Annotated in this window: 54 protein-coding genes, 1 pseudogene and 1 other annotated feature (1 of these 56 cut by a window edge); of the genes and pseudogenes, 28 read left to right on the plus strand and 27 right to left on the minus strand. The window is 39.5% G+C overall.

Features of this window, described 5'->3' with window-relative positions:
• Positions 1–150 carry the beginning of an alpha/beta fold hydrolase gene (locus tag FC27_RS05140; RefSeq protein WP_010625518.1) on the minus strand. Its footprint begins 681 nt before the window's first position, so 150 of the gene's 831 nt are visible here — the first part of the coding sequence; the start codon lies at positions 148–150; the stop codon falls past the left edge of the window.
• 200 nt (positions 151–350) lie between these two features.
• Here FC27_RS05140 and FC27_RS05145 point away from each other — a divergent pair, with 200 nt between their 5' ends.
• The 5 genes from FC27_RS05145 (at position 351) to FC27_RS05160 (ending at position 3,887) form a co-directional block, all read left to right on the plus strand.
• The gene (locus FC27_RS05145) at positions 351–1,724 is read left to right on the plus strand and encodes an APC family permease (protein ID WP_010625519.1); all 1,374 of its coding nucleotides are present in this window, start codon (positions 351–353) and stop codon (positions 1,722–1,724) included.
• A gap of 108 nt (positions 1,725–1,832) precedes the next feature.
• On the plus strand, positions 1,833–2,300 hold the full coding sequence (locus tag FC27_RS05150) for a hypothetical protein (RefSeq protein ID WP_010625520.1): 468 nt from the start codon (positions 1,833–1,835) through the stop codon (positions 2,298–2,300).
• Between the two features lie 162 nt (positions 2,301–2,462).
• Positions 2,463–2,951 carry a hypothetical protein gene (locus tag FC27_RS05155; RefSeq protein WP_010625521.1) on the plus strand — a complete coding sequence of 163 codons (489 nt, stop codon included), beginning with the start codon at positions 2,463–2,465 and terminating at the stop codon, positions 2,949–2,951.
• 175 nt (positions 2,952–3,126) lie between these two features.
• Positions 3,127–3,288 carry a DUF5993 family protein gene (locus FC27_RS11785; RefSeq protein ID WP_155802172.1) on the plus strand — a complete coding sequence of 54 codons (162 nt, stop codon included), beginning with the start codon at positions 3,127–3,129 and terminating at the stop codon, positions 3,286–3,288.
• A gap of 14 nt (positions 3,289–3,302) precedes the next feature.
• Positions 3,303–3,887: a disulfide bond formation protein B gene (locus FC27_RS05160; RefSeq protein ID WP_010625522.1), complete on the plus strand. Its 585-nt coding sequence runs from the start codon at positions 3,303–3,305 to the stop codon at positions 3,885–3,887.
• A gap of 75 nt (positions 3,888–3,962) precedes the next feature.
• Here FC27_RS05160 and FC27_RS05165 read toward each other — a convergent pair whose 3' ends face one another.
• From FC27_RS05165 to FC27_RS05210, 10 genes are all read right to left on the minus strand, one after another.
• Positions 3,963–5,276, minus strand: coding sequence for an Nramp family divalent metal transporter (locus tag FC27_RS05165; protein ID WP_010625523.1), 1,314 nt, complete (start codon positions 5,274–5,276; stop codon positions 3,963–3,965).
• Positions 5,276–6,223 carry a ferrochelatase gene (gene hemH, locus FC27_RS05170; protein WP_010625524.1) on the minus strand — a complete coding sequence of 316 codons (948 nt, stop codon included), beginning with the start codon at positions 6,221–6,223 and terminating at the stop codon, positions 5,276–5,278. Before hemH ends, FC27_RS05165 begins: the two co-directional genes overlap by 1 nt.
• A gap of 100 nt (positions 6,224–6,323) precedes the next feature.
• The gene (locus FC27_RS05175; protein ID WP_010625525.1) at positions 6,324–7,175 is read right to left on the minus strand and encodes a hypothetical protein; all 852 of its coding nucleotides are present in this window, start codon (positions 7,173–7,175) and stop codon (positions 6,324–6,326) included.
• Positions 7,176–7,277: 102 nt separating this feature from the next.
• Complete coding sequence (locus FC27_RS05180; protein WP_010625526.1) at positions 7,278–7,841, minus strand: LOG family protein; 564 nt, start codon at positions 7,839–7,841, stop codon at positions 7,278–7,280.
• Between the two features lie 122 nt (positions 7,842–7,963).
• Positions 7,964–9,952, minus strand: coding sequence for a CocE/NonD family hydrolase (locus tag FC27_RS05185; RefSeq protein ID WP_010625527.1), 1,989 nt, complete (start codon positions 9,950–9,952; stop codon positions 7,964–7,966).
• A gap of 380 nt (positions 9,953–10,332) precedes the next feature.
• Positions 10,333–12,258: a copper-translocating P-type ATPase gene (locus tag FC27_RS05190; RefSeq protein WP_010625528.1), complete on the minus strand. Its 1,926-nt coding sequence runs from the start codon at positions 12,256–12,258 to the stop codon at positions 10,333–10,335.
• Complete coding sequence (locus FC27_RS05195) at positions 12,258–12,530, minus strand: cupredoxin domain-containing protein (protein ID WP_010625529.1); 273 nt, start codon at positions 12,528–12,530, stop codon at positions 12,258–12,260. Before FC27_RS05195 ends, FC27_RS05190 begins: the two co-directional genes overlap by 1 nt.
• A 28-nt stretch (positions 12,531–12,558) precedes the next feature.
• Positions 12,559–12,930: a cupredoxin domain-containing protein gene (locus FC27_RS05200; protein ID WP_010625530.1), complete on the minus strand. Its 372-nt coding sequence runs from the start codon at positions 12,928–12,930 to the stop codon at positions 12,559–12,561.
• 140 nt (positions 12,931–13,070) lie between these two features.
• Positions 13,071–13,973, minus strand: a complete 903-nt coding sequence (locus FC27_RS05205) for an alpha/beta fold hydrolase (protein WP_010625531.1) — start codon at positions 13,971–13,973, stop codon at positions 13,071–13,073.
• An 18-nt stretch (positions 13,974–13,991) separates the two neighbouring features.
• Positions 13,992–15,320 (minus strand): replication-associated recombination protein A, encoded by a 1,329-nt coding sequence (locus tag FC27_RS05210; RefSeq protein WP_010625532.1) that lies wholly within the window; start codon positions 15,318–15,320, stop codon positions 13,992–13,994.
• A gap of 274 nt (positions 15,321–15,594) precedes the next feature.
• Positions 15,595–15,819, plus strand: a binding site (T-box leader).
• Positions 15,820–16,064: 245 nt separating this feature from the next.
• On the opposite strand from FC27_RS05210, the gene asnS reads away from it, so the two are divergent.
• Positions 16,065–17,459, plus strand: a complete 1,395-nt coding sequence (gene asnS, locus FC27_RS05220; protein WP_010625534.1) for an asparagine--tRNA ligase — start codon at positions 16,065–16,067, stop codon at positions 17,457–17,459.
• Positions 17,460–17,583: 124 nt separating this feature from the next.
• On the opposite strand, the gene FC27_RS05225 is transcribed toward asnS, so the two are convergent.
• The 3 genes from FC27_RS05225 to FC27_RS05235 form a co-directional block, all read right to left on the minus strand.
• On the minus strand, positions 17,584–18,216 hold the full coding sequence (locus tag FC27_RS05225; protein ID WP_010625535.1) for a hypothetical protein: 633 nt from the start codon (positions 18,214–18,216) through the stop codon (positions 17,584–17,586).
• Positions 18,217–18,425: 209 nt separating this feature from the next.
• Positions 18,426–19,259: a hypothetical protein gene (locus FC27_RS05230; RefSeq protein ID WP_010625536.1), complete on the minus strand. Its 834-nt coding sequence runs from the start codon at positions 19,257–19,259 to the stop codon at positions 18,426–18,428.
• Positions 19,260–19,404: 145 nt separating this feature from the next.
• Positions 19,405–20,262, minus strand: coding sequence for a hypothetical protein (locus FC27_RS05235; protein ID WP_010625537.1), 858 nt, complete (start codon positions 20,260–20,262; stop codon positions 19,405–19,407).
• 215 nt (positions 20,263–20,477) lie between these two features.
• On the opposite strand from FC27_RS05235, the gene map reads away from it, so the two are divergent.
• Positions 20,478–21,311 carry a type I methionyl aminopeptidase gene (gene map, locus FC27_RS05240; protein ID WP_010625538.1) on the plus strand — a complete coding sequence of 278 codons (834 nt, stop codon included), beginning with the start codon at positions 20,478–20,480 and terminating at the stop codon, positions 21,309–21,311.
• On the opposite strand, the gene FC27_RS05245 is transcribed toward map, so the two are convergent.
• The 4 genes from FC27_RS05245 to FC27_RS05260 form a co-directional block, all read right to left on the minus strand.
• Positions 21,292–22,137 (minus strand): alpha/beta hydrolase, encoded by an 846-nt coding sequence (locus FC27_RS05245; protein ID WP_420805453.1) that lies wholly within the window; start codon positions 22,135–22,137, stop codon positions 21,292–21,294. The two genes, map and FC27_RS05245, sit on opposite strands and share 20 nt — an antisense overlap.
• Before the next feature lie 54 nt (positions 22,138–22,191).
• Entirely contained in the window at positions 22,192–22,779 is a 588-nt protein-coding gene (locus FC27_RS05250) for a sugar O-acetyltransferase (RefSeq protein WP_010625540.1), read from the minus strand.
• Between the two features lie 12 nt (positions 22,780–22,791).
• On the minus strand, positions 22,792–23,292 hold the full coding sequence (locus FC27_RS05255; RefSeq protein ID WP_010625541.1) for a DapH/DapD/GlmU-related protein: 501 nt from the start codon (positions 23,290–23,292) through the stop codon (positions 22,792–22,794).
• Positions 23,293–23,564: 272 nt separating this feature from the next.
• The gene (locus FC27_RS05260) at positions 23,565–24,398 is read right to left on the minus strand and encodes a LysR family transcriptional regulator (RefSeq protein WP_010625542.1); all 834 of its coding nucleotides are present in this window, start codon (positions 24,396–24,398) and stop codon (positions 23,565–23,567) included.
• Between the two features lie 142 nt (positions 24,399–24,540).
• Here FC27_RS05260 and FC27_RS05265 point away from each other — a divergent pair, with 142 nt between their 5' ends.
• The 3 genes from FC27_RS05265 (at position 24,541) to FC27_RS05275 (ending at position 26,881) form a co-directional block, all read left to right on the plus strand.
• Positions 24,541–25,122: an SDR family NAD(P)-dependent oxidoreductase gene (locus FC27_RS05265; RefSeq protein WP_010625543.1), complete on the plus strand. Its 582-nt coding sequence runs from the start codon at positions 24,541–24,543 to the stop codon at positions 25,120–25,122.
• Positions 25,123–25,136: 14 nt separating this feature from the next.
• Positions 25,137–25,871 carry an SDR family oxidoreductase gene (locus FC27_RS05270; RefSeq protein WP_010625544.1) on the plus strand — a complete coding sequence of 245 codons (735 nt, stop codon included), beginning with the start codon at positions 25,137–25,139 and terminating at the stop codon, positions 25,869–25,871.
• A gap of 80 nt (positions 25,872–25,951) precedes the next feature.
• On the plus strand, positions 25,952–26,881 hold the full coding sequence (locus FC27_RS05275; RefSeq protein ID WP_010625545.1) for a DMT family transporter: 930 nt from the start codon (positions 25,952–25,954) through the stop codon (positions 26,879–26,881).
• Positions 26,882–27,027: 146 nt separating this feature from the next.
• On the opposite strand, the gene FC27_RS05280 is transcribed toward FC27_RS05275, so the two are convergent.
• From FC27_RS05280 to mmuM, 3 genes are all read right to left on the minus strand, one after another.
• A complete protein-coding gene (locus FC27_RS05280) occupies positions 27,028–27,678 on the minus strand; it encodes a nitroreductase family protein (RefSeq protein WP_010625546.1) in 651 nt (216 codons plus the stop codon).
• Positions 27,679–27,855: 177 nt separating this feature from the next.
• The gene (locus FC27_RS05285; RefSeq protein ID WP_010625547.1) at positions 27,856–29,277 is read right to left on the minus strand and encodes an NAD-dependent succinate-semialdehyde dehydrogenase; all 1,422 of its coding nucleotides are present in this window, start codon (positions 29,275–29,277) and stop codon (positions 27,856–27,858) included.
• A gap of 487 nt (positions 29,278–29,764) precedes the next feature.
• Positions 29,765–30,715 carry a homocysteine S-methyltransferase gene (gene mmuM / locus FC27_RS05290; RefSeq protein WP_010625548.1) on the minus strand — a complete coding sequence of 317 codons (951 nt, stop codon included), beginning with the start codon at positions 30,713–30,715 and terminating at the stop codon, positions 29,765–29,767.
• A gap of 163 nt (positions 30,716–30,878) precedes the next feature.
• Between mmuM and FC27_RS05295 the strand changes: the two genes are divergently transcribed.
• From FC27_RS05295 to FC27_RS05325, 8 genes and pseudogenes are all read left to right on the plus strand, one after another.
• On the plus strand, positions 30,879–32,249 hold the full coding sequence (locus FC27_RS05295; protein ID WP_040521417.1) for an amino acid permease: 1,371 nt from the start codon (positions 30,879–30,881) through the stop codon (positions 32,247–32,249).
• A gap of 40 nt (positions 32,250–32,289) precedes the next feature.
• A pseudogene (locus tag FC27_RS05300) lies at positions 32,290–32,577 on the plus strand (putative quinol monooxygenase).
• A gap of 341 nt (positions 32,578–32,918) precedes the next feature.
• Positions 32,919–34,172 (plus strand): Na+/H+ antiporter NhaC family protein, encoded by a 1,254-nt coding sequence (locus FC27_RS05305; RefSeq protein ID WP_162097653.1) that lies wholly within the window; start codon positions 32,919–32,921, stop codon positions 34,170–34,172.
• Between the two features lie 67 nt (positions 34,173–34,239).
• Positions 34,240–35,370, plus strand: coding sequence for an acyl-CoA dehydrogenase family protein (locus FC27_RS05310; protein ID WP_010625552.1), 1,131 nt, complete (start codon positions 34,240–34,242; stop codon positions 35,368–35,370).
• Between the two features lie 37 nt (positions 35,371–35,407).
• Complete coding sequence (locus FC27_RS05315) at positions 35,408–36,220, plus strand: phosphate/phosphite/phosphonate ABC transporter substrate-binding protein (protein WP_010625553.1); 813 nt, start codon at positions 35,408–35,410, stop codon at positions 36,218–36,220.
• Between the two features lie 12 nt (positions 36,221–36,232).
• Positions 36,233–36,631: a uroporphyrinogen decarboxylase/cobalamine-independent methonine synthase family protein gene (locus FC27_RS12145; RefSeq protein ID WP_201781092.1), complete on the plus strand. Its 399-nt coding sequence runs from the start codon at positions 36,233–36,235 to the stop codon at positions 36,629–36,631.
• Position 36,632: 1 nt separating this feature from the next.
• Positions 36,633–37,418 carry a uroporphyrinogen decarboxylase/cobalamine-independent methonine synthase family protein gene (locus FC27_RS05320; RefSeq protein ID WP_201781093.1) on the plus strand — a complete coding sequence of 262 codons (786 nt, stop codon included), beginning with the start codon at positions 36,633–36,635 and terminating at the stop codon, positions 37,416–37,418.
• Positions 37,419–37,426: 8 nt separating this feature from the next.
• Complete coding sequence (locus tag FC27_RS05325; protein WP_010625554.1) at positions 37,427–37,897, plus strand: hypothetical protein; 471 nt, start codon at positions 37,427–37,429, stop codon at positions 37,895–37,897.
• 199 nt (positions 37,898–38,096) lie between these two features.
• On the opposite strand, the gene FC27_RS05330 is transcribed toward FC27_RS05325, so the two are convergent.
• Positions 38,097–39,758, minus strand: a complete 1,662-nt coding sequence (locus FC27_RS05330) for an FAD-dependent oxidoreductase (protein ID WP_010625555.1) — start codon at positions 39,756–39,758, stop codon at positions 38,097–38,099.
• A gap of 511 nt (positions 39,759–40,269) precedes the next feature.
• Between FC27_RS05330 and FC27_RS05335 the strand changes: the two genes are divergently transcribed.
• Entirely contained in the window at positions 40,270–40,470 is a 201-nt protein-coding gene (locus FC27_RS05335) for a hypothetical protein (RefSeq protein ID WP_010625556.1), read from the plus strand.
• Positions 40,471–40,529: 59 nt separating this feature from the next.
• Here FC27_RS05335 and mnmG read toward each other — a convergent pair whose 3' ends face one another.
• The 5 genes from mnmG to rpmH all read right to left on the minus strand — a co-directional run bounded on the left by mnmG (position 40,530) and on the right by rpmH (position 45,404).
• Complete coding sequence (gene mnmG, locus FC27_RS05340; protein ID WP_010625557.1) at positions 40,530–42,434, minus strand: tRNA uridine-5-carboxymethylaminomethyl(34) synthesis enzyme MnmG; 1,905 nt, start codon at positions 42,432–42,434, stop codon at positions 40,530–40,532.
• Between the two features lie 17 nt (positions 42,435–42,451).
• Positions 42,452–43,840 carry a tRNA uridine-5-carboxymethylaminomethyl(34) synthesis GTPase MnmE gene (gene mnmE / locus FC27_RS05345; protein WP_010625558.1) on the minus strand — a complete coding sequence of 463 codons (1,389 nt, stop codon included), beginning with the start codon at positions 43,838–43,840 and terminating at the stop codon, positions 42,452–42,454.
• A gap of 141 nt (positions 43,841–43,981) precedes the next feature.
• On the minus strand, positions 43,982–44,824 hold the full coding sequence (locus tag FC27_RS05350) for a YidC/Oxa1 family membrane protein insertase (protein WP_029508263.1): 843 nt from the start codon (positions 44,822–44,824) through the stop codon (positions 43,982–43,984).
• Between the two features lie 25 nt (positions 44,825–44,849).
• Positions 44,850–45,194 carry a ribonuclease P protein component gene (gene rnpA / locus FC27_RS05355; protein ID WP_010625560.1) on the minus strand — a complete coding sequence of 115 codons (345 nt, stop codon included), beginning with the start codon at positions 45,192–45,194 and terminating at the stop codon, positions 44,850–44,852.
• A 69-nt stretch (positions 45,195–45,263) separates the two neighbouring features.
• On the minus strand, positions 45,264–45,404 hold the full coding sequence (gene rpmH, locus FC27_RS05360; protein ID WP_010625561.1) for a 50S ribosomal protein L34: 141 nt from the start codon (positions 45,402–45,404) through the stop codon (positions 45,264–45,266).
• A 522-nt stretch (positions 45,405–45,926) separates the two neighbouring features.
• On the opposite strand from rpmH, the gene dnaA reads away from it, so the two are divergent.
• The 9 genes from dnaA to rpsR all read left to right on the plus strand — a co-directional run bounded on the left by dnaA (position 45,927) and on the right by rpsR (position 56,218).
• Positions 45,927–47,309: a chromosomal replication initiator protein DnaA gene (dnaA, locus tag FC27_RS05365; protein ID WP_010625562.1), complete on the plus strand. Its 1,383-nt coding sequence runs from the start codon at positions 45,927–45,929 to the stop codon at positions 47,307–47,309.
• Positions 47,310–47,468: 159 nt separating this feature from the next.
• Entirely contained in the window at positions 47,469–48,605 is a 1,137-nt protein-coding gene (dnaN, locus tag FC27_RS05370; protein ID WP_010625563.1) for a DNA polymerase III subunit beta, read from the plus strand.
• A 309-nt stretch (positions 48,606–48,914) separates the two neighbouring features.
• Positions 48,915–49,124, plus strand: coding sequence for a S4 domain-containing protein YaaA (gene yaaA / locus FC27_RS05375; protein ID WP_010625564.1), 210 nt, complete (start codon positions 48,915–48,917; stop codon positions 49,122–49,124).
• Positions 49,125–49,130: 6 nt separating this feature from the next.
• Positions 49,131–50,252, plus strand: a complete 1,122-nt coding sequence (gene recF, locus FC27_RS05380) for a DNA replication/repair protein RecF (RefSeq protein WP_029508264.1) — start codon at positions 49,131–49,133, stop codon at positions 50,250–50,252.
• Positions 50,252–52,204: a DNA topoisomerase (ATP-hydrolyzing) subunit B gene (gene gyrB / locus FC27_RS05385; protein ID WP_010625566.1), complete on the plus strand. Its 1,953-nt coding sequence runs from the start codon at positions 50,252–50,254 to the stop codon at positions 52,202–52,204. The genes recF and gyrB overlap by 1 nt, the downstream gene beginning before the upstream one ends.
• Before the next feature lie 22 nt (positions 52,205–52,226).
• A complete protein-coding gene (gyrA, locus tag FC27_RS05390) occupies positions 52,227–54,833 on the plus strand; it encodes a DNA gyrase subunit A (RefSeq protein WP_010625567.1) in 2,607 nt (868 codons plus the stop codon).
• Positions 54,834–55,037: 204 nt separating this feature from the next.
• A complete protein-coding gene (gene rpsF, locus FC27_RS05395; protein ID WP_010625568.1) occupies positions 55,038–55,334 on the plus strand; it encodes a 30S ribosomal protein S6 in 297 nt (98 codons plus the stop codon).
• A 36-nt stretch (positions 55,335–55,370) separates the two neighbouring features.
• Complete coding sequence (gene ssb / locus FC27_RS05400) at positions 55,371–55,958, plus strand: single-stranded DNA-binding protein (RefSeq protein WP_010625569.1); 588 nt, start codon at positions 55,371–55,373, stop codon at positions 55,956–55,958.
• A 23-nt stretch (positions 55,959–55,981) separates the two neighbouring features.
• Complete coding sequence (gene rpsR, locus FC27_RS05405) at positions 55,982–56,218, plus strand: 30S ribosomal protein S18 (protein WP_010625570.1); 237 nt, start codon at positions 55,982–55,984, stop codon at positions 56,216–56,218.
• Positions 56,219–56,244 lie beyond the last annotated feature (26 nt).

Below are 56,244 nucleotides of genomic sequence, written 5' to 3' on the forward strand. Positions count from 1 at the left end.
TTTTTTCTCCAGATATGGTGTGATGTCATCAAAATAATCCAATGATGCGTCAATACCATGCACTAGGACGATGATATCTTTATCGCTCGTCAAATCTCCAGTAACTTTAACATTTACTTCACCATTTGACGTAATAAATTTCTGTTCCAAATTATTGTCCTCTTTTACGATCCAGTCTATATTTCTATATATTTAATTCTAGTATATTTGTGTGAATTTCTAAACGATTTCGTACAAATATCATCAGTTTAATAATTTTTTCATAATTCGTCAAAGAAAATATTCATATTGACCGCCAACTAGAGAACCGATACCATATTAGGGTTGGAAAAAATTCAAGTAGGTCAATCATGAAAGAAAAATTATTTAAGAAAACTGATTATCAAAAAACTTTAGCGAATGATTCACACTTCATTCCTAGTTTAACAAAAAACAATTTAATTGCGATGGGAATTGGCTCGATAATTGGAACGGGTATTTTTATCCTGCCCGGAATCGTTGCTTATTCAACGTCTGGCCCCGCTATTACTTTATCATTCGTCCTGGCCGCAATCGTCTGTATCCTGGCTGCGATGTGCTTTGCGGAATTATCCTCAACCTTCCCAGTTGCTGGTAGTACCTTCTCTTACGGAAGTATCGTTTTCGGTCAATTCCCTGGCTGGATCGTTGGTTGGGCAACGGTCTTGGAGTATGTTTTGGGAGTCTCAGCGGTATCAACTGGTTTCTCAGCTTACTTCGTCAGTCTTTTTAAAGGTTTCGGAATCACCATCCCCAAAGCCTTAGCTGGGCCATTTGACCCCGCACATGGGACTTTTATCAATCTGCCAGCAGTCATCGTTTTAGCTTTGATCTATATCTTATTGCGCCGCGGAGTTCAATCGTCGGCTCATATGAATACCATCATGGTCTTCATCAAACTGGCTGTCATCATTGCCTTTATCGTCATCGGGCTTTTCTTCGTTAAATCAAAGAATTATCATCCCTACTTCCCGAAAGGTGGTAGTGGTGTCATCAAAGGTGCAGCGTTAGTCTTCTTTGCCTATTTGGGCTTTGATATCATCCCCGCCTCAGCACCTGAGGTCAAGAATCCCCAGGAAAATATTCCGGCCGGGATCATGATTTCGCTTGCTATCTGTGCCGGGCTCTATTTAATTATGTCAGCTGTTTTGACTGGTATGCTCAATTACAAAATGCTGAATGTTTCTGATCCAGTCGTCTTTGCACTCAATAAAGTGGGCTTAGGCAAGATCACCTTTCTCATTAGTATCGGGGCTTTGGCTGGTATGTTCACGATGATGCTCAATACGACTTATGGTGGTTCGCGTTTGGTCTATGCCCTGGGGCGTGACAAGTTGATACCTGGGCATTTTGGCGTAATCGACCAACAGTCGAAAATGCCGCTTTCTTCTTTAAATGCTATTTCTCTGCTATCGATCGTTTTAGGTGGTCTAGTTTCTTTGAAAGAATTGACTAGTTTGGTCAATATTGGAACGTTATTGTCATTCACTTTCGTTTCACTGGGTGTTATCAAGTTGCATCATATGAAGGATGCACCTACTAGTAGCTATCACGTGCCCTTTTATCCATGGTTCCCAATTTTATCGACCATTTTTTGCGTTCTTTTAATGACTCAAGTTGGAGTCAACGCTTGGATAGCTTCGCTATTCTGGTTTGCTCTAGGGATAATAATTTATTTTGCGTATGGATACCGCAAAGCAAATTAGAGCATTATTTAAGTCAAATGTTTGTAATATTTTTTTAAGTTCCAGTTAATCTTTCTTCGATAATATGTCTCATATGCATACGAGATATGCAACAAGGAGGATCTACTATTGAAAAAATCTAAAACAGCATTAATTCTATCATCAGTTGCCATCTTAGGATTGGCACCAGCAGCAACCATCGCTATTGGCTCAGCTTCTACAGCCGATGCGGCAGTTGGACAAGTAGCTCCAGCTAAAAAGGCTCCTGCCAAAGCTCAACCAAAAAAGGATCAACCTGCTAAGAATGTAAAAGCTCCTGAAACTAAAACACCTGCTAAAAAGGTAGTTACACCAGCTCCTGCTAAACAAGCTCAAAAGGCCGTAACTCCTGCTCCTGTTAAACAGGCTCAACCTACTAAGCAAGCTCAAAAAGCTGTAACTCCTGCTCCTGCTAAACAGGCTCAACCTGATAAGCAAGCTCAAAAGGCTGTAACTCCTGCTCCTGCTAAACAGGCTCAACCTGCTAAACAAGCTCAAAAGGCTGTAACTCCTGCTCCTGCTAAGAAAGCTCAACCTGCTCAACCAGCACGCAGATAATTTACGTTTATCAATACCTCAAAGATCAGATTTTAAATCCAATCTTTGAGGTATTTTTCGTATCCACTTTTCATTTGTAATATATTTTTAAGGATTGTTTAACTTTGCTTCTCTAGTATAAGAATCAGCATATGAGATATGCATCAAGGAGGAACTATCACAATGAAAAAAACACGTAAAACTTTATTAATATCATCGATCGTACTATTAGGCTGGTTGCCAACAGCAACTATCGCCGCTACCTCGGCTTATGACGCTAATGCTGCCATTGTAGGTTCCAGTCAACGCAACAACAACGCTAACCGCAACAATAACAATGTTAATCAAAACAATAAAAACAACCAACAAAACAACAACAAAGTAAACAATAACAATCAGGGTAATAACACTCCCGCCAACACCAACCAGAATACTGGTTCAGGTCTGACTAATGTTCAAGAATTACCAGCTGGCTCAGTCGTTAACTTAGCTGGCCCTTCAGGCTTTATTTATTCACTTTACTCATCATCAGGTCAAAGGGCATCTCGTGGACTAGCTGGCGACACTTCTTGGGTAACAGACAAGAGTGCCACAGACAGTTCGGGTAGTACTTATTACCGTGTATCAACTGACGAATGGGTCAAAGCAGACACAGGCGTCACTCTAAATTAATCAAATTCAAGTGCAATTATTTAGCCTCTAACGAAAAAAGTTAGAGGTTTTTTTGTTGCCTGTAAACCCTTACATAACAGTGTTTGAATGAACTTTTCAGCATTTTCGATAAATGAATCGACTTGCTTTACCATTCAGTTCTGATAACATAATTTACTGGAAAGGGAGCGATTTCATGGATATTATTATTATGTTAATCATCACTATCATGTTTTTGCGGATGATTATTCGGGGAAAAATCACCAAAGCCGATTTTGCAATGTGGGCTTTGATCTGCGTGTTAGTTTTGATCTTATTCAAGATTCACGCCACAAGTACTTTACCAATTAGTCTATAGGGGGATTTAGATTTATGAATACAGCTAGAAGTACCGCTGCCTCAAAACTAGGCTTTTGGGGAGCCAACTTATTTTTATTTGCATATAACTTCGTTCTAGCAGGAGGATTCTTCTTTCAATTTGTTTTGCAAGAATTCCCTTGCCCATTATGTATGATCCAAAGATATTTCATGATGCTAGCCAGCTTTGGACCACTCTACATCATACTTGCCACTAAAAATGGCACTATCAATCCACAAAAATTCATGCGTGGTTACGGATTATCAGTCTTAGCAGCCTTCTTAGGAGCTACAGCCTCGACCAGACAGATACTATTACACATCGCACCAAATGACCCAGGCTACGGTTCAGCCGTCTTCGGGATCCACACTTACACATGGGCTTTGATCAGTTTCATCGTCGTCATAGTCTTCTGTTCATTCATGATGATCTTCTCGAAAGAACTTTGTCCACGTGGAGGCGAATATAACGTCATTTCCACTATCAATATTTGGATCTTCGCCGTCTTAGTCATCGCCAACTTGATTGCTATTTTTGCCGAAGAAGGATTCCACTTCTTATTACCATCAGATCCAACCAAATATTTACTGTTTCACTAAATGAGAAAATTTTACAAAAAAAATCTGCCGATTCTTCAGTGAGTCGACAGATTTTTGCGTAATATCTTATAAGGTTTAGATAATCAATTGTAAATTGAGGATGGTGATGATCGAGGCTAATAAGATCCCGACCAAAGTCACCAATTTATTGTTAACGTGCTTCCCCATCAATTTTTTACTGCTGGTCAAAAAGATCATCGGGAACAATGTAAATGGCAAGGCGATACTTAAAGCAATTTGCGCATAGACAATCATATCCTCGAAATCTTGTTCACGAAAGCCGACCATAAACCCAATTATCAAAATCGGGATCAAAGTGACGAATCGTGTTAGTAACCGCCGTTCCCAAAGAGGCAGTCTGATATTCAAGTAACCTTCCATAACGATTTGTCCCGACAAGGTACTGGTGATCGATGAAATCAGACCGGTTATCAATAGTGCAAAGGCAAAGAGCCAACTCATGGCTGGATTGGCTAGGTTGCCGACGATAGCGGTATTTTTCAGGCCATCGAAGACATTTTGAAAGCTGGCTAGTGATCCATTTTGGTGGAAGAACAAAGTCCCACCTAACACTAATAATAAGGCGTTGATCAAAAAGGCGGCGATCAAATGAACCGTCGAATCCCAGTTGGCGAAGCGCAGTGCTTCATTGACCTGAGCGGGATTATTGTGATCATAGCGACGGCTTTGAGCTAAGGACGAGTGCAAATAAATATTATGGGGCATGATAGTAGCGCCCATGATTCCTAGACTGAGGACCAGCTTCTGATGATTTTGGAAAATATCAGCTGTCGGGACAACTCCTTGAAAAATAGCTCCAAGTGGTGGATTGGCCCGAAAAACTTCGATTCCGAAGATGATACCGACGATTAAGATGGCCGATAAGACGACAAATTCTACTCGTCGAATCCCAAAACGGAGAAACAATAAGACAATCAGGACATCAAAAATAGTCAACAGGATACCATAAAGTAACGGCAGACCGAACAATAATCGTAAAGCGATGGCTGTCCCAACTACCCCTGTCAGGTCAGTCGCCATCATAGCTACTTCATTCAAGATCCAGAGAAAATAGCGGATCGGATATGGTACTTTGACGGCGATAGCTTGAGCTAAATCTTGACGGGCGACGACACCTAATTTGATCGATAATGATTGCATGAACATTGCTACGATGATCGACATTAATAAGACTGATAATAATTGATAACGGTACTGACTTCCACCTGACAAAGATGTCAGCCAGTTGCCGGGGTCCATATAGCCAACAGCTACTAGGGCTCCAGGGCCACTATATGCTAAAAATTTCTGGACGAAAGAACTTTCGTAGACGCTTGGGACTTTAACGCTCTCGTTGATCTCGTCCAAACTTTTTTTGACATCGGACATTATGAGACCTCACTTTGAACGTTACGGACTGCTAGATCAGCCAAAAACTGACTGAATTTAGCGTCACTGTTCATTGGTGGTACAATCTTGAACTTGTCGCCACCGGTCGCTTTGAAAGTCTGATAATTTTGAACATTATCTTCTTCGATTGTTTCCAAACAATCAGCCACAAATGATGGTGTGACGATCAAAATATTTCGTTTACCTAATTGGACGGCTTGCATCAAAGCATTCTTCAAGTATGGTTTCAACCAAGGCAGTGGACCAAATTTGGATTGATAGACGGTCTTGATCTGGTCATTTGAGATCTTGAGTAATTTAGAAACTCCGGCAGTTGTCTGCTCGCATTCTTTTTGATACGGATCTCCATGTTTGACCATAGCAGTGGGAATGCTGTGATAACTGAAAAACAGTTCATCATAATCGTCGGCGTCCCACTCAGCTTGGATTTTTTCGGCTAAAATTTTTTGATAAGTCGGTTCCTGATAAAAACGTTTGATGGTGGTCAGATTTACGCCACTTTTCTCTGCTTGATCGATGATCGACTTCGTAGAACTTTGGGTATATTGCGGAAATAGTGGCAATAAAATGACGTTATCACAACCGTCAGATTGCATCTGTTGCAATGTTTCGACGATATCTGGCTGTCCATAGGTCATAGCCATTTTGACGTTCCATTTGGGTAGTAATTCTTGAACTTGATCGGTGATTATTTGCGTATAAGCAATCAACGGTGAGCCACTTTTAGTCCAGGAGTGTTTGTAAAATGTGGCCGAACGCCACGATCTCATCGGTAATATGATTCCTCTTAAGATCGGTTGCCAAACGGCCCTGGGCATTTCGATGACGTTTTGATCACTCAAAAATTCCCTTAAATAACTTTTTACATCGGCTGTCTCTGGTGATGCTGGCGAGCCTAAATTTACTAGTAACAAACCTTGTTGCATGAAGTTCCCTCCCCAGTGGTATTGTTATCATAATAGCACATCCGATAAATGAATGACGCCTTATCGCATGGTAGATATGAAAAAAAGGTTTGACCTGAATTTAGGTCAAACCTTTTTGATTGCTAGGTATTTTTAATTTGATGTTGAACATTTGCCAGACTTGTTCTTTGGGTGATTTCTCACCACAGAAGACGGTGAATTTTTCACCTGTCTCGGCATCCTGGAGCTCGTCAGGACCGATTTTCGCCAAAGTAGTGTAATCGTCCTTACCTGTGGTATGAAAAGTGTAGCGGCCTTTTTTAACGGTGATCAAATTATAATTTTTCAAGATTGACTCCGTCCCATCTTGATTTATCTTCCAAAAACTGAAATTAGATAAGACCGGATTTTCTTCGTCCCAATCAAATTCGTAGTAACGAGTGAAATCATCTTCAGAAATATAATAGCGGCCGGCAATCTCTTTAGTCGTTAAACCAAAACTACTATCTGGTTTCTTGTGGGAATAACGTTCCAGCATTTTAGAATCGACCGCTTGTTGGTAGTCTTCCATTCCATCACTGATCGATACATCTTTATCGTTTTCTAAAACAGCTTTGTAGTATTTGAGATCACGTCCATCTTGGAGGATCCAGGTGTTATTGTATGCTTGATGGTGACGAAATCCTTCATGAATGACTTGGGATGATGTTTGACCATATTTTTGGACCCGGAGAGCGTCTTTTGTGACGATCATTTTGTAAAAAGCATCATCTTCGAAGGCTTCCTGGACTAATTCTGCTCGGTAAAAATCACCAGTCAATTTATGCGGTATCCCGTCAGAAAAGACTTTTTCAAATTCGGCGGATTCTTGTAGGCTGAGGTGTTTGCCGATGACTTTGTGGGAACATCCCCAAAGCGTCAGTAAAAATAACATGATCGCCATTAATTTAGTGAGTGTTGTAGTTACTTTCAATCGCTTCACCTGTGCTAGTTTTTGACAGTTTAGCACATGCAATTAAGGCTTCAAAATTAAATACTCGGAAATATCAAATAACAATTTCTGGATATTCATTGCCTAATATTGGCGTATTTCTGGGGGGATATAACATTCGATGAAGGTGCCAACATTTTCCAATGAATCAGAGAAGAATAATTTATAACGGTCCTTTTTGGTCAGGAAACCTTTTTTAGTCATTAGATCGAAAGCTTGCTTGAGATAATCATAATAACCGCCAACATTGTACAAAATACAAGGGTTATTGTTATCACCCAGACGAGCCCAAGAGAAGGCCTCGATGATCTCTTCGAGCGTTCCTGGACCACCGGGCAAAGCAATACAGCCGTCAGACATTTTCAACATTGTCTGTTTTCGTTCTGACATGTTCTTGACGATCCGTAATTCAGTCAAGCCATCATAGGCAGCTCCACGGTCGACTAACTCTTGAGGCATGACACCGTATGCTTTGCCACCAGCAGCTAAGACTTCACGAGCTAAAATTCCCATCAAGCCGACGCCGCCTCCACCATATACTAAGTTATAGTCATTTTTGACTAACCAGCGGGCCAATTCAACCGTAGCATCTTGGTACATCTCATCATTACCAACTGATGCGCCACAATAAACCGCAATATTCTTCATGAACATCCTCCTATTAGTTGTGGTTACAGATTATCACTAATGGCTGATATTTAGGTATCAACTTTTTTATATGCGATATTAGAAATCAAAAAACCTCTGAGAAATTAATCTCAGAGGTTTGATTATGCTGCTAGATCAGCATCTGTCGACGTTGTCCCATCGGCAATTTCTACGTTAACTTTTAAATTATTAGCTTTATTGACTTCATCGATAAAAGCTTGGATATTGCTTTGATACTCAGTTACGGCATTGTTGGCTGAAGCGTGTCCACCAACGTTTCCGTCCAAGACCCAAAGCTTTTTGATAGTCGAATTATTGGCATTGTACATCGCTACACTTTGTGAGTCAGGAATGAAGGCATCATCTTCAGTCGTGATAAAGTAGGCAGGCAAAGTAGTCTTAGCCGCCGAAACGACCCCGGAAACATCGTCAAACCCGAATCCTTGGAACAATTTATTGATGTTGTTCATTGAATTCATAATTTTTTCATAGGGTAAAAATGGGATGTTGTTTAAGTGGATCGGTATCAATAACTTGCTTAGTGGGCTATTAACTGATGCTAAAGCTTTATTGTAAAGCGATGCGCCCAAAGCCGGTAAAGTAGAATAGCCGGCATCCGCGACAACTGCTTTAACATTTTTCGATAATCCATCTTCTGACGCCGCTTCTAAAGCAGTATTAGCACCTAATGATTGACCATAAAAAATAATCTCGCCATCATCACCGTTCATTTGATTGACTTTGTTGACCAAGCTCTTCCAGTCGGTCTTGTCATAATAACCAAACGACAAAAGGTTGCCATCGCTGGCAAATTGACCTCGTTGGCTTGGCATCAAAACGTTGTATCCCATGTCATACCAAACTTTCGAAACGACCCCGATCCAGTCGGGACGTTCGGTCCATCCTTGGCCGATGATGACTGTTTTGTTTGAGTCTGGATGAGCCACATACGTAGCCCGGATCGACTTGTTGGCATCGTCATAATAAGGGACTGAAACGTCTTCTTTGACTGCTTCATTGTCCCACCAATCTTGAGCTGCGGTGTAATAAACTTGGCGATTATCGGGATCATATTGTTCGTCCAGATTTGACCAGGTATTGGATACATCGTAACGATCAGGGCTCAAAAATGTCCGAAAATCAGACAATCCCTGCGTCCCCAAACGACTGAACAACAAAGGATAACCCAAAGCTGCGACTATCCCTGAAGTTACGTCGGTAACCTTGTCATTGATGAAACCAGCAATCTTACCGATGAAAGTTTTATAAGTCTTAGGTGACAGATTATTGATGTCATCCATTGATATCTCATCAGCTTCACTAGCGGTAACGCCTGGTTTATTGATAACATCAGGCACATCTTGATCTGTATCAGTCTGACTGTTTTCATCCGTGGCTGAATCTGTATCCTGAGTTGGATCAGTGATCAATCCTTCAGAATCAGTATCTTCATTTGTTGAATCATTGTCAGCATCAGGTGTGACAGCATCATCTTCATTTACACCTGAATCAGTATTTGAATCTGTCTGGTTCTGATAACTTTCTTCTGATTCTGAGTTTTGATCCGCGTTTGGATCTTTTTGTGCATCTTCATCTGAATCGTGATTCTCGTTTGCATCATCAGTTTTTTCTGAATCAGCATCTTTGTCAGAATCGTTGTTTGAATCTGAACTAGTCTCATTATCAGTATCTTTTTTGATCTCAACAATGTCAGCTAAAGGATTGTCTGAATCCTTGGTAGAATCATCAGTGGTTGCTTGATTCTCCGATGTCTCGGTAGTCGTTTCTGTGTCATCATCAGCCTTTGTTTGATCATTTTTTGCTTGATCATTCCCTGATTGAATCTTGGCTGAATCCTTATCCTCGTCCTGATTGACCGCGTCTGCAAAAGCTTGCAGATCGAATTGGTCATCCCCTGAAAGTGTGACTGAACCGGTCTTTTTGACTTGGTCAATGGCATATTGCGTTTTATCTTGACTACTTAAACAAGCTGAAGCAGCATTGTCAGTGGCAGCAAAGACATTCCCGGCTGGTGTTATCGCAGTCCCAGCTAAGAACAAAACGGCCAAACCAAAGTAAGACCGTTTTTTAAACGTCTTCTTCTTTTTCATATTAGTAAATCCTCCCCTTAGGCGAAAATAAATATACCATATAAAACGAAAAGAGAATAATTTGTGAGATTTTTGTAATATAAATAAAAAGAAATCGTTATCTATTAAATAATTTGAACATTTTTTTGGAAATTATTTTGATTTAAATGGCTAAAAGCCTTGCCATGCTGGGATTAGTGATTTTTCAAAAATTCATCCAAATGAGTTTACTTTGAAAAACAAAAACAGGCAATTCTCAAAAATTTGAGGATTGCCTGTTTTTTGACTAATACTATGTAAAAAAGTGTTTTGTTTCCTTAACGTTGCATCGGGGACTGTTCCTTGCCCGGGATCGATCCCCGATTACTTGTTAAATCCGATAAATAAATTCTCTGTTCTTATTATGCTGTGGCAACTTTTGAGGTGATCTTAGCTTTGTTCAGAAGCATTGAGCTTGTGACAACTGACAATGAACTGAAGGCCATTGCTAGTCCAGCTAATTCGGGACTTAATGTTAAGCCGATTCCGAAGAAGATCCCTGCTGCGACTGGAATACCTAGGACATTATAGATGAAGGCCCAGAACAAGTTCAATTTGATCCGATTGAAAGTTTTCTTACTTAAGGCTAAGGCTTTATCAACGTCACGCAAGTCATTTTTGACTAGTACGATACCCCCGGATTCGATGGCGATATCTGTACCTGATCCCATAGCGATCCCGACGTCAGCTACGGTCAAGGCTGGAGCATCATTGATACCATCGCCGACGAAGGCAACTTTTCCGTCTTGTTGGATGGCTTTGACGTGATCAGCTTTTTCACTTGGCAAAACGTCAGCAACGACTTCATCGATACCAACTTGCTTAGCGATAGCTTCAGCAACTAATTGGTTATCACCAGTCAGCATAACCGTCTTGAGGCCACGTGCCTTAAGAGCTGCAATAGCTTCTTTAGAAGTTGCTTTTGGTGCATCTTGGATAGCGATAAGTCCGATGACTTTGTCATTCAAGCCGACAAAGACGACGGTCTTAGCTTCCTTTTGGAGCTTAGTTACTTGTTGTTTCATTGCATCACTGATTTTGACGTCAGCTAACAATTTGTCGTTACCAACAAAGGCTTGTTTTCCGTTAACTTGAGCGGAGACACCTTTTCCTTCGATTGCCTTGAAGTCGGCAACTTTTGGTGTAACGATCTCTTTTTCTTTGGCATCAGTCAAGATAGCTGAGGCTAAAGGATGTTCTGATGATTGTTCAAGTCCTGAGGCAACTGATAGGACAGCTTTTTCGTTACCAACGATATCAGTAACTTCTGGCTTACCAACTGTAACAGTACCAGTTTTATCTAAAACAACGGTTTTGATTTCATTAACGGCTTCAAGAACTTCACCGTTTTTGATCAAGATACCCATTTTAGCTGAACGGCCAGTTCCGACCATCAAAGCTGTAGGTGTTGCCAATCCCAAGGCACATGGACAAGCGATGACTACGACTGAAACAGCGAAAATCAAGGAATTGGCTACTGATGCATCTAAGAAGACGTACCAAACCATGAAGGTCAATATTGATAAGATTAAAACGACTGGTACGAAGATATCTGAAACTTTATCAGTCAAATTTTGAATTGGTGCATGACTATTTTGAGCTTTTTTAACTAGTTCAACGATCTGTGAAAGCATCGTGTCATTACCGACTTTTTCTGCTTTGAAAGTGAAGGTCCCGTTACTATTAATAGTTGAACCGATGACCTTGTCACCAGATCTTTTTTCAACTGGCATACTTTCACCAGTTACCATTGATTCGTCGATCGTTGAAGTACCATCAATGATCGTTCCATCGACAGCAACCTTCTCACCCGGTTTGACCCGGATCACGTCGCCAACGACAACTTCGGACATTGGAATCTTCTTGAATTCTCCGTCACGTTTAACGTCAGCTTCTTTGGCTTGTAGGTCGACTAATTTTCCCACGGCATCTGAAGCATTGTTACGCATTCTTTCTTCGAAAACTTGGCCTAATAGGACGAAAGTCGTTACGAAGGCAGCACTTTCGAAGAAGACTGCTTGGCCTGTGGCCATGGCGTAAATACTGTAAACATAGGCTACCAAGGTACCGATGGCGACTAAGGTATCCATATTTGAATGGTGCTTTGTAAATGAGGCCCAAGCGCTGTTCCAAAATGGACGCGCGGATACGGCCATGATGATGGTAGTCAAGATCAATTGAGTCCAAACTCCACCGATAATCGTTTTGCCGAAGGGCATCATGATCATGTTAGCTAGCAGTGGCAGCGACAGGATCAATGAGACCCAGAAACGCTTTGTGATTGTCATTACGAGATCACCACTTTTCCAAAGAACATGTCCATACCGCAACTGAAGTTGTATTCGCCAGCTTTGTCAGTTGGTACATCAACTGTTTTAGTAACATCGATCGGTAAGTCTTCTTCAAAGCCTAGATCCTTTGAATGAACAACATCGAGGCATCCTTGATCATTAGTTCTTGTAAATGAGATCTTTGCTGGAACACCTTTTTTCAAATTAACGACATTTGGCTTGTAGCCACCTGCTACTTCTACGTTTACCTCTTGTACTTTTTCACTCATAATAATTATTCTCCTCTGTTTTTATTATTTATTTAATAATTAATTTCCCGTGGAACATATCCATCCCGCAGGCCCATTGATATTCGCCAGCTTTGCTGGTATCAATCTTGATAGCCTCTTTTTCATTGACCGGTAAAGCTTGATTGACACCGAAATCTGAAAAGACGACCCGGTCCAAACAACTCGATTGATCTTTACGGGTGAAATTCAAAACGGCGGGAATCCCCTTCTTCAAGACGACCGTCTCAGGTGAGTAACCACCATTGACCTCAACATCAATACTTTGTAAGTCATCGCCAACATCTGCGGAGACCTCAGCGACTTCGTGCTTGCCAAAGAACCACCAAACAATGAAACCAATAATGATCAGTCCAATGACCAAAACTAAAATCTTTGCCATAAAACATTCCCTCTTTCGTTTACATTTGTAATCGTTAGGTACATCTTATTCTCGTCGTCTACATTTGTCAACAAGGGTATACCCTTAATTTTTTCAGACAGCAAAAAAGCCATACCATTTCTGATATGACTTTAGAGAAATTATTTTCCAGCAACGAGCTGTGTTTGGCCGAGCCAATCGGTTGCAGCATAAGCTATTTCACGTGGCTGTTCACGTTGGATAAAATGTCCAGCATTATTCCAAAATTGCTGTTTAAATGGAGCTTCGAAATATTTTTGCATCTGATCGGCAGCCGTCTGATCGACACATCTATCTTCCTTACCAATGATGCTGAGTGTTGGTACTTTGATCTGAGCTGATTGCATCAAGCGTTGACGCATATCAGCATATTCTTTATCAGGTCGCTTTATACCCCAACGAGTCCGATAAGTATCAAGCGTGACTTCAGCCCAATCTTCGTTTTGAAAATAACTAGTCAACGTCCGAGCTTTTTGAGCGGTCATTTGAAAACCAGGGCTCCACTCTTTCCAAAGATAAAGTGCGATCTCACTTTGACGTTTCCTAATATAATCAGCTCCAGCTTGTGTAGCCATGAACCACTGATACCAATTGTTTTTGATTTGATCTAACGACATGTGCCCTGGCAATTGCCAAGCTGCTGATAATACTACCTCAGATTTGACCAGTTTACTTCCATAGAGGCTGCTCAAAGCCATCGCGGCTAAAGCTCCCCAGTCTTGACCAATAATATCGACTGGTGCCAATTCTAAAATATCGATCATTTCTTTGATATCTTCAGCAATAGCGATCGGCCCACCAGTCTTACGAGCTTCAGAATCCAAAAAACTGGTATTACCAAATCCTCGTAACGATGGTACATAAGTCTTATAACCACAATTGTGGAGATGTGGTAATACCTCATCAAAAGTCCGGACACAATCGGGCCATCCATGAAGTAAAATCAACGGCCGACCGTTTTCTGGCCCACTAACTTCATAAGACATTTGTAACTTACTTGTTTTAACGTATTTTTCAACTACCATGGAAATCCCTCCTATTAATCATTCTTGATCGTGACGTTTATGCCATTCTTTAATATATTCAAGCCGTTGCTTGAATCTTTCCTCGTTTCCTTGTGTGGTCGGGAAATAATACTCGTGTCCTTCAAGATCCGGTGGCATAGTCTTCATTGAAGTTAATTTTTCAGCTGTATTATGAGCATATTGATAATCTTTCCCATAATCCAGTTCCTTCATTAACTTGGTCGGTGCATTACGGATCTGCAAAGGTACCGGTTCATTACCAGTTTTTTTAACATCGACCTTAGCTTTACTGATAGCTTCATATACAGCATTTGATTTCGGCCCTAATGATAGGTAGATAACGCATTCTGCCAAATGAACGTTACATTCAGGCATTCCGATGAACTGACAAGCCTGAAATACATCAACTGCCAATGACAATGCTCGAGTATCAGCCAAGCCCACATCTTCACTCGCAAATCTGACTAAACGACGAGCAATATAGATCGGATCTTCACCCCCTTCAAGCATTCGATCCAACCAATAGACTGCGGCATCGACATCAGAATTACGCATCGACTTGTGCAAAGCCGAAATAATATTGTAGTGTTCTTCACCCTTCTTATCGTACCGTAATGATTTGGTATTGATCTGTTGGTCTAAAGCACCCTCTTCGACCTCAACTTTATCGATCTTTCGATTACCATTTAAGACCGCCATCTCTAAAGTATTCAAAGCCGTCCGCGCATCACCGTTAGCAAATTCCGCGATCATCTTCAAATCGCTCTCGCTGATCTCGACTTGATAATCTGGAAAAGCCTCAGGATTTTTTAAAGCATTATGCAATAATTCCAAAATATCACTCACAGTTAGTTGATGAAGTACAAAGACCTTACAACGTGAGAGTAAAGCTGAGTTGATCTCAAATGAAGGATTCTCAGTCGTAGCACCAATCAAAATAATACTGCCACGTTCAACAAAGGGAAGAAATGCATCTTGTTGGGCTTTATTGAAACGATGAATTTCATCGATAAAGACAACCGTTCGTTGTCCGATCTCCCGATTTTCTTCGGCTTCCTGCATAATCTGACGGATCTCTTTGATACCACTAGTAACTGCCGAGAAAGTGATGAATTGCGACTTAGTTTTATGAGCGATAATTTCAGCCAACGTAGTCTTACCAACTCCAGGTGGTCCCCAGAAAATCATTGATGACAACTTATCTTGATCGATCAAGTCACGTAAAATTTTCCCCTTACCAATCAAATGTTCTTGACCAGTAAATTCATCAAAGTCAGTCGGTCGAACACGATTGGCTAATGGACTATTTTGTTGTGCTTGATCATCGAATAATGACCCTTGTTTCATAAAGCCCTCCTCCTTTTTTGAAATTATGAATCGCTTAATCTCTTGACGTCGTAGCGTCCAGCAAATTGTTTCACGTGAAACCGTTATTATAAATTAAGTGAAGGTCAAACTTGTACTTATTATTTTACACTAGTTTTCTCTATAATACGAACATACGTTCTAATAATAATTTCTTTTACACCTTTATAATAACCGTTATGTCGCATTTTTGAACCAATGATATGTTGTAAAAGCAAAAAAATTGTGCTACTCTTTTTTTAACTTAATACGTTGGATTTTAAAAAGAAGGAGTACTATCTACTCAATTCTCAGTGAGCTAAGGACAGTGTAAACTTAGCATGCGAGTTTTTAGGAAAAACATCTTTTTACTTCGGCCTGAAATTTCAGTAGGGTTAGACGGTGCTGACACGTTACAGTCAGAAAGCATGTTTGTGCTTGTAGAGATGTTTTCAATGAAAACAAATTTGGGTGGTACCGCGAAAGACCTTTCGTCCCTTGAACCAGTAATGGCAGGGGATAGAGGTCTTTTTTAGTGCCTCTTATCGCCACAGGCGATTAGAGGCACTTATGGGGTCGCCCAAAGGCGACCGTATTCCTAAGCGCTCTTAATCTCTTGAACTGCCCAAGATAGTGGTTAACCTTCGGTGAACCATTTCCTTCCCCAATCTCTTAACCAGCACTTAACCAAATCCAACGTAAGTTAACCAACCAAAACAACTCAAACCTAAAAAGGAGCACTATTTCATGGTAAAAGTTTTAGCTAAAGATTTATTTACTAAAGAATACAAAGACGGCGAAGAAGTAACTATCGAAGGCTGGATCAGAACTCTTCGTGGTTCCAAAAAAATCGGTTTTATCGAAGTAAACGACGGTTCATTCTTCAAGAACGTCCAAGTCGTTTTCGCCAAGGCTGATATGGAAGATGAATTCGATGAGATCAAGAAGTTCCCAATCAGTACAACTATCGAGATCACAGGTGCACTTGCCCTAACTCCCGATGCTCAACAACCTTTCGAGATCCATGCAGCCAAGATCACTGAACTAGGCTCTTCAGACGTTGATTATCCATTGCAAAAGAAAGCTCATTCATACGAATACTTGCGGACTATCGCCCACTTGCGTCCAAGAACGAACACTTTCTATTCAGTCTTCAAGATCCGTTCAATCGCAGCTTTTGCTGTCCACGAATACTTGCAACACCATGACTTTTCATACATCCAAACACCTATCATCACTAGTTCTGATGCTGAAGGTGCCGGTGAAATGTTCCAAGTCACAACATTAGACTTAGACAACGTACCTAAGACAGATGATGGGAAAGTTGACTATAAGGAAGACTTCTTCAAGAAAGAAACTAACCTAACAGTTTCCGGCCAACTTGAGGTCGAGGCTTTTGCCCTTTCATTGCGGAACGTCTACACATTTGGCCCAACATTTAGAGCGGAAAACTCTCATACTGGACGTCATGCTTCCGAATTCTGGATGATCGAACCCGAAATGGCTTTCGCGGATATGCAAGACGAAATTGATGTCTCGGAAGAATTATTGAAATACGTTGTTCAATACGTTTTCGATCACGCTAAAGAAGAAGTTCAATTCTTGAATGACAACGTGGATGAAAACTTGATTGTTCGTTTGCAAAACACTGTTTCAGAAAAATTTGCGCAAATCACTTATACAAAAGCTATCGAATTACTAGAAGATGCTGACGAAGACTTCGAAGTTCCTGTTAAATGGGGCTTGGACTTAGAAGCTGAACACGAACGCTACTTGAGTGAAAAAGTCTTCAAGAAACCTGTTTTCTTAACTGACTATCCAAAAGATTTCAAAGCTTTCTACATGCGTGCTAATGATGACGGTAAGACCGTTGCTGCTGCCGACCTATTAGTTCCAGAAATCGGTGAATTGATCGGTGGATCACAACGTGAAGAAAGAATCGATGTCCTTGAAGAAAAATTAAAAGACTTCGACCTAAATCCTGAAGAATACAAGTGGTACTTAGAACTCCGTAAATACGGTGGAACAGTCCACTCAGGCTTCGGTATCGGATTCGAACGTTTAGTAATGTACTTAACAGGTATGAAGAATATCCGTGACGTCATTGCTTACCCAAGAACACCAGGAAATGCTGAATTCTAAATAAATCAGAAAAGCGCATCAGGTATGAAAACCTGATGCGCTTTTTATGTCTTTTCATGAAAATCAGCCTTTTTAAAAGATAACTACAAAACCGCGTACTTCGATGCCTTGCATATAACAATTATTATTTAGTCAAATTGCTATATGCGTCATCAAAATCATCTTCGAAGCTTCTAAAATTTGAGGGAAAGTTCAAATAACTACCATACGGAGATGATATAAAATTATACATTTTCTTTGTTTTCTTATATAACTCCTTATGAGCTTTATAATCAAATTTATTAGTATCATTCTTTTCCATTATATTTAATTGTTTTTTCATATCTTTCAAATTCCTATTAACAATTCCAATAAGACCAGAATTATTAAAGACAATATCTGACACTGTCTCATCAACATCAAAATTACCACTGCCGTCTATCGCATTACCCCACTCCCTATGTTCCAAATCAGCAACAATTGAGGCATATGAATCGGCAGACTTGGCAAATTTGGTAAATTGCTTACTGCTCTTAGTAAAGGCCTTATTCATTTCTTCTTGTCTAGCTGCCTCTTCCTCAACAGATTCATTTGCAATCAGTCCCAAAGAAATCAGGCTAACAGATAGAGCCAAACAGATTAGTGACCCATATTTTCCAGTCATCTGAGCTGTTTTATTTCCTTTATTACGGCCAATAAATAATGTAACCACGAAACCAAGAAGTCCAATAAAGAACCAGCCTGACATTAATACTAAAACCTCTGATAATACTTCCATGTTGTTCTCCAATATATTTTAAATGTTTTTTGCATTCAAAAATCTTATCAAAAAAAGCCTGCAGCTTTTTAATTGTCATCAAATTTTAATGATAACGATAAGTATTATATTATTTATAATTGTTTTAAACTAAAAAAGAGCAGAATATTTAGTATTCTGCTCTTTTAAAATTTAGATATTTAATTTTTCATTATTTTTCTAAAAACTGATTAATTACCATTAACATGTTGATAATCACTGTATGACTTAGTTCCGCCGTTACTGCCAGTCACATCCCCATTATATGAAACAAATGCTGTACCGGAATCTGTATTGATCGTGAATCCACCATTGCCTTCAGTGGCAGTCCAGCCTGATGAGTCTGATTGATCACCATTACTTGTCTTGTACATCTGAATAGCTTGTTCAGGACTATTGACCACTCGATTGGAAGTATCTTGGCTAGCTGTGGGCTGATCAGTAGTATCATTACTGCTATCAGTAGTTTGTGTATTATCTGCGCTAGTGTCAGTTTGGACGTTACTTGGCGCTTGATTCGTATCGGTATTAGTATCAGGTTGACTTGTTGCACTATTTGCTGGCTTTTCACCAAGGTCAATTTGGGCAACAACATTATCACCATTCATATATTGGAGATTCAAGTTACCATCGTTCAAAATATCATCAGAAATATCTTCGAACAACTCATCGACCACCTTTTCTTGACCGGCTTTGATGATCAAACTACCTTTTTTTACTGATGAAGCTTTTTTAGTGTCTCCCTGCATCAGACTAAATTTAGCTTGATTGAATTTGACATCTTTTTTGGTATTGTTCCTGATCGTCAATGTCAAATCATTGTCTTTATCATTATCCTTTTTTACCTCGAATTTGACATCCTTTTTGTCATTATCGCTCAATTTTTGATAAGCCTTGGCTGAGTCAACTTTGCTTACTTTTTCAGTATCCGAATTGCTAGTTTTGCTTGAACTACCGTTGTTGGTACTACATCCTGTTAAAACTAATAAGGATGCTAGTCCGACAACAAAAAGTGATTTTTTCATTACATTCTCCCCTAAAAGTGATATTTAAATCATATCATAAAATATAAATATATTTATATTTACAATAAACAATAGCAGGATACTTAAGTATCCTGCCATTATTTGTCATTAAAGACTTATCAACCAAGTCTTACCCATCAAATTATTATGGTTTAACTGGTCCACCATTTTGTGCGGCATTCACGATAGTTGAATATGTTGTTGTATTGCCATGAGCTGTAACATCCCCTGAATCGGATACGAAGGCTGAGCCTCCATCTTCTCCAGTACCTTGCCAACCACCGTCAACTTTAGTCCAATTGAGTCCAGCGCTGAAATCACCATTTGAGCGTCTGTACAAATCATCTGCTTGATCAGCGCGTTTAACAATAGCATTACTATCTGCTTGAGTTGCACTATTATCAGTATTTGAACTTTGATCAGTATTAGCATTTTGATCATTGTTTGTATTTGCAGTCGTATTGTTTTGATTACTTGTATCAGTACTTGTATTTGCATCAGTGTCAGGTTGACTAGTTGCACTAGTTGCAGCCTTCTCTCCTAAGTCAACTTGGGCGACGATGTTATCGCTGTTTAAATATTGAATGCTTAAGTTCCCACCGTTCAATACATCATTTGAGACGTCTTCAAACAATTCATCGATAATCTTCTTTTGACCGGCTTTAACAGTCAATGTACCTTCCTTTTCTGATGAAGCCTTTTTGTCACTTCCTGACATCAAACTGAATTTAGCTAAATTGAATTTGATATCTTTCTTAGTCTTGTTGTTGATTGTCAGTGATAATTCATTGTCCTGGTCATCCTTATCGTTATCTTTTGTGACCTTGAACTTGACGTTCTTTTTATCTTTGTCACCTAATTTCTGATAACCCTTGGCCGAATCAGTCTTGCTGACCTTTTCCGTATCAGAATTGCTGGTTTTACTCTCGCTATTGTTATTAGTGCTGCATCCTGTCAAAACTAAAAGAGACACTAGTCCGACAACAAAAAGTGATTTTTTCATAAAAAAATTCTCCCCCAATATTTTTATACAAATTATACCGCTTAATATAAATATATTTATATTAAGCGTAAGAGAAGTATTTTTTCAGAAATTGCGTAGTTTAATCATAGAAATAACCACTGAATTATCATATTTAATTTAATTTGTTTTACAATAAGAATATCAATGACTATAATTAGTCGTCTTGAAGGAACAATTAAGGAGTAAATTTTTATATGATTACATTAAAATCAGAACGAGAACTTGAAGGTATGCGTGAATCTGGTAAAGTCCTAGCCGGCGTTCACTTGGGACTTCGTGACATGATCAAGCCTGGTCTCACCGCTTATGATATCGAGGAGTTTGCTAACGACTATATCCTTGAACATGGTGCAACACCTTCTGAAAAAGGTTTCGAGGGCTACAAATACGCAACTTGTGTCGATGTTAACGATGAAGTTGCCCATGGTACTCCTCGTAAGAACCTTATATTAAAAGATGGTGACATCGTCAAAGTCGATATGACCGTCAACAAAGATGGCTATGAAAGCGATTCTTGCTGGAGTTATGCCGTTGGAACACCAAGTCAATCAACTAAGGATCTAATGGACGTAACTAAAAAAGCTCTTTATTTAGGTATCGCTCAAAGTGTTGTCGGCAACCGTTTAGGTGATATCGGTTTTGCTATCCAAGACTTTACTGAAAACAAACATGATTACGGTGATGTTCGTGACTTGATCGGTCATGGTATCCAACCAACGATGCATGAAAAACCTGATGTTTTCCATTACGGTAATAAAGGTAAAGGATTGCGTTTAAATGCCGGTATGACTATCACCATCGAACCTATGATCAACGAAGGTACTTGGGAGATCAAGGATCACGAATTAAAAGACAAGAACGACCCTTGGATCTATTACGTTTCTGCTGACGGTAGCTGGTCTGCTCAATACGAACATACCCTAGCCATCACTGATGACGGTCCAAGAATATTAACATCACAAGATGCTGAAGAAGACGAAAAAATGCTTGCTTGGGCTCGTGATTACATTAAGAAAAACAACTATTAATAAATATCTTATAGACCTGTTTATTGTTGTGAAGCTTGCTATGTTGAGCTTGTGGCCCGACGATCTTCTTTTCTTGATAGGATTTTGCTTGCTTCCCAATCAAATATTTCAACGATCTCGAAGACGAATTGCTAACATCCCCATCAGAATGACTACCGTTTAGTTTGTCACCGTAAATGTTCAACACTTCAACATTTTTATAAGCGTCAGTTTTTCGCATCGGTAACATCATCCGATATGAAGGATCTAATTTCAGTGGTCTCCCATCATGACTCAAACCGATTCGATCGTAGACGTCATGATCTTCGAGTATCCCATTGAAATTACCAGCGATATTGACCTGTTTTTGTAACTTCGGCAGATTTTTATTTTGATAATTATTCAGCATATAAAACATCACCGCCATGTTGCCCATTGAATGAGCTACCACGTTGAACTTCTTGATATGGTAGACATCCCTTAATTTGACGATGACCTGCTTAGCCCACTTGCCGTCCTGATGATAATCAGGATCACGATTATTTTCAAAACCCACTTCAACGATCGGGTTCTTTTCACTCTCCGGTATCGTACCGATCAAAGTTACCTGCCCTTGTGGGTCGACCATCGCCTTAATAATGGTCTTTGATGCATTCGCTCTTACTGCTGATTCAGCCATTTGGTTCTCGGCATGGGTACTTGAACCATAACCATGGAAAAATAAAGTCGGCACCATCGTTTCGCTGGCAGCTTTAGTAGTTTTGCCAGCGTCTCTACTGTTAGAACAAGCCGTTAAACTAATGATCCCAATCATCAGCAGAAGGATTGAGAATAATTTTTTCATCAGACTATCCTCCAGCTTTTTATCAACTAAAAGATACTCCCATATAACTATATTTATCTAGTTTAAAGCATTCAATTTCTTAATTATTTTTGCCGGTACACCGCCAACGACTGAATTGTCGGGAACATCTTTGACCACGACTGCTCCAGCACCAATGATGACGTTGTTTCCAATATGAACTCCAGCAATAACAGTGACATTGCCTCCAATCCAAACATCATTGCCCACCGAAATAGGTTTGGTATAAGTGATCAAATAAGGTGTCCCGTCAGCTCTCTTAACAAACCGTTTGGCTGCATCTAAAGAGTGCTCGCCACAGTAAAATTTCGTATCGGGAGCAATAATGACCCGGTTACCGATCGTGATCAGATTGGAATCTTGAAAATAGCAATTACCATTGATGAATACATCGTCACCGACACTGATGTGCTTACCATAAACAGCGCCAAATTGACCATTGATGGTCAGATTTTTACCGACTTTTCCAAATAGTTCCTTCATATCTGCCTGACGCTTAGTTTGATCCGAAGAAGTATTGATATCTTCGATCAACCTATGCCCTCTGGCTATCAATTGCTGTAATTCCGGATCACGGTATTCATATTCCTGGCCTGCCAATAATTTCTCATGTTCACTCATTGCCATTATTTAAACCTCTTAATCAAATTTGATGTCTCTGATCTTCTTTGCCGGTGAACCAACGACGACGCTATTTTTCGGCACATCTTTAGTTATGACCGAAGAAGCACCCACGATTGAATTTTCGCCTACCGTAACTCCGGGGAGAACTGTCACATTAGCTCCCAGCCAAACGCCTTTTTCAAGGTGGATCGAGCTGGTGACCAGATTGTCACGCTTAGTCGGATTTTCCTGATGGTTGGCGGTTATCAACGTCACTCGTGGTCCCAATTTGACGTGATCATCGATCCAAATACCGCCGAGATCGATGAAAAAACAGTCTTTATTGATAAAAACATGGTCTTTCACGAAGGTATGGCAGCCTAAATCGGTATTGAATGGGGCTTTTATATCGGTGTTTTCAAATACCTGATAGCCAAATAACTTGCTGAACAGTTGGCGACGTTCTGAAACATCGTGGTAATGGCTATTGAGTTCAAATATAATCTGCGAATTTTTTTCGACTATTTGATCAACCAATTCGAAATCTGCTTGATCGTAATCGAGCAGCCCACCTTTTAAGGCCTTTTGCAGAGTCTCACTATTTTTATTAACGATAATCTCACTCCCTTTGTTACTCTCACCGTAAGGTCATTTATCTGTTATGTCTAATACTTATCCTGAATTAACTGATATACGCTAATTGAATATGACCGTAAAAAAGCCCACTAATATTTTAGTGAGCTTTTTATTCTTTAACTAATTCTTTTTTTATTATTTCAATAAACTTTTTTATTCTTTCGGAGGGTTCTTTAGGATATAAAACACCATAAGAAAGACGGTAATTTCCCTTCAAAGGAATCGTTGCAAAGGAAGGATGAACCATCTGACCATTCGTCCAAACTCAAGAGGAGCGAACCTGACTGTTCACATTGATTAAATGTATCAATATCGTAATAGAAACTCGTTTCGACCACTTTGATCTGAGGATATTTTTTATCTATTAAATCATGCAACTCATCAATAAGCGGTGAATCACCATGTTTCACTAAAACTAATTTTTCACCATTCATATCAGCAAAAGATACTTCTTTTTTCTTGGCCAACGGATGATTTTTTGGTACCGCAATACAAAATCGATAACTTCCTAATGGTAAATAGGAGGAACTTTGATACATGCTCTTGGAATTAAATGACCCAACTATAATATCTATTTTTTCACCCAATGATGAGAGAATGGATATTATTTTTTCTTGATTATCCTCAAATGGCACAATACTGAATTTATATTGGGGGTATTTCTTTTGAATTGGTAGCCATAGTTTGGTGAAAACTGTACTGGAGTTCAATAATGAAGAGCCAATCCTAATATTGACATTTTCAGCCGATTCCACATCTCTCGCTAATGAAACTGCTCTGTTGGTGGAATCTAATATCTTTTTACCACTCTGATAAAAAGATTCACCTGCTGAAGTAAGTTGAACTCCTTGATGAGTTCGTATCAATAAAGTAACTCCCATATCATTCTCTAAATTATTCATATGTTTCATAACTGCTGCCGGTGTTAACAGTAATTCCGTCGATGCTTTAGTAAAACTCCCACTTTCAGCTACTTGCATGAACACTTTCATTTGTTGACTGAGCATATATATCCCTTCTGGTATTTACTTAAAGTATATACATTATAATCTTTTTGGTTATTCTATATCAATAAATGTATATCTATACTAACCTGCGTACACAGTTTATCTAGTACGAATGAATGAATTATACAAAGAGGTGAAAAGTATGGTTAAAACTTTAATTTTGATTGGTGCCGGCGAGGGACTCGGAAATGCTGTCGCTAAGGAATTTGAATCCTTAGGAATTGAAGTATCTACCCATACTGGTGATGCTTCGCAACCTGAAACATTAACAAATGCTATTAAGGCAATTACTGATAAATGGGGCACTCCAGATGCCTTAGTTTACAACATTGGTGTAACTACTCCTGAAGGAGATCAAGTTGTCGACAGCGATTTCTTGATGAAACGTTACCAGATTGATGCCGCCAGTGCTTGGCATTCTGCAAATCTGGTTGCAACTAAGGAATTTGGTGAGAAAAAAGGAGCCATTATCTTTACTGGTGGTGGATTTGCTAAGACATTTCAACCTATTTTGCAACTTAAAGCTTTATGTATCGATAAGGCTGCCTTGAATGCAATGAATATCATCTTGCATGAACAATTAAAACCATTAGGCATTTTTGTCGGTAGTGTAATCATCAATGGCGTCATCACTAAAGGTGATGAGAAAAACGATCCAAGCATAATTGCCAAACAATATTGGAAAATGTACAACGAACAACAAGAATATCAAGTCTTATATTAGAAAGGAATTTGCATATGTCATTAGATAAAAAAGTAATCATAATAACCGGAGCCTCAAGTGGTATTGGTGCTGCAACTGCTAAATTATTAATCAAACAAGGTGCTAATGTCGTGATTGGCGCCCGTCGTGAAGACCGACTCAGTGAGATCAAAGCTTTAGCTCCTGATCAAGTCGAATATCAAGTAACTGACGTCTCAAAGCTCGATGACGTTAAAGGCTTAGTCAAATTAGCAATGTCTAAATTTGGAAAAATCAACGCAATTTACAATAACGCTGGTATCATGCCTTTGGCAAAATTGAGTGAAGATCATCATGATGAATGGCAACAAATGTTGAATATCAATATCATGGGTGTCTTGAACGGTATCTCGGCTGTTTTACCAATTATGCATGACCAAGGATATGGTCACATATTGGCCACTGATTCTGTTGCTGGACACAAAACTGATGCTACAACGGCTGTTTATAGCGGTACTAAATATGCCGTCCGAGCAATCATGAATGGATTAAGAGTCGAAGAAAATCAAAATCACATTCGTTCAACCATTATTTCACCAGGTGCCGTCTCAACTGAATTATATCGAAGTGAATCTGATCAAGCCTCAGCTGAGGCACTTCAACAAATGTGGCAAGGTGAGAATAAGGCCTTAACTTCTGAAGATGTTGCCAGTGCAGTCGTTTACGCGCTAGACGCTCCTGAACGGGTCAATATCAACGAAATATTAGTACGTCCTTTAGCCGAAAGCTAATCTATGGACTTATAAAAAATATACAAGAGGGTGATAAATCTCTACAGATTTATCACCCTTTTTAGAAGGGAAATTTATTTATGTATTCGTTGATATTGATAGTAATGGGATCTTTTTCTGTTTTTCAAACTGCCATCAACACACGTTTAAATGATTACTCAAAAAGCCCCTTCCTATCATCAGCAGTATCTTTTATTGTTGGCGGGATATTTTTAGCAATCCTTTTATTATTTCAAAATGTTGGCTTTGCAATCTCATGGTCAACGGTCGTCAATAATCCCTGGTGGTTATGGACTGTTGGACTCTCTGGATCATTTAGCCTAAGTGTTAACATTTTACTGTTTGACCGCCTTGGTAGTGTTCAGACGGCCGTTTTACCCATTGTTGGTCAAATCATCATGGGAGTGATCATCGACCAATTCGGACTATTTTATTCTCCCATTTCAAAGCTTGATTTTTGGAAAACGTTAGGGCTTTTACTGGTCATCGTGGGGATGTACTTGGCTGTCGTACTCAGCAATCGACAACATACTCATGTTTCAAAAAATGTTAAAGGAAAATTTTTCTGGCAAATGATGGGAATCTTAGCTGGTTTGATTGTTGGCTTGCAAACAGCAATAAACGGGCGTGCAGGTATCGTTTTTCATTCGACGGTAAAGGCCAGTTTGATTGCATTTATCATTGGTGCTGTCACCCTTTTGATTGTTTCAATGATAGTACACGTTCCTTTAATTCAGCGTGCTAAAGACATCAGAAAAGGTGTCAAACAACATTGGTGGATAATTATTGGTGGTCTACTCGGTGGTACTTACACCTTCTTAAGTTCTTGGCTGGTACCCAAAATCGGAACTGGCGAAGTCGTTGTGGTTTCTTTATTTGGTCAACTACTTTTTAGTGCTCTGATTGATCAATTAGGCATACTGGAACCACATCGTATAAGAGTAAATTGGATTAGAGCTCTTGGACTGATAATGATGTTCATTGGCGTCATCTGTATCAGGATGATTTAATGATGCTGACTTATTTGATATTTTAGGAACTAAACAAAATTTAATCATAAGAAAAATCCCAAAGTTAGGACTACTCCTACTGTTGGGATTGATTTAAACTAACTCACTGATTGACATCAATTGGTGAGTTTTTTGAATATCATTTTTTACATGAAGTCGGTGACATCTTTGACACTGTACCTTGATGACTCCTTATATTGTTCATCTGGTTTGCCGATGGCGATCGATGTGATCGGGATATAACGATCATTATCTAATCCGAAGGTGCTAACGACTCTATCATAGTCGTAGCCTGACATAGGGTTAGCTTCATAGCCATGAGCACGGGCAATCAACAACAGTTGCATGGCGATCATGCTGCCATCTAATGTAGCATCTTTTTCAAGGAAATTGCGGTTGGCGTGTTCGTACATTGGTAAGAATGACTTGAAGACTTTATCCCGCTCTTCGACGGTGATTTGGCCTTTTTCAGCAGCTTTGTTCCAGACATCGCGATATTTCAAATGTGATTCGGTATCTCCTAAAATGAAAATGATCGTTGAAGCCGTCTCAGCTTGCGGATAATTGAATGGCATCAAAACTGAATGGGCTTTATCCTTACTTTCTTTAGTGTTGCAGACGACAAAATGCCATGACTGTAGGTTGCAAGCAGATGGTGCCGAAATAGCCTCCTGGAGCATTTCTGAGATTTCTTCGTTCGAGATTTTAACATCCTTCTTAAATTTACGATATGAGTGACGATTCAACATGATATCAGAAAAATTATTGTTAACTAAGTTAATTTTTGTCGCGTCCATAAATAGCATCTCCTAAAATTTTAATAGTCCCTATAAGATAAAATTAGCACTGAATTTTTGAATTGTAAAATATATCACAAACTCAATAGGTGAAAATGTATTATTTTTCACAAATAAAAACTCCTAGCTTAGATTTTCTCTAAACCAGGAGTTTTTATTTACAATCTATTTGATATTTTATTTTTCAGGATATACTGCAAGTCCTGCATATGGGTTGTTCCAGTCAGGTTCTTGGGCTGTAACGACCAACTTTTCGTTAGTAAAGGCGTTGAGTCCTAGTTCACTCATTTCACGACCATAACCTGAGCCTTTAACACCACCGAATGGCAATTCTGGTAGTGATACCAAGAATGAGTTAACGAAGACCATACCTGTTTCGATCTTTTCAGCAACTGACTTACCACGTGATGGGTCACCTGACATGACGATACCGCCAAGACCTAATTCTGAATCATTGGCAAGATCGATAGCTTCTTGATCTGAACCAACTTTGAATACTTGGGCTACTGGTCCAAACATTTCATCATAAAATTCAGGATTGTCTTTAGAAATATCTGTCAAAATTGTTGGTTGCAAGAATTGACCTGGCAAGTCGATAGGTTCGTTACCATAGTAAACCGTGGCACCACCTTCAACAGCCTTGTCGATTTGTCCTTGTAACTTCTTCTTAGCACGTTCTGAGTTCATTGGGGCAATAGTAGTCTTTGGATCCATAGGATCGCCTGGGACCAACTTTTCAAAGGCTTCCTTGAGTTTCTTCAAGAACTCATCATACAAGTTGTCAGCCACGATAAATCTCTTATCTGAAGTACATACTTGTCCAGCATTGTAAATCCGAACTCTCCAAGCTAAGTCAACTGCTTTGTCGACATCAGCATCAGACAAGACAACAAAGGCATCAGAGCCACCTAATTCCATCGAGTTCTTCGTCAAGTTCTTACCGGCATCTTCAGCGACTGATTGGCCCCCACGCTTTGAACCAGTCAAAGCAACACCTTGAACACGTGGATCTGCAATAATATCACTAACTTGATCGTAACTAGCAAACAAATTAGTAAAGGTACCTTCTGGAGCACCTGATTCTTTAACGATCTTTTCAAATGCTGCAGCAGAACCTGGAGTATTTGAAGCGTGTTTCAAGATCATTGGGTTCCCAACCATAAAGTTAGGTGCGAAAACACGCATGATTTGATAATAAGGGAAGTTCCAAGGTTCAACCATCATCAAGACACCAGTTGCTTGATGATAAATCTCGGCATCACCAGTATTACGACTTGAAATAGGTGTTGGTTTCAACATCTCAGCACCATGATCAGCAAAGTAGTCGGCAATAATAGCGCACAACTCAACTTCACCTTGAGACTCAGCGTAAAGTTTACCCATATCGACTGTAGCAGTCTTTGCAAGTTCGTCTTCATTTTTTCTCAATAGATCAGCAATCTTATGCAGAGCTTCTGCACGACTAGAAACAGGTTCATCGCGCCACTTTTTATACAAAGCGTATCCGCTGCTCAATGCTTTTTCAATGTCATCTGCTGTGGCATCCGGATAAGATTTCACAAGCTCGTTATTGTAAGGATTTACTGTTTTGTAAGCCATATTGATTCCTCCTAATGATTAAAAAATAAAAATACTCGTAACAATCAGCTACAGGTTTATTGTAGCCCACGAATATATTATTACAATTATTTGAACTCAAACGCTTACAATTGTCAAACTATTTATTAGAAAATTATTAGTAAAAATTTACAACTTTGTGAATTAGCATTGCCCTATCAATGTTTTCAACGTATAGACCAATTGAGAAAAAATTTTTGCTCATAAATATTAATTTAGATCCTTCAGCACAAATTTCCGGCCGATTCAACCAATTGAGTTATTTTGAGTTTTATTCAAAATCTCAAAATGATATAAAAATTGACGATACCAATTTGGTGTCGTCAATTTTTATAGTCCGTTTTCATCTGAACTAGTGAAATTTACATTTTCACTGGTTATTAAAAATTGTTTCACGTGGAACATCTAGTAAAAGCTCAACTTAAAAATACTATATCTAGTATTGGTCAGGCTTTCATGTTTCACCTATTTATCTGTTTAAATAATCAGCTATTTGTTTGATATCTGTCGGAGTCGTCCGACAACAGCCACCGATCAATTGAGCTCCAGCTTTGACCCACTTTGGAACTAAATCAGCAAAAGTATCTGCTTGAGGATTTGGTGTCCAGGTCTTAGTTTTAGGATCATAGACGTCACCATTATTCGGATAAACGATAATCGGTTTGTCAGTAACTGCACGGATGTTTTTGACCGTTTCTTCGATATTTTCTAAGGTCGTACAATTAACGCCGATGGCGGAAACTTGTTCAAAAACGTTGAAGTATTTGACCGCCGTTTGCAGTGAAGTCCCATCACACAATGTTAAAGGATCTTTGATGCTGAAAGTCAACCAAGCATATTGTTTAGGGAACTCAGCTCTGATCAATTCAACTAATGCCTTGGTCTCTGCAAAATTTGGCTGCGTCTCAAAGGCAAACAAGTCAACACCTGCCTTATCCAAAAGGCTCATTCTTGAGCGATGAAAATCTTGATATTCTTGGATCGACAAATCATAATCACCACGATACTCACTACCATCAGCCAGGTATGCTCCATATGGTACAACACTCCCAGCTATCAACGGAAATTCAGCTCGCTTCTGTCTTTCATTTTTAGTCAGACTATCAAAATATTCCGTCCGGGCTTTTTGGGCTAATTTAACTGCCTTAATGATCAATTGCTGACTAGCTTTCTTGCTCAAGCCTAGCTGAATAAATCTTTCAATATTTGCTTGATAAGTATTGGTGATGGCTACATCTGCCCCTGCTTGAAAATAACTTTTGTGAACAGCCGTGATAGCTTCGGGATTTTCAATCAATGCTGTTGCAGACCAGAGCTCATTATCGGTGTCGACGTCGTGTTTCTCTAACTCGGTAGCCATGGCTCCATCAACGACTAGTCCTGATTTATTTTTTAAATTTTCTGAAATTAAGTCTGCCACATTCATATCTCCGTTATCTTTATTATTATCTTGCCTTCTATATATAGGAAGTTTAAAGTATTCATTATTAACTTTTTTCTAATGGTATTCTAACCATAAATTTATTGCAAGGTGAACGCCCGTGGATGATGAGAAAAATACACATATTAAACTAAAAAGAAACATGGAATCTCGCCATTTATTGATGATCTCGCTTGGTGGTGTTATCGGGACTGGACTCTTTTTGAGTTCAGGTTACACGATACATCAAGCAGGACCGATTGGAACTATCTTAGCATATGCGATCGGTGCGATCGTGGTCTATCTGGTCATGCTCTGTTTGGGGGAATTATCAGTGGCGATGCCGGAAACTGGTTCATTTCACGTCTATGCCGACCGCTACATTGGACCAGGGACCGGATTTACGGTCGCCATCCTATACTGGCTGACCTGGACGGTCGCGCTTGGCTCTGAGTTTACCGCGGCCGGGCTGATCATGCAAAAGTGGTTCCCCCACTCGCCAACCTGGGCCTGGAGTGCACTGTTTATGATCGTTATCTTCCTATCAAATGCTCTCTCAGTCAAATTTTTCGCCGAAACAGAATTCTGGTTCTCTAGTATCAAAGTTATCGCTATCGTCGTCTTTATCATCGTAGGATTTTTAGCGATCTTTGGTGTCATCCCAATCAAAGGATACACACATGCACCGATGTTTACTAACCTATTTAAAGATGGCATCTTCCCAAATGGCTTTAAAGCTGTTTTCACGACGATGCTGACAGTTAACTTCGCTTTTTCGGGGACAGAACTGATTGGTGTCACTGCCGGTGAAACGAAAGACCCTGGTAAGAACATCCCTAAAGCAATCCATACTACTTTGTTACGACTGGTCATATTCTTTATTGGAAGTATCGTCGTGATGTCGGCTCTGATCCCTTGGCAAAAAGCGGGTGTCAATCAAAGTCCTTTCGTGCTAGTTTTCAATAGCATTGGCCTACCGTTCGCCGGTGATTTGATGAACTTTGTCGTCTTAACCGCTATCTTATCAGCTGCCAATTCAGGACTTTACGCTTCAACTCGGATGCTCTGGTCACTGGCCAATGAAAAGATGATCCCTCTCAAATATGCCAAGACCAATTCTCGAGGTGTCCCGATGATTGCCTTGAGCCTGAGCATGTTAGGTGGAATCTTCGCTCTGGTTTCCAGCGTCGTGGCAGCCTCGACCGTTTATCTGGTATTAGTCTCAATTTCCGGATTAGCCGTCGTCATTGTCTGGATGGCTATCGCCTATTCAGAAATCAATTTTAGAAAAAGTTTTCTTAAGCATGGTCATGATTTATCGGAATTGAAGTTCAAGACTCCGTGGTACCCGATTGTCCCTTGGGCCGCGTTGATTCTGAGTTTCCTGTCCTGTGCCTTGATCGTCTTTGACCTGAACCAAAGATCAGCGTTGTTCTATATGATCCCATTCCTGATCCTTTGTTACGGTTTCTATTATGGTAAGGAATATTTGAAAAAACGCCGTCATAAAGTCAGTGATGAAGATGTCGATTAATGGAATATAATAGGAACATAAAAATAATGAGGTGAAAAATATGAAGGTCATCAATGTTAGTTTGACTGTTAAACCTGATCTGGAATCTGAATACGAAGCTTTTATCGACAAGTTAGTCCAAGGATCACGTGCTGAAAGTGGCAATTTGTCCTACGGTCATTATAAAAAACTTGGCTCTGAAAACGAATATGAGATCATTGAACATTGGTAAGATGATGCGGCCGTCGAGTCTCACAATGGGACTTCTCATTTTCAGAATTTCTTAGATCATATCAACGATTATCTTGAAAAGGATCTTGAAATAATTCGTATGGACCATTCTAATTAAAGCTGTGACAATTTAATTAGAATGAAATCCCCCGACATTAAAAAATGTCGGGGGATTTTTTAATATAGCATCAAACCGCTATCTCATGAGTTTTGATACCGCTTGCAGTTTTATAAAATTATCTATATTCTTAAATGTGAAATATATTTCAAACAAATCTTTTTGAGGGGAGAATCGTATTTCTATTTTTTTGCAATTGCATGTAAACGATTACGCACACCATTATGAAAAATAAATCTACAAGTTGGTTTTCAATTCTACCGTTCCTGATTTTCGTAGGGTTATACCTTTTCGTTGGTATTTTTTTGACCGTCATTGGAAATAAAAAAGGCTTTTATGCTATGCCTGCTTCTATTTCCGTGATCGTCGGGATTATTTTTGCATTCATTATTTACAAAGGTTCGATCGATGATAAATTCAATAGCTTGATCAAAGGCTGTGGTGACAACAATATCATCATTATGTGCCTGATTTTCTTACTGGCTGGAGCCTTTGGTAGTGTTACTGAAAAAATTGGCGGCGTCGATTCGACCGTTAATTTAGGTCTGCGTTTGATCCCTAGTTCTTTCATTGTTCCCGGGATGTTTTTGATTGCTTGTTTCGTTTGTTTAGCTATCGGTACAAGTATGGGAACGATTGCGACTATTGGTCCGATCTGTATCACTTTAGCTGCCAAAACAGGGATCTCACCGGCACTTCTTTTAGGTGCCCTCCTAGGGGGAGCAATGTTTGGTAACAATATGTCGATCATTGCTGACACTGGGATCGCCATCACTCGGATCCTCGATGTTCCAATCAAAGAGAAGTTCAAGGTCAACATCCGGACTACTGGTCTCGCAGTCATTGGGACCGTGATCTTGTACTTTATCTTTGGTAATACTGGCAGTACTACTCTTACTGATGTCGGTGGTTACAACCTGATCAAGATCTTGCCTTATATCGCTGTTCTAGTGATATCTTTACTCGGCGTCAATGTCTTTGTCGTCTTGACGATGGGGATAATCTTGGCCGGAGGTATCGGGATCTTCTACGGAGATTTCAATGTTTTAGGCTTCACTTCTAGCATTCAGAGTGGATTTTTGAACATGTTCGATGTCTTGATCTTTTCATTATTGATCGGAGGACTGGCCAATATGGTCAAGGAATCCGGTGGTATCGAGTGGATCAATCTCAAGCTCAGAAAGATCATCGTTGGGCAAAAGTCGGCTCAATTCGTTTCGATGCTTTTACCAGGAACAGTCGATGCCGCTTTGGCCAATGACACGGTGACTTGCGTGGTAACTGGTCCGATCGTTAAAGATATTTCTGACGACTACAAGATCGACCGCAAAAAGTCAGCGTCCTTGATGCATACCACTGTCTGCGTCTTACAGAGCATTTTGCCCTATGGCGCCCAGATACTACTAGCAACTAGTTTAACCTCTGGAAAAGTGTCGCCAATCGCCATAATGCCATATCTCTGGTATGGGTTCTTGGCCTTAGGGTTTGCGATCATTTCAATTTTCATTCCATCTCGGAAGAGAAGCAAAAATACTGTAAATGAAAAAACACTCACAAAGAATGTTGAAAACAAACTTCAAACTACTCTGGAATAATTTTTTTCAAAATTAAACGTTTTCATTTTTTAATTAAAATCAATTAAGAATCTGAGGGGTATTTACAATGTCACATAATTATTACGAGGAAGCTAAAAAATTTGGCGAAAAATATTTGAAGCCTTACGCCGCAGATATCGATGAAAAAGGTCGTTTCCCGAGTGAATCTATTAAAGCGTTGCGGGAAAATGGCTACTTTGGTTTGGTCATCCCTAAGGAATACGGTGGCCAAGGATTGGGTGTCGAGGAACACGCTGAAGTCTGCACGGGTCTGGCTGAAAGCTGTGCTTCAGCTTCTCTGTGCTACATGATGAGCAACGTTGGTGCTTATTGCTTATCACTTTATGCTTCAGAAGATTTGAAAAAAGAGATCCTACCTAAGGTCGCTTCTGGTGAGGCTATTTTGGGATTGGCTTACAGTGAATCTGGTACTGGTACGCACTTCTATCTACCTGAAATGAAGGAAGATACTCAAGATGGCTATGGCATTTTGACTGGTCGCAAGAGTTTCGTAACATCTGCTCGTGAAGCTGACTACTACTTAACGATCGCTCATTCAGAAAAACAGGATACTAATAACCTTTGGTTAGTGCCTAAGGACAGCGATGGTATGTCATTTGAATCTTACTGGGATGGCGTTGGTCTTCGTGGTAACGCCTCTGTTCCAATGGTGCTTGATCATACTAAAGTTGACGATGCTTACAAGATCGAAGGTAACGGTGATGGTGACCGCCTGATCTTTATCATTGGTCTAGCTTCAGCCTGTGCTGGTATCTCAATGGGTATTGCCAATGAAACTGCTAAATACGTTAAGAGTAGAACTTATTCAAGTGGTAAATCATTAGGTGATATCGAATCAGTTGAAACTGGTCTAGCTAACCTTTACAGCAAAGCTTACGCTGCACGTGAAACATTATTTGCTGCCGCTAAAGGTGTTGATGAAGCTGGCGACGACGCCTTCCAAAACGCTATCGCTGCACGTGTCGTCACAACAAGAGCCGCTGTTGAAAATGGTTCCGAAGGAATGAAACTATTCGGTGGTATCGGCTATGTTCACGACAAACAACCAATGGAAAGATTGATGAGAGATTCCCTGGCCGGTCAAGTAATGGCACCAGGCATCGACGTCCTTCGCATTTGGTTAGGTAGATTATTAGTTGAATTACCTTACATGCGTGCTGATCAAGGAGCAAATTAGGTTAAGTATTATTCAAAAAATCTGGGGGAAATGAATTATGGCTAATAAAAAAATTAAATTAGGTGCTGTTTTATACTCACCACAAGTTACAGTTGTTTGGAACATCATTACGAAATATTTCAAGACAGAAGGAATCGACCTTGAATGTGTCTTCTTCAAAGATTACCGTAAGCAAGTTAAATCGTTAGTTGCCGGTGAAATCGATGTTGCTTGGAATTCGCCTTTAGCTTATGTTGAAGCAAATATCAAATCAGATGGCAAATGTGGCTACAGCTACATGCGTGATACTGACCAAGATAGAAAAAGTACTTTTCTAGTTAAGAAAGACAGTGGCATCAAGAGTGTTGAAGATCTTAAAGGCAAAACTATTGGTTTTGGTGCTATCGACTCACCTCAAGCACGTTTGATTCCACTTGAATATCTCCATGAAAATGGCCTTGAATCAGGTAAAGATTTCACTGAAAAAACTTTCGATGTCGATGTAGGTCTTGACGGAGACCACGAAGGTGGCGAAGTTGATGCTCTTAAAGCTCTCAAAGCTGGTGAGATTGATGCCTCGGTTACTACAGAAATCAATCGTAAGAATTGGACTATGGATGGAACTATTGATGATAATCAAATCGTCGTAGCTGCTCTTACAGGCCTTTATGACCACTGTATTTTCTCAACACGCCCTGACTTCCCAGATGATTCAAAAGAAGCCTTCGAAGATGCTTTGAGTAAGATGGATTACAACAATCCTGAACACAAAGAAATGATGGATCTAGAAGGACTTAAGAAATGGGTCCCAGGCAGAACTAGTGGTTTCAAGGAACTTGAAAAAGCCGTTGACTATTTGAATTTCTTTTAAGAGGTAAATAAAATGAAAAAATCTTATCCTTTATTCCCAACTTCATTGATCGGTAGTTGGCCACGTGACCGCAAGACTCTCCTAGCTTTGCGTCAGCAAAGAAATGGCCAGCTTTCCGACCAAGACTTCAACGATTTGATTGAAAAAGAGACCGCCCGGATCATAAAAATCCAAGAAGATGCCGGATTGGATTTTATCGTTTCAGGAGAATTATCTCGTGACAATTACTGTTCATTCGTCGCTGACCGCATTGGTGGTGTCGATCTCTTGTCAATGAACGACATCATCGATTACATAGCCGATAAAAAGTCCTTCGAAGACATCTTAAACGTTCTCGACGTCCCTTCTATCGCCATCAGAAGCGCTATCTGTACCGGCAAATTAGAGTATCACCCCCATCGCCGTCAATGAATTGAAGATCCTCAAAAAGTATACTGACAAACCAGTCAAAATCACTCTACCAGGACCATATTTGCTGACACGTTCGATGTGGTTGCCGAAGCTTTCCAAAAAAGCCTATGACTCTAAAGAAGCGCTCGGACAAGACGTTATCAAACTCTTAGAAAGAGAAATTGATAATCTCCAAGCATTAGGAGTAGACGTCATCCAATTTGATGAACCCGTTTTGACTGAAGTCGTCTTCACCGAGGGTAAGACACGTTCGTTCATGTGTGCAGCCTTGGCAGAAAAGAAAGACCCAACCGATGAACTGGAATTTGCCAAATCATTATTGAAACCAGTTATGGACCATGTAGACCGCAGTAAATCCTTCGCTTCCCTGCACGTTTGCCGTGGGAACTGGAGCAATGATGAAAGTACCCTGCTATCAGGTGCCTACACTCCCCTGCTCGACCTCTTCGAATACGTTGATCCCGATATCCTTACCCTAGAATATTCAACGCCGAGAGCTGGAGATTTCAGCACCTTGATGGAATCAGACCAGATCAAAAACAATGACATTATCGGTTTAGGAGTCGAAAATCCTCGATTGCACAAAGCTGAATCAGTCGACTTTATCACTGGCAAAGTCAAAAATGCATTGCAGTACTTACCAAAAGAGCGAATCTTCTTGAATCCAGACTGCGGTTTTGCTACCTTCTCCAACCGTCCAGTCAACGAAGAAAAATTCATCATCAATAAGATCAAATCCTTAGTCGCAGCTTCACACCAGTTGCGTTCAGAAGCTTTGGTCGATTAGAGGCAGTTATGAAAAGATTATTGGACGAAAGTAAATATTATCGGATCGGTCTACGAGCCGTCTCGAAAAATCATGCCGAAAATAAGATCTATATTGATAATGCGATTTATCAAGTTGATAAAGAAGTCAGTTTTGACTCTGAAAACACCGCTCAAACTAGCGTCGGACACTTCGCAGACTCGCTAGCAAGCTCAATCATCTTCTCGATCACCAATTACGATGCAAAACATGACAACGTCATCGATGAGATTGAGGGCAAGTTCTCCTTCGAACTCCTTAATCCATTGACCTATATCGGTGTAATTGGGTATGATGGAGAGCCAAAGATCGACAAAGTAGATTTAACTTTATACATCGTCTCGTTTGCTGAAGAAGCTGAATTGAATAACCTATGCACTCAGGCTATGAAAAATTCCCTAATCTTAAATTCAATCAAGGACAGCATCGACGTTAATGTCAGGATAAAATTAGTCTATTAAAGATACACACAGTTTGGCTTGTTGATAAATGTTAATAAATTCCTCCTTCGGAAAAGTTATTAACAAGTGGATAACTTTTAAAACAAAAAAATTTCTCCAAGTTCGTTAGATTTTTTCTAACTTCTTGGAGAAATTTTTTTATCCACAGGCATTTTTACATAACGGTGTGCCAGCTTCAATTAAACTCAAAACTTAATTTTTAGGCATTATGCCGTGGTTCATATTTCGCAATATAATAAGTTGTAAAGCCTCCATCGATATTAGTAACATCATAACCATTATTTTTTAAGATCCTCGAAGCAGTGTAACCGCGCAGACCGACCTTGCAATACGTATAAATTGGTTGATCTTTCGGAAATTCAGAAAGTCGATCTCTGATTTGATTAAGAGGGATCAAATGACTATTTTCAACATGCCCTGCCGCATACTCATCATCATCCCTAACATCAACGATAAAAGCCTTATCAGCTACTAATTGGTCGACTTTTGACCAATCGGCTGTCTTGACTTCACCATCGAGAACATTTTGGGCAACATATCCTAAGACATTGATAGGATCTTTTGCAACACCAAATGGCGGAGCATAGGTCAATTCTAATTCAGCTAGTTGTGGAGCAGTAGCATTCAATTTCATAGCTGTCGAGATGACATCGATCCGTTTATCCGCACCTTGATTACCAACGGCTTGTGCACCCAAGATCTTACCTTGATCACTGAACAGCAATTTCAAATTCAACGGTTGGGCATCTGGGTAATAAGTCGCATGAGCTGCAGTATGAATATGAATTGCACGATAAGGGATGTTCTTTTCTTTCAAAGTTCTCTCATTCATCCCAGTTGAAGCAGCTGCAGGGCCAAAGACTTTTGCAATACTGGTTGCTTGAACTGGTCCATAATCGACGTCTAAGTCATTGATCACATCAGCAACTAATCTACCTTGACGGTTGGCGGGGCTAGCCAATGGAACGTTAGTATCGCTATTGTCGATGAAATTCTTGGTTTGGATGACATCTCCTATGGCATAAATATTGGAAAAGTTTGTTTGAAAACGTTGATTAACTTTAATGGAATTTTTGATCCCCAAACTGATACCACTGTCCTGAGCCAACTTGCTAGCAGGAGTTACGCCAATCGATAGGATCGTTATATCTGACGACAATTCCGTCCCATTATGCAATACCAATTTTTGCCCGTCAGCGGTGACCTCTTTGAGTCCATTATTCAAATAAAGCTCGACGCCGTTCTTTTCGATCTCTTGATGGAGTTGTTGAGCCATTTCAAAGTCGAGATTAGGCATGACTTGATTGGACTGCTCGACTAGCTGCGTCTTCAATCCACGGCGCTGGAGATTTTCCATCATTTCTAGTCCGACAAAACCACCACCGATAACAGTAGCTGTCTTGACGGAATGATTATCCAGATACGACATGATATCGTCCATATTGGCCATATTCCTGAGTGTGAAGACGTTTTTAGCATATTTTAGTCCAGGAATATTAGGGACGATTACTTTGGCTCCTGTAGAGATAATCAAATCATCAAAGCTTTCCTGATATTCTCGATTATTTTTGCTGTCAAAAACTGTAACTTGATTGTTTTTTGGATCGATCGACGTCACTTCTGAGAAGTTTCGGACATCCAGATTAAAACGGTCCTTCATACCTGGGATCGTTTGGACTAATAAATTATCACGATCGGTAATTTTATTACCGACATAGTAAGGAAGTCCACAGTTAGCAAACGAGATGTATTCACCTTTTTCAAAAATCACGATCTCATCGTCTTCACTCAAACGACGTAAGCGTGTGGCAGCTGTTGCCCCACCAGCGACACCACCAATTATCAAAATCTTTTTCGACATAGTCCGACGCTCCTTTTAAAATTAAGCTTATATTTTCAATATACCTGTTAATGAAAGCGTTAGTCAAATCAAGGAAACTATGAGCACCAAAAAGTCATCAGTCGAATTGTCTATTTCCTTACAAATAGATATTATATCGGTCATAACTGTCTTAATAATGACATGAGTAGTATTAGTAAAATATCAAAGAAGTTGAGATTAACTCCATTAAATCAAGGTTCATTTCATTAATTATTGGAAAGCATGCTCAATATTATGATGTCACGCCGCGACGGGGTAACTTGATGATTTTCAGCAATAATTTCTCATTTACAAGCATCTATTTGCTCAATCAGAGCATCCCTATTAAATCGTTTCAACCAGCTCGGTTCAGCCAAAAAATCTCGAAAAATTTTTATGCATTATATTTGTGAATTTAGTCTCTTCAACTTAAAATGTCCATGTTCCAAAGGGATCTTATTCATTATTTATTTGGGACTTATAAAAATTTTAGAAACTGGATATTAAGATCATGCTAAAAATTTTATACAAACAAGATGGCGCCATTGAAGCTAAAGAATATGCTGACGGGGCCGACTTCATTGCCAATCAACAATTTGAAGTCCCTGATCTTGAAGAGAGCCTGGAGATCACTTCGGCTTCTCTCGATGACAAAGAATTAGACTTTGGTGATAAAACTGTTTCTGGTCTTTATCATTTCCTTATAAAATAATCCAAATTAAAAAGGACTAGTCAATCGATTGACTAGTCCTTTATTTATCTCAACTTTTTCTATCCGGCTGTTTTAGCTATTCTGCCTTGTTCGATATAAACACTCAAGATACCAATATCAGCTGGATTAACACCACTGATACGGCTAGCTTGGGCAATCGTTTCAGGATTAATCTTGCTGAGCTTTTGAACAGCTTCAGTAGCTAAACCATTGACCTTAGTATAATCAAGTCTTTCAGGGATCTTCTTTGATTCCATCTTCTTAAGACGCTCGATTTTCATTTTTTCTTTCTTGATATAGCCATCATATTTAATGTGGATCTCGACTTGTTCTTTGACACGACGGTCAACATCATCAGCACCTTCACCGATCATATCAATAATATCTTGATAATGGACCTCAGGACGTCTGAGGAAACGAGCAGCTAAGATACCATCTTTCAGACCCTTCAAGCCATGAGCTGTCAAGAATGGTTCAGCCATCTTAGGTGTGATCATTTTTCTCTCTAAACGATCGAGTTCAACTGTAACGGCGTGCCATTTCTTGTTGAACTTTTCAAACCGTTCGTCACTGATCAAGCCAAGTTCATGACCTAAGCCAGTTAGGCGTTCGTCAGCATTATCGTGACGCAAAATCAAGCGATACTCGGCCCGACTAGTCAACAAACGATATGGTTCATTAGTACCCTTTGTGACCAAATCATCGATCATAACGCCAATATATGCTTGATCACGACGCAAGATGAATGGATCTTTACCTTGAGCACGTAATGCAGCATTGATACCAGCCATGATTCCTTGTCCAGCAGCTTCTTCATAACCAGAAGTTCCATTCATTTGACCAGCTGTAAAGAGGTTCTTAACGACCTTTGTTTCCATGTTCAATTTCAATTGCCAAGGTTCAACGACATCATATTCAATGGCATAACCAGGACGCATCAATTTAGCATTTTCCAAACCAGCGACTGAGTGGACCATCTTCAATTGAATCTCTTCAGGCATCGAAGTCGAAAAATCACCAACATAATATTCTTCGGTATCGCGGCCTTCTGGTTCAAGGAAGATCTGGTGACGAGGCTTGTCAGCAAAACGAACGACCTTGTCTTCGATCGATGGACAATAACGTGGTCCAACACCTTCGATGACACCAGAGAACATTGGTGCACGGTCCAAGTTGTCACGGATGATCTTGTGAGTTCTAGCATTGGTATAAGTCATCCAGCAAGAAATCTGGTCCTTCAAATATTGAGCATCAGGCGTCTCAAATGAGAAGTGATTAGGTTCCTCATCCCCTGGTTGCTCTTCGGTCTTAGAGAAATCGATAGTTTCTTTATTAACACGAGGAGGTGTACCAGTCTTGAAACGAGTCAACTTGAAACCATGCTTTTCAAGGTCTTCTGACAATTTGATTGAAGGGATCGAATTGTTAGGACCAGATGAATACATTAGTTCACCGATGATGATCTTACCTCTAGATGCTGTTCCAGCAGTAAGCACAACCGTCTTGGCATGATATCTTGCACCAGTTCCGGTGATGACACCTTTAGCAACGCCATCTTCCACGATAAGCTTTTCAACGATACCTTGACGAAGAGTCAAATTTTGCTCTTTTTCCAAAGTATTCTTCATAACACGGTGATACATGCTCTTATCAGCTTGGGCACGTAAGGCACGGACTGCTGGGCCTTTACCAGTGTTCAACATTCTCATTTGAATGTATGTTTTATCGATATTCTTACCCATTTCACCACCAAGGGCGTCTACTTCACGTACGACGATTCCTTTGGCTGGACCACCCACTGAGGGGTTACATGGCATAAATGCCACCATATCCAAATTTATGGTGATTAAGAGCGTTTTTTGACCCATCCTTGCGGCGACGAGGGCTGCTTCTGAACCAGCGTGTCCTGCACCCACGACGATGACGTCATATGTTTCTGAATCAAATTCCTTAACTTCAACCATTACGTTTCCACCTATACCTATTTTCCTAAACAGAATTGTGAGAATAATTGTGTGATCAGTTCGTCTGGATAGCTGTCACCAGTGATTTCTCCTAGCTTATCCCAGCAGTTGGTCATATCGATCTGTACTAGATCGATCGGCATCCCTGCGTCGATACCAGAAATAACATCGTTCAAACTTTGCTTAGCTTGACGCAAAAGCCCAGCCTGACGGGCACTAGTAATAATCACGTTGCTACTGCTATCTTCTATTCCAGCATTAAATAATTTTCCGATAGTATCTTTAATTTGTTGGATTCCATCATTTTTGATTGCGGAGGTCAACAGAATTATGTCATCCGCTTTTAGTTGTTTAACATCGATTGGATGTAGGACTGGTGAAAGATCGTTCTTGTTAAATATCACGATCCGGCGCTTATCACTAGTAGCATCCAATAATTGAAGGTCTTCTTCCTCTAAAGGACGACTAGCATCTAAGACTAGGATCACTAGATCAGCACTTTCGATAGCTTTTTTAGACCGTTCGACACCGATTTTTTCGACTTTGTCCTCGGTATCACGGATACCAGCTGTATCAATCAATTTTAAAGGAACACCATCTATATTGACGTATTGTTCGACCACATCACGAGTAGTTCCGGCAACGTCAGTAACGATAGCTTTATCCTCATCCAACAAGCGGTTCAACAGACTAGATTTACCAACATTTGGCTTACCAATAATGGCTGTAGCCAGACCATGTTGCAAGATCTCTCCACTCTCAGCCGTTTTCAATAATTCATCGATGCTTTTTCCCACTGTTTGTGCTTTTTCAAGCAACATCTTAGTAGTCATTTGTTCAGTATCGTATTCGGGATAATCGATATTGACTTCGACTTGAGCCAAAACATCTAGGATCTCTTGACGTAGACCACTGATCAAGTGTTCGAGATTACCATCCAATTGATTGACAGCAACCTGCATTGCTTTATCAGTTTTGGCACGGATCAGATCCATGACAGATTCAGCCTGCGTCAAGTCCAAGCGTCCATTCAAGAAAGCCCGCTTAGTGAACTCACCTGGTTCGGCCATTCTTGCACCTGCTCCGATCAGCAATTGCAGAACTTTATTCGTTGGCACAATACCTCCGTGAGTGTTGACCTCCAAGACATCTTCACGTGTATAAGTCTTTGGGGCACGCATCACTGAGACAATGACTTCATCGACTAATTCTTTAGTATCAGGGTCGACGATATGGCCATAATTGATCGTATGGCTGGCTACTTTAGCCAAGTCTTTACCTTGAAATACTCGTTTTACAATGTTTACTGCTTGATCACCAGACACTCTGACAATCGAGATCCCGCCTTCCCCAGGTGGGGTCGAAATAGCAGCAATCGTATCATATTCAGTTACAGTACTAGGCATAACCATTCCTCCATTATTGAATTTTGAGCACAAAAAAAGTGCATAATCCGTCCCCAAGAGACGGAAAAGCACTTTGACTACTTTTCAGTATTTAATTTCCTAGATATACTAACCACATTTTTTCTAAATGTCAATTAATAATTACTTACGGTTCTTGTAGACCCGTTTCTTAGCCTTACGGATCTTACGTTGTCTTTCACGTTCTTTTTCAGCTTTCTCACGTTGTTTCCGACGATATTTGAACGGATTTTGCAATACTAACGTTTGAAGAACTTGGAAAGCATTTGTAACCACCCAGTACAGCGTGATAGCTGATGGGAAAGTTAAGGCAGGAACGAAGATGAAGATCGGCATGATATAAGTCATCATCTTAGTTGTTCCGTTTTGATTAGGTTGTGACAGACTGGAAATATATGTAGCAAGGAAGGTGAACAGTGCCGCCAGGATCGCCATTATGTAGTAAGGATCCGCTTTACCTAATTGCATCCAAAGGAAACTACCATTTCTCAACTCAGATGTCTTGTAGATTGCTTGGTAAAGAGCAAACATAACTGGCAACTGAACTAATAATGGTAAACATCCCGCCACAGGATTGACTCCTGCTTCTTTGTACAACTTTTGCGTTTCTTCACGTAATGTTTGTTGTGTGTCGGTATCTTTAGCAGAATATTTTTCTTGTAAAGCCTTCATTTGAGGCTGAATTTCCATCTGCTTGTTCATACTACGGATCTGGAACCAGTTCAATGGTAGCAAAATGACCCTAATGATAACTGTGAAGATAACGATCGCCCAACCGGAACTATTACCAGCAAGCGATGCTAGCCAAAGGATGAATCTCGAGAAGTTCCACAAAACGACGTGGTCCCAAAATCCAGTACTGTTACTAGTGATAGGCTCATTAAGATTTGAACATCCAGTTAGCACTAATACGACACTAAGTAGTAGCGCTATCCCTATGTATTTCTTTAATCTTTTTTTATTCACTTTTGCACCCAATATTATAAAATTTTTAGTCTACTAGTATTTTACCTAACTTTAGAAGATGTACGACATTTTTTTTCGTCTCAAACATATCTAATTTGACTGCTGGCTTACGAGCGATGATCAAAAAATCAAGCTCTGCCGGCATTTCTGGTTTTAATTCTAGTAGAGATTGTCGAACGTAACGTTTGACCCGATTACGTCCCACGGCTGTATGTGAAACTTTCTTACCTACGGAAAGACCAACGCGAAAGTGTTTTTGTCCAGGCTTTTTGATTTGATAAAGGACAAAATTGCGATTTGCGACCGACTGGCCTTGCGAGTAGACATATTGAAACTCATTTTCTTTTTTTATTCGATAGCTTTTTCTCATATGTCACCAGACTAATCTTCTTGTTTTGTATATAAAAAAAGACCACCAAAAATTAGTGATCCTTCAAAACTAAGCTGATAATACTTTTCTGCCTTTTTTGCGACGTCTTGCAAGAACCTTGCGACCATTACTTGTACTCATTCTCTTCATGAAACCATGGACGCGTTCGCGATGACGCTTCTTTGGTTGAAATGTTCTTTTTGTAGTCATCAATCAAACCTCCTGAATTAATTATACTTTCTCCAGACAATTGCTTAAACATCTTATCATGTTTGGCAAATAATTTAAACATCTAATTTAAGGAAATTTCGAAAACATAGAGGAAACAATTTGAAAACGGTGGAAAAGATTTGAACAGTTTTCACCTGTGGATATTTTGTGTATGAAAGTTATTAACATAGTTATCAACAGGTGTGTAAACAAGGTTATTCGCTAAATATTTTTGCTGTGTATTAGTTTTCCACAGGTTTTAAAAATTAGTTCAAAACTTATTAAAAAGCCGACATATCAGGGTTATTGGTTGTTGATAACTGTGGATAACCATGTGAATAACTAATTTTTTAAACATTAATCCACAGTTTCTTTACGATTTGTTTAACAACCTGTTAAGTAATATTAAATTAAACGTGTGTTCTGTGGATAACTTTTTTATTAAATGCTAAACTTTAATTTGTCTTTTTAGGGGAAGAACTTATCCACAGATTCAAAATAAAATAGATTGGAGGGTATTTTTTGCAAGAACCACATAACTCATCAACAAAAGAACTTAATGATTTTTGGAATTATTTTACAAATAAGATCAAATCCGAAATTACACCAACGAGTTATTCGACTTGGGTCGAAAGTGCTAAACCGCTTTACATCAGTGGCAACGATATTCATATCTCTGTTCAGTCAAATCTTCATAAAGAATATTGGCAACGTAACTACGTTAAAAACATTGCAATTGATTCTTATGAATTCAATGGCGTTGAACTAAATCCCATCATTGAAAACGAAGAAGAACAACAAGAACAGCAAAATTTGAATATTGCCTATGACAGTAGCACCGAGAACGCCGATCGATCTGACAAGAATACTCCTGTTTTTCAGAACTCTCATTTAAATCCGAAGTATACATTCGAATCCTTCATTATTGGTGGTGCCAATAAGATGGCCCATGCAGCTGCCGTTGCCGCTGCTGGAGAACCCGGCCAGATTTACAATCCACTATTCATTTATGGTGGTGTTGGTCTTGGTAAGACTCATTTGATGCAAGCTATCGGTCATGAAATGTTGAAAAACAATCCTAACGCCCGTGTTAAATATGTCACTAGTGAAACCTTTGCTAACGACTTTATTAATTCGATCCAAACGAGGACTCAAGAAGAATTCCGTGAGGAATATCGAAATGTGGATCTACTATTAATTGATGATATTCAATTTTTTGCTGAAAAAGAGGGAACTCAAGAAGAATTTTTCCACACATTTAATAAATTGCATGAAAACAACAAGCAAATCGTTTTAACTTCTGATCGACTACCAAATGAAATCCCTAAATTGCAAAACCGATTAGTTTCACGTTTCAAATGGGGTCTATCAGTCGACATAACAGCACCGGATCTGGAAACACGAATTGCCATTTTGCGTAACAAAGCAAAGGCAGAAAACTTAGAGATACCAGACGACACTTTGTCTTACATTGCCCAACAAGTAAACACCAACGTGCGTGAATTGGAGGGTGCATTGCTAAGAGTTCAGGCCTACTCAGCAATGAAAAACACTGATATCAACAAGTCTTTAGCAGCCGATGCCTTGAAAGCTTTGAAGTTATCCAAAGCTAAGAATGGCTTGACCGTAAGTTCGATCCAAAATAGAGTTGCCAAGTACTATCACGTTTCGATTGCCGATCTAAAAGGTAAGAAACGTGTCAAAACCATTGTTTTACCGCGTCAAATTGCAATGTACTTATCTCGAGAATTGACAGATCGCTCACTTCCTCAAATCGGAATGGAGTTTGGTGGTAAGGACCATACAACAGTCATGCACTCATGTGATAAAATAGCCGAGTTAGCTATAAAAAATGACGATGTTAAGCAAGCAATTGGAGAATTACGTGACGAATTGAAAAATTAACATGTGTATAACTTTTAACAACTTTCATAGTTATCCACAGCTGTTAATAACATAGATTTTTCTATAGCTTTCAGGCGTTTGAATAGTTTTCCACAGAATCCACAGTGCCTACTACTACTTCTATCTATATATTAATTAATTAAAAGGGGAAGCCAGCTTATGAAATTCTCAATAGATCGTACTAAATTCATCAATCAAACTAATAATGTGCAACGAGCTATTTCTAGTAAAACCACAATTCCAATTCTTACAGGAATGAAATTAGATCTTGCTGAAAATGGACTCACAATCACTGGAAGTAATTCAGATATTTCAATTACAGCCTTTATCTCAAAAGAGGATGCTGATAATGATCTGAATATTGAAAGTACTGGTTCAATTGTTTTACCAGCCAAGTTTTTTAATGAAATCATTAAGAAGTTACCTGGGGATAACTTCAATTTAAAAGTTCTCGATAATAACCAGACACTGATTACCTCAGGTGTCTCTGAATTTACAATCAACGGCTTAGACGCCAATAACTATCCCCACCTTCCAGAAGTTGAAACCGAAAACCAATTAGTCTTCCCAACTGATTTGTTCAAAGAAGTTGTGAACCAGACAGTTATTGCTGTTTCAACTCAAGAAAGTCGTCCAGTGCTGACTGGTGTTAATTTCATTATCAATAGTGATGGATTAACGTCAGTAGCAACTGATAGTCATCGTCTAGCTCAAAGAAAGATCGATATCACAAGTGATGAAGAATACAATTTGATCATCCCTGGTAAGAGTTTGACTGAATTAGTGAGAACAATCAGTGATTCAGTTAAAGAAATCTCGATGTCGATCTCAGAAAATCAAGTCTTATTCAGTTTTGACAACGTCATGTTCTATTCACGTTTGTTGGATGGACGTTATCCTGAAACAGACCGTTTGATTCCGGATGATTCCAACACTACTTTGACTTTTGACTCATCTAATTTATTATCATCTGTTGAACGTGCTTCATTGCTTTCACATGAGAGCCGTAACAACGTGATCAAATTAGTTATCAAAGCAGCTGATAAAAAAGCTACACTTTTTGGTAATTCACCAGAAGTCGGAACAGTTGAAGAAGTCCTTGATTGCTCAAGTCTTGAGGGAGAGGACCTCGATATTTCGTTCAACCCTGATTATTTGAAGGATGCCTTGCGTTCATTCGGTGGAAACACTGAGATCGAAGTCAGTTTCACATCTGCACTGCATCCATTCACGATCAGACCAGTTGAAAACAAAGATAATTTCGTTCAATTGATCACACCAGTAAGAACATTTTAGAAATTGATTTTTTAGGTATATTCAATTATCATATTCAAAAATTTGATAACTGAATATAAAGATATTTGATTATAAATAAAAGAAGGTCGGAATCTACTGATTCTGGCCTTCTTTTTTGATCCAATTAAATTTGAATGGGGTATTTCGCTTTTTGAGTGTTTTTTCAGGTGATTTAATATTCACCTACCTGTGTTGTAAAAAATTGCTCTAATAGCCTAAAAAATGGCTTGTAAGTTGTTTTTTAGTTCAGAAACAACTATAATATAGAATATGTCATTAATGGATAAATCTAATAAATAGGGTGTTGTTATGTCGCAAAAAGTTGAAATTGAGACCGAATTTATTACTGTGGGACAATTTTTGAAAGAAGTCGGTATCATCGGTACCGGTGGACAAGCTAAATGGTATTTAAAAGAAAATTCGATTGAGGTCAATGGTGAACCTGAAGATCGTCGAGGCAAAAAATTGTATAAGGGCGACAAGATCGTCGCTGAAGATCAAACATTTGAGATTGCCTAGCAGCAATTGTTTGTAAGAGATCTCGAATTACAGAATTATCGCAATTATGAGTCTTTGAAGATTGAATTTTCGCCAAAAATCAACGTATTTTTGGGACGAAACGCTCAAGGCAAGACAAACTTATTAGAAGCTATGTATTTTTTAGCTCTAACCAGAAGCCATAGGACGTCCAATGACAAGGATTTAATTAAATGGGGAAGTGATTTTGCTAGGATTTCTGGCACAGTTATCAAAGACAACTCCAGTCGTTTAAAGATGAACCTTGTTATCAGCAAATCAGGGAAAAAAGCTAAATTAAATAACTTAGAACAACGGAAACTTTCCAGCTACATCGGTAATTTGAACGTTGTTTTATTTTCGCCCGAAGATTTGTCGATTGTGAAGGGTAATCCAACGATTAGAAGAAAGTTTGTTGATATGGAATTTGGTCAAATATCTTCACAGTATCTCAAAACTGTCAGTCAATTCCGCTCGGTTTTGAAACAGCGAAACTTTTATTTGAAAAAATTACAGCACCATGAAACCAAGGATCTGGTCTATCTAGATGTCTTATCTGACCAACTTGCAGCATATTGTGCAGAAGTGACTCATACACGAGTGACTTTCTTACAGCGGCTGCAAGTTTTTATTCAAAAGATCCATGCCAAGATAACTGAAGGACAAGAAAACCTGCAGTTACGATACAGTAGCTTTTTTGAAGCTGAAGACAAGAGTGTTGAAGATATCTACAACTTGTACAAAGCTACTTACAAAAAAAACTACCGTCGAGAGATTCAACGTGGGGTCACGCTCTATGGACCTCATCGCGATGATATTAAATTCTTAGTTAATGATAAAAACGTTCAAGACTTTGGTTCACAAGGACAGCAACGTTCAGTTGCCTTAAGTCTAAAGTTGGCTGAGGTTGAGTTGATCAAAGAAGAAGTAGGGGATTATCCAATTTTGTTATTGGATGATGTTTTATCCGAATTAGATCAAAAAAGACAGACCCATCTGTTGTCATCTATCGGAGATAATATTCAAACCTTTATCACGACCACATCACTAGATGATGTTGACCGGACTTTGATTAAAGATCCTAATGTTTTAACGATTATTGACGGAAAAATCAAACAGGAGGAAATTTAATGGCTGAAAACAGCAGAGAACAAGATTTAGAGAAAAAAGAAAAACTGGCTGAAGAATATGACGCCAGTCAAATTCAAGTTCTTGAAGGACTTGAAGCTGTTCGTAAAAGACCTGGTATGTATATCGGATCAACTAGTGGTCAAGGCTTACACCATCTTGTATGGGAAATCATCGATAATGGTATTGATGAGGCTTTAGCTGGGTTTGCTACTAAGATCGAAGTTACAGTAGAGCCAGACAACTCGATCACTGTTACTGATGATGGACGTGGTATTCCAATCGATATCCAAAAGAAAACAGGTAAACCTGCTTTGGAAACTGTTTTCACGATCCTACACGCTGGTGGTAAGTTCGGCGGTGGCGGATACAAGGTATCTGGTGGACTGCACGGTGTTGGTGCATCTGTTGTTAATGCCTTGAGTTCTGAGTTGGATGCCGTCGTTACCCGTGGTGGTAAAGAATACGGGATCGATTTTGAAAAGGGTAAAGTAAAGCATGCCATGCACGTCGTCGGTGAAGCTGGCGAATTCGATCATGGTACACGTGTTCACTTTGTGCCAGATCCTGATATCTTTACTGAAACAACTGTTTATGATGATAAAACTTTAACTACTCGTATCCGTGAATTGGCCTTTTTAAATAAAGGTCTGAAACTTACATTTACTGATAAACGTAAGGATACTGCTGAAAAATTAGTATTCCACTATGAAGGTGGGATCAAGAGTTATGTCGAATTCTTGAACAAAGGAAAAGAAGCTTTGTTCGAAGAACCAATTTATTTGGAAGGTGTTCAAGACGGCATCACCGTCGAAGTAGCCTTGCAATATGTTGACGAATATCATACAAACTTGATGACCTTTGCTAATAATATCCATACTTATGAAGGTGGTACTCACGAAGTTGGGTTCAAGACTGCTTTGACACGTGTCATCAATGATTATGGACATAAGAATAAGTTGCTCAAGGACACTGAAAAATTATCCGGAGAAGATGTTCGTGAAGGGATGACTGCGGTCGTTTCTATCAAGCATCCGGACCCACAATTTGAAGGTCAGACTAAGACGAAGTTGGGTAACTCAGATGCAAGAACGATCACTGATCGTTTATTCTCTGAACATTTCATGAAATTCTTGATGGAAAATCCTAACGTAGCTAAGAAGATCATTGAAAAAGGTACTTTAGCAACTAAAGCGCGTCTAGCTGCTAAACGTGCTCGTGAAGTTACTCGGAAACAAAATGGTCTAGAAATCAGTAATTTACCTGGTAAGTTAGCTGACAATGCAAGTAAGGACCCTGAAATTTCAGAGTTATTCATCGTCGAGGGTGATTCTGCCGGTGGTTCCGCTAAGACTGGTCGTTCACGTTTGACACAAGCCATCTTGCCAATCAGAGGTAAGATCTTAAACGTTGAAAAAGCTTCAATGGATAAGATCTTGGCTAACCAAGAAATCAGAACCTTGTTTACAGCTATGGGAACTGGTTTTGGGGATGACTTTGATATTTCTAAGGCTCGTTATCACAAAATCATTATTATGACCGATGCCGATGTCGATGGTGCTCACATTAGGACACTGTTATTGACACTACTTTATAGGTATATGCGTCCTGTTGTTGAAGCAGGCTATGTCTATATTGCCAAACCACCTTTGTATCAAGTTCGTCAAGGTAAGATCATGAAGTACCTTGATACTGACCAAGAAAAAGATGATTTTATTTCACAATTGCCAGCTAAACCAGAACCAAAGATTCAACGTTACAAGGGTCTTGGTGAAATGGATGCTGACCAACTCTGGGATACAACTATGGATCCAGAGAAGAGAAGATTGGATCGTGTTAAGTTGGACGATGCTGTTGAAGCTAACCAAATTTTCTCAATGTTGATGGGTGACAAGGTTGCTCCTCGTCGTGAATTTATCGAGGACAATGCCCGTTACGCCGAAGTTGATTATTAATTAGGGGAGGGGACAAATTTAAATGGACGATAGAAGAATCGAAAATGTTAATCTGACGGAAGTTATGAAAAGCTCTTTCGTGGATTATGCTGCTAGTGTTATCGTATCTCGTGCTCTTCCAGATGTGCGTGACGGATTGAAACCAGTTCATCGTCGTATCCTTTATGGTATGAATGAATTAGGTGTTACACCTGACAAGCCTTATAAAAAGAGTGCCCGTTTCGTTGGGGATATCATGGGTAAATATCACCCCCATGGTGACTCCGCAATTTATGAATCAATGGTCAGAATGGCTCAGGACTTTAGTTATCGTTATCCATTAGTTGATGGACACGGAAACTTTGGTTCAATCGATGGTGATCCACCTGCTGCTATGCGTTATACCGAAGCTAGAATGAGCAAGATGGCTGTTGAGATGTTACGTGATATCAATAAAGATACGGTCGATCTAGTACCTAATTACGATGGTGAAGAAAAGGAACCAATGGTCTTGCCGGCTAGATTCCCTAACTTGCTAGTGAACGGTGCTACTGGTATCGCTGTTGGTATGACGACTAATATTCCTTCACATAACTTGAAGGAAGTCATCGATGCATTGCATATTTTAATGAGAAATAAAGATGCAACTCTGATGGACTTGATGAAAGTTATACCAGGACCTGATTTTGCTACTGGTGGTATTATCATGGGTCGCTCTGGTATTCGCCAAGCTTATGAGACTGGTAAAGGTACGATCACTTTGCGTGCTAAAGTTGATGTTACGACTAAGAAAAATGGTGGAGAACAGATTATTGTCACTGAGTTGCCATACATGGTCAACAAGGCCACATTAGTCGAAAGAATCGCTGATTTAGCACGTGAAAAGAAGATCGAAGGTATTACTGACTTAAACGATGAATCTGACCGTGAAGGTATGCGGATCGTGATTGATGTTCGTCGTGATATGTCTGCTTCAGTTATCTTGAACAATTTATACAAATTGACGCAATTGCAGATCTCATATGGTATCAATATGGTTGCTATCGTTGGAAAGACTCCTAAGGTCTTTTCATTAAAGGGCGTTCTACTTGAATACTTGAAGCACCAGGAAGTTGTTATCAGACGGAGAACTCAATACGAATTACGTCGTGCAGAAGCTAGAGCTCATATTCTTGAAGGTTTGAGAATTGCCCTTGATCACATTGATGAGATAATCAAAATCATCCGTGGTTCACAGACCTCCGCGATTGCTAAACAAACATTGATCGACAATTTCAAATTGTCTGACAAGCAATCACAAGCTATCCTGGACATGCGTTTGGTACGTTTGACAGGTTTGGAACGTGAGAAGGTCGAATCTGAATATCAAGATTTGTTGACTAAGATTGCTGACTTCAAAGATATTCTGGCTAAACCTGAACGTGTTGATAAGATTATTTACGATGAATTGCTCGATATCCAAGAGAAATTTGGGGATGCTCGTCGGACTGAGATCCGTGCTAGTGAGATCTCCAATATTGAAGACGAGGATCTGATCGAAGAAGAAAATATCCTTGTTGTTCTAACTCACAATGGCTATATCAAGCGTCTTTCTGCGGATGAATTTAGAGTTCAGAACCGTGGTGGCCGTGGTATTCAAGGGATGGGCGTCCATGATGATGACTTTATTGAACAGATTATCTATACCTCGACTCATGACCGTTTGTTATTCTTTACTAATACTGGTAAAGTTTATCGGACTAAGGGTTATGAAGTCCCTGAATATGGTCGGACAGCTAAGGGTATCCCGGTTATCAACTTGTTGAACATTGAAAAGGGTGAAAGCATTCAAACTGTTATCAATGTCGGTAAAGATGTTGATGTGGATAATTCATTCTTGTTCTTTGTCACTCAATTGGGAACTGTTAAGCGGACACCGGTGTCTGACTTTGCTAACATCAGACATTCAGGACTGCGTGCGATTGCCTTGAAGGACGAAGATGAACTTACTAATGTCTTTATGACTGATGGTGAAAAAATCATCTTCATCGGTACTCATAAAGGTTATGCGGTAACCTTCAGAGAGACTGATGTTCGTCCGATGGGACGGACTGCTGCTGGTGTTCGTGGTATCAAGTTACGTGATGAAGACTACGTAGTCGGTTCATCTATCCTCGAATCAAATCAAGAGGTCTTAACGATCTCTGAGCATGGTTACGGTAAGAGAACTAGTGCTAGTGAATATCCAGTTAAGGGACGTGGTGGTAAAGGTATCAAGACTGCCAACGTTACTGAAAAGAACGGACCAATCGCTGGTATTGCCACCGTTGATGGTGACGAAGATATTATGTTAGTGACTAATACTGGTGTCATGATCAGATTTGACGTTAATAACGTTTCACAAACTGGTCGGGCAACACTCGGTGTTAGATTAATCAAGGTTGACGACGATGCATTTGTTTCAACCATGGCCAAAATTGCTCATCAAGATGAAGAAGAGGAAGATGAAAATTCTGATTCTAAACCTGATGATCAAGCAACAACTGATTCAGACTCTGGGGATGACTCCAGTTCGACTGATTCAGACGATTCAACTGAGTCAAATGATTCAGATGATACTACTCCAGATACAGACAATAATGATTCAGGTTCAGACAATCCTGAAGCATAAAAAATAAAATGATCGTTCCTGCGTAATTTGATAGTGTATCTAGTTCGGTACACGTCAGGCAGAAACGATTTTTTTAATGTTACATTTTAGCTAGAATTCGAGGAGCATTTATGATAAACTCATACATTGTGAGTATAAAATAAAGATAATTTATGCTCCTTGTCCTTTAGCTAGGACCATTAGACCATAAGGAGGTGCACAGTCATGGCAGAATCACATTACGAAATTACATATATTATTAAGCCAGATATCGAAGAAGAGGCTAAGAAGACTCTTATCGATCGTTACGACAAGATCGTTAAAGATAACGGTGCTAATAATGTTGAGTCAAAAGACTGGGAAAAAAGACGTTTAGCATATGAAATTGCTAACTACAAGGAAGGTATCTATCACATCATCACTTTAGATACTGACAACGAAGATGCATTAAATGAATTTGATCGTCTATCAAAATTCGACGACAACATTTTGCGTCACATGATCATCAAGCGTGAAGCTTAATTTGTTTCACGTGAAACATTTTGAGGAGGCAGACATATGATTAATAGAGTAGTTTTAGTCGGACGCCTGACACGTGATCCCGAACTTAGATATACTGCAAATGGAGCTGCAGTGGCATCGTTCACTGTTGCTGTTAATAGACAGTTTACTAATGCTCAAGGCGAGCGTGAAGCTGACTTCGTTAACTGTGTTATCTGGAGAAAAGCTGCCGAGAATTTCTCTAACTTCACTCATAAAGGTTCTTTAGTTGGTGTTGATGGTCGTGTGCAAACACGTTCATATGAAAACCAACAAGGCAATCGTGTCTATGTTACTGAAGTAGTTGTTGAGAACTTCTCACTTTTGGAATCAAGAGCCGAGAGTGAAAGAAGAGCTCAAAACGAGAATAATAACGGTGGGAACCAAGCTTCCAACAATAATTCGTATGGGAACAATCAGTCCTCATACAGCAACAATAATCAATCAAATAATAATCAATCTAACAATAATTCAGGCAACGCAAGCAACAATTCAAACAACAATAATAATTCGAATAGTAATTCCAATTCTGGAAACAATATGAACGATCCATTTGCTGACAACAGTAAACCAATCGACATATCAGATGATGACTTACCATTCTAAAAAATTAGAAGGGAGACTTCATAATGGCCCAACAAAGAAGAGGCGGACGTAGAAGACGTAAAGTTGACTTCATCGCTGCTAACCATATCGAATACATCGATTATAAAGACACTGACCTATTAAAGAGATTTATCTCAGAACGTGGTAAGATTTTACCAAGACGTGTTACAGGTACAAGTGCTAAGAACCAAAGAAGACTTACAATTGCAATCAAGAGAGCAAGAATCATGGCTCTATTACCATTCGTTGCAGAAGACTAATTATTAAGGCTCTAAGTCAAATCGTA

The organism is Companilactobacillus versmoldensis DSM 14857 = KCTC 3814 (assembly GCF_001434295.1).
In the GTDB taxonomy this organism is placed as follows: domain Bacteria; phylum Bacillota; class Bacilli; order Lactobacillales; family Lactobacillaceae; genus Companilactobacillus; species Companilactobacillus versmoldensis.

Coding starts and splice junctions, on each gene's coding strand:
- FC27_RS05235 (WP_010625537.1), bottom strand. CDS start 20,262: ATGAAAAAATCACTTTTTGTTGTCGGACTAGTGTCTCTTTTAGTTTTG.
- FC27_RS05180 (WP_010625526.1), bottom strand. CDS start 7,841: ATGAAGAATATTGCGGTTTATTGTGGCGCATCAGTTGGTAATGATGAG.
- FC27_RS05315 (WP_010625553.1), top strand. CDS start 35,408: ATGGCTAATAAAAAAATTAAATTAGGTGCTGTTTTATACTCACCACAA.
- FC27_RS05280 (WP_010625546.1), bottom strand. CDS start 27,678: ATGGACGCGACAAAAATTAACTTAGTTAACAATAATTTTTCTGATATC.
- FC27_RS05205 (WP_010625531.1), bottom strand. CDS start 13,973: ATGGTAGTTGAAAAATACGTTAAAACAAGTAAGTTACAAATGTCTTAT.
- FC27_RS05335 (WP_010625556.1), top strand. CDS start 40,270: ATGCTAAAAATTTTATACAAACAAGATGGCGCCATTGAAGCTAAAGAA.
- FC27_RS05145 (WP_010625519.1), top strand. CDS start 351: ATGAAAGAAAAATTATTTAAGAAAACTGATTATCAAAAAACTTTAGCG.
- FC27_RS05305 (WP_162097653.1), top strand. CDS start 32,919: ATGCCTGCTTCTATTTCCGTGATCGTCGGGATTATTTTTGCATTCATT.
- rpsR (WP_010625570.1), top strand. CDS start 55,982: ATGGCCCAACAAAGAAGAGGCGGACGTAGAAGACGTAAAGTTGACTTC.
- mnmE (WP_010625558.1), bottom strand. CDS start 43,840: ATGCCTAGTACTGTAACTGAATATGATACGATTGCTGCTATTTCGACC.
- FC27_RS05265 (WP_010625543.1), top strand. CDS start 24,541: ATGGTTAAAACTTTAATTTTGATTGGTGCCGGCGAGGGACTCGGAAAT.
- FC27_RS12145 (WP_201781092.1), top strand. CDS start 36,233: ATGAAAAAATCTTATCCTTTATTCCCAACTTCATTGATCGGTAGTTGG.
- FC27_RS05155 (WP_010625521.1), top strand. CDS start 2,463: ATGAAAAAAACACGTAAAACTTTATTAATATCATCGATCGTACTATTA.
- mnmG (WP_010625557.1), bottom strand. CDS start 42,434: ATGGTTGAAGTTAAGGAATTTGATTCAGAAACATATGACGTCATCGTC.
- gyrA (WP_010625567.1), top strand. CDS start 52,227: ATGGACGATAGAAGAATCGAAAATGTTAATCTGACGGAAGTTATGAAA.
- gyrB (WP_010625566.1), top strand. CDS start 50,252: ATGGCTGAAAACAGCAGAGAACAAGATTTAGAGAAAAAAGAAAAACTG.
- FC27_RS05185 (WP_010625527.1), bottom strand. CDS start 9,952: ATGAAAAAGAAGAAGACGTTTAAAAAACGGTCTTACTTTGGTTTGGCC.
- rpmH (WP_010625561.1), bottom strand. CDS start 45,404: ATGACTACAAAAAGAACATTTCAACCAAAGAAGCGTCATCGCGAACGC.
- FC27_RS11785 (WP_155802172.1), top strand. CDS start 3,127: ATGGATATTATTATTATGTTAATCATCACTATCATGTTTTTGCGGATG.
- dnaN (WP_010625563.1), top strand. CDS start 47,469: ATGAAATTCTCAATAGATCGTACTAAATTCATCAATCAAACTAATAAT.
- map (WP_010625538.1), top strand. CDS start 20,478: ATGATTACATTAAAATCAGAACGAGAACTTGAAGGTATGCGTGAATCT.
- FC27_RS05250 (WP_010625540.1), bottom strand. CDS start 22,779: ATGGCAATGAGTGAACATGAGAAATTATTGGCAGGCCAGGAATATGAA.
- FC27_RS05285 (WP_010625547.1), bottom strand. CDS start 29,277: ATGGCTTACAAAACAGTAAATCCTTACAATAACGAGCTTGTGAAATCT.
- FC27_RS05295 (WP_040521417.1), top strand. CDS start 30,879: ATGGAATCTCGCCATTTATTGATGATCTCGCTTGGTGGTGTTATCGGG.
- ssb (WP_010625569.1), top strand. CDS start 55,371: ATGATTAATAGAGTAGTTTTAGTCGGACGCCTGACACGTGATCCCGAA.
- FC27_RS05200 (WP_010625530.1), bottom strand. CDS start 12,930: ATGGCAAAGATTTTAGTTTTGGTCATTGGACTGATCATTATTGGTTTC.
- FC27_RS05275 (WP_010625545.1), top strand. CDS start 25,952: ATGTATTCGTTGATATTGATAGTAATGGGATCTTTTTCTGTTTTTCAA.
- FC27_RS05325 (WP_010625554.1), top strand. CDS start 37,427: ATGAAAAGATTATTGGACGAAAGTAAATATTATCGGATCGGTCTACGA.
- FC27_RS05230 (WP_010625536.1), bottom strand. CDS start 19,259: ATGAAAAAATCACTTTTTGTTGTCGGACTAGCATCCTTATTAGTTTTA.
- FC27_RS05330 (WP_010625555.1), bottom strand. CDS start 39,758: ATGTCGAAAAAGATTTTGATAATTGGTGGTGTCGCTGGTGGGGCAACA.
- FC27_RS05210 (WP_010625532.1), bottom strand. CDS start 15,320: ATGAAACAAGGGTCATTATTCGATGATCAAGCACAACAAAATAGTCCA.
- rpsF (WP_010625568.1), top strand. CDS start 55,038: ATGGCAGAATCACATTACGAAATTACATATATTATTAAGCCAGATATC.
- FC27_RS05310 (WP_010625552.1), top strand. CDS start 34,240: ATGTCACATAATTATTACGAGGAAGCTAAAAAATTTGGCGAAAAATAT.
- FC27_RS05260 (WP_010625542.1), bottom strand. CDS start 24,398: ATGCTCAGTCAACAAATGAAAGTGTTCATGCAAGTAGCTGAAAGTGGG.
- hemH (WP_010625524.1), bottom strand. CDS start 6,223: ATGCAACAAGGTTTGTTACTAGTAAATTTAGGCTCGCCAGCATCACCA.
- yaaA (WP_010625564.1), top strand. CDS start 48,915: ATGTCGCAAAAAGTTGAAATTGAGACCGAATTTATTACTGTGGGACAA.
- FC27_RS05160 (WP_010625522.1), top strand. CDS start 3,303: ATGAATACAGCTAGAAGTACCGCTGCCTCAAAACTAGGCTTTTGGGGA.
- FC27_RS05165 (WP_010625523.1), bottom strand. CDS start 5,276: ATGTCCGATGTCAAAAAAAGTTTGGACGAGATCAACGAGAGCGTTAAA.
- rnpA (WP_010625560.1), bottom strand. CDS start 45,194: ATGAGAAAAAGCTATCGAATAAAAAAAGAAAATGAGTTTCAATATGTC.
- asnS (WP_010625534.1), top strand. CDS start 16,065: ATGGTAAAAGTTTTAGCTAAAGATTTATTTACTAAAGAATACAAAGAC.
- FC27_RS05225 (WP_010625535.1), bottom strand. CDS start 18,216: ATGGAAGTATTATCAGAGGTTTTAGTATTAATGTCAGGCTGGTTCTTT.
- FC27_RS05270 (WP_010625544.1), top strand. CDS start 25,137: ATGTCATTAGATAAAAAAGTAATCATAATAACCGGAGCCTCAAGTGGT.
- FC27_RS05190 (WP_010625528.1), bottom strand. CDS start 12,258: ATGACAATCACAAAGCGTTTCTGGGTCTCATTGATCCTGTCGCTGCCA.
- FC27_RS05195 (WP_010625529.1), bottom strand. CDS start 12,530: ATGAGTGAAAAAGTACAAGAGGTAAACGTAGAAGTAGCAGGTGGCTAC.